General features: G+C 71.0%; 50 protein-coding genes and 1 riboswitch (2 of these 51 cut by a window edge). Of the genes, 18 read left to right on the forward strand and 32 right to left on the reverse strand.

Going from position 1 to position 57319, the window contains the following annotated elements; genetic code table 11:
- Positions 1-158, reverse strand: the 5' end (the start) of a protein-coding gene (nudC, locus tag H516_RS0115355) for an NAD(+) diphosphatase (protein ID WP_022890594.1). The gene continues 802 nt to the left of window position 1, outside the view; only the first 158 of its 960 coding nucleotides appear in the window; the start codon lies at positions 156-158; its stop codon lies off the left edge, out of view.
- A 117-nt stretch (positions 159-275) separates the two neighbouring features.
- Here nudC and H516_RS20515 point away from each other — a divergent pair, with 117 nt between their 5' ends.
- Positions 276-1526 carry a phosphotransferase gene (locus H516_RS20515; protein ID WP_211217106.1) on the forward strand — a complete coding sequence of 417 codons (1251 nt, stop codon included), beginning with the start codon at positions 276-278 and terminating at the stop codon, positions 1524-1526.
- Here the strand turns inward: H516_RS20515 and H516_RS20520 are convergent.
- Together H516_RS20520 and H516_RS0115370 are read right to left on the reverse strand one after the other, a co-directional pair.
- The gene (locus H516_RS20520; RefSeq protein ID WP_022890596.1) at positions 1439-4771 is read right to left on the reverse strand and encodes an ATP-dependent helicase; all 3333 of its coding nucleotides are present in this window, start codon (positions 4769-4771) and stop codon (positions 1439-1441) included. The two genes, H516_RS20515 and H516_RS20520, sit on opposite strands and share 88 nt — an antisense overlap.
- Positions 4768-7935, reverse strand: a complete 3168-nt coding sequence (locus H516_RS0115370) for a UrvD/REP family ATP-dependent DNA helicase (protein ID WP_022890597.1) — start codon at positions 7933-7935, stop codon at positions 4768-4770. Before H516_RS0115370 ends, H516_RS20520 begins: the two co-directional genes overlap by 4 nt.
- A gap of 94 nt (positions 7936-8029) precedes the next feature.
- On the opposite strand from H516_RS0115370, the gene H516_RS0115375 reads away from it, so the two are divergent.
- The gene (locus tag H516_RS0115375; RefSeq protein WP_026378876.1) at positions 8030-8254 is read left to right on the forward strand and encodes a DUF3107 domain-containing protein; all 225 of its coding nucleotides are present in this window, start codon (positions 8030-8032) and stop codon (positions 8252-8254) included.
- Positions 8255-8256: 2 nt separating this feature from the next.
- Positions 8257-8562, forward strand: a complete 306-nt coding sequence (locus H516_RS0115380; RefSeq protein WP_022890599.1) for a hypothetical protein — start codon at positions 8257-8259, stop codon at positions 8560-8562.
- 46 nt (positions 8563-8608) lie between these two features.
- Here H516_RS0115380 and H516_RS0115385 read toward each other — a convergent pair whose 3' ends face one another.
- Positions 8609-9328 (reverse strand): ferritin-like fold-containing protein, encoded by a 720-nt coding sequence (locus H516_RS0115385; RefSeq protein WP_022890600.1) that lies wholly within the window; start codon positions 9326-9328, stop codon positions 8609-8611.
- A gap of 145 nt (positions 9329-9473) precedes the next feature.
- Between H516_RS0115385 and H516_RS0115390 the strand changes: the two genes are divergently transcribed.
- Positions 9474-10997, forward strand: a complete 1524-nt coding sequence (locus H516_RS0115390) for a DEAD/DEAH box helicase (RefSeq protein ID WP_022890601.1) — start codon at positions 9474-9476, stop codon at positions 10995-10997.
- A 642-nt stretch (positions 10998-11639) separates the two neighbouring features.
- Here H516_RS0115390 and H516_RS0115395 read toward each other — a convergent pair.
- Complete coding sequence (locus H516_RS0115395) at positions 11640-12539, reverse strand: PHP domain-containing protein (RefSeq protein ID WP_022890602.1); 900 nt, start codon at positions 12537-12539, stop codon at positions 11640-11642.
- A 102-nt stretch (positions 12540-12641) separates the two neighbouring features.
- Here H516_RS0115395 and H516_RS0115400 point away from each other — a divergent pair, with 102 nt between their 5' ends.
- Complete coding sequence (locus H516_RS0115400) at positions 12642-13667, forward strand: endonuclease/exonuclease/phosphatase family protein (protein WP_022890603.1); 1026 nt, start codon at positions 12642-12644, stop codon at positions 13665-13667.
- 93 nt (positions 13668-13760) lie between these two features.
- Entirely contained in the window at positions 13761-15335 is a 1575-nt protein-coding gene (locus tag H516_RS20525) for an aminopeptidase P family protein (protein WP_022890604.1), read from the forward strand.
- A 51-nt stretch (positions 15336-15386) separates the two neighbouring features.
- Here H516_RS20525 and H516_RS0115410 read toward each other — a convergent pair whose 3' ends face one another.
- Together H516_RS0115410 and H516_RS22550 are read right to left on the reverse strand one after the other, a co-directional pair.
- Complete coding sequence (locus tag H516_RS0115410) at positions 15387-15767, reverse strand: TIGR02611 family protein (RefSeq protein WP_084620742.1); 381 nt, start codon at positions 15765-15767, stop codon at positions 15387-15389.
- Positions 15768-15813: 46 nt separating this feature from the next.
- A complete protein-coding gene (locus H516_RS22550; protein WP_022890605.1) occupies positions 15814-16602 on the reverse strand; it encodes a YflT domain-containing protein in 789 nt (262 codons plus the stop codon).
- A gap of 79 nt (positions 16603-16681) precedes the next feature.
- Between H516_RS22550 and H516_RS0115420 the strand changes: the two genes are divergently transcribed.
- Genes H516_RS0115420 through H516_RS0115430 form a run of 3 tightly spaced genes read left to right on the forward strand, consistent with a single transcriptional unit; the run spans position 16682 to position 19728 of the window.
- Complete coding sequence (locus tag H516_RS0115420; protein ID WP_022890606.1) at positions 16682-18010, forward strand: magnesium transporter MgtE N-terminal domain-containing protein; 1329 nt, start codon at positions 16682-16684, stop codon at positions 18008-18010.
- Positions 17997-18518 (forward strand): DUF1003 domain-containing protein, encoded by a 522-nt coding sequence (locus tag H516_RS0115425; protein WP_022890607.1) that lies wholly within the window; start codon positions 17997-17999, stop codon positions 18516-18518. Before H516_RS0115420 ends, H516_RS0115425 begins: the two co-directional genes overlap by 14 nt.
- Positions 18508-19728 carry an Mrp/NBP35 family ATP-binding protein gene (locus tag H516_RS0115430; RefSeq protein ID WP_022890608.1) on the forward strand — a complete coding sequence of 407 codons (1221 nt, stop codon included), beginning with the start codon at positions 18508-18510 and terminating at the stop codon, positions 19726-19728. Before H516_RS0115425 ends, H516_RS0115430 begins: the two co-directional genes overlap by 11 nt.
- Positions 19729-20292: 564 nt before the next feature.
- Here H516_RS0115430 and H516_RS0115435 read toward each other — a convergent pair.
- Complete coding sequence (locus H516_RS0115435; protein ID WP_022890609.1) at positions 20293-21876, reverse strand: pyridoxal phosphate-dependent decarboxylase family protein; 1584 nt, start codon at positions 21874-21876, stop codon at positions 20293-20295.
- Positions 21873-23348 carry an MFS transporter gene (locus H516_RS20535; RefSeq protein WP_022890610.1) on the reverse strand — a complete coding sequence of 492 codons (1476 nt, stop codon included), beginning with the start codon at positions 23346-23348 and terminating at the stop codon, positions 21873-21875. The genes H516_RS0115435 and H516_RS20535 overlap by 4 nt, the downstream gene beginning before the upstream one ends.
- A 55-nt stretch (positions 23349-23403) precedes the next feature.
- Here H516_RS20535 and H516_RS0115445 point away from each other — a divergent pair, with 55 nt between their 5' ends.
- A complete protein-coding gene (locus H516_RS0115445; RefSeq protein ID WP_022890611.1) occupies positions 23404-24954 on the forward strand; it encodes a succinic semialdehyde dehydrogenase in 1551 nt (516 codons plus the stop codon).
- Between the two features lie 54 nt (positions 24955-25008).
- Here the strand turns inward: H516_RS0115445 and H516_RS0115450 are convergent, their stop codons facing one another.
- Positions 25009-25404 carry a sec-independent translocase gene (locus H516_RS0115450; protein WP_022890612.1) on the reverse strand — a complete coding sequence of 132 codons (396 nt, stop codon included), beginning with the start codon at positions 25402-25404 and terminating at the stop codon, positions 25009-25011.
- A gap of 91 nt (positions 25405-25495) precedes the next feature.
- Here H516_RS0115450 and H516_RS0115455 point away from each other — a divergent pair, with 91 nt between their 5' ends.
- The gene (locus H516_RS0115455) at positions 25496-26128 is read left to right on the forward strand and encodes an O-methyltransferase (RefSeq protein WP_022890613.1); all 633 of its coding nucleotides are present in this window, start codon (positions 25496-25498) and stop codon (positions 26126-26128) included.
- A gap of 217 nt (positions 26129-26345) precedes the next feature.
- On the opposite strand, the gene H516_RS21895 is transcribed toward H516_RS0115455, so the two are convergent.
- The 5 genes from H516_RS21895 to dapE all read right to left on the reverse strand — a co-directional run bounded on the left by H516_RS21895 (position 26346) and on the right by dapE (position 29842).
- Positions 26346-26519 (reverse strand): DUF3117 domain-containing protein, encoded by a 174-nt coding sequence (locus H516_RS21895; RefSeq protein WP_022890614.1) that lies wholly within the window; start codon positions 26517-26519, stop codon positions 26346-26348.
- A gap of 101 nt (positions 26520-26620) precedes the next feature.
- Complete coding sequence (locus H516_RS0115465; protein ID WP_022890615.1) at positions 26621-27826, reverse strand: hypothetical protein; 1206 nt, start codon at positions 27824-27826, stop codon at positions 26621-26623.
- On the reverse strand, positions 27823-28212 hold the full coding sequence (locus tag H516_RS22555; protein ID WP_022890616.1) for a ribonuclease HepT family protein: 390 nt from the start codon (positions 28210-28212) through the stop codon (positions 27823-27825). The genes H516_RS0115465 and H516_RS22555 overlap by 4 nt, the downstream gene beginning before the upstream one ends.
- A complete protein-coding gene (locus H516_RS0115475; protein ID WP_022890617.1) occupies positions 28209-28685 on the reverse strand; it encodes a helix-turn-helix domain-containing protein in 477 nt (158 codons plus the stop codon). The genes H516_RS22555 and H516_RS0115475 overlap by 4 nt, the downstream gene beginning before the upstream one ends.
- Before the next feature lie 65 nt (positions 28686-28750).
- Complete coding sequence (dapE, locus tag H516_RS0115480; protein ID WP_022890618.1) at positions 28751-29842, reverse strand: succinyl-diaminopimelate desuccinylase; 1092 nt, start codon at positions 29840-29842, stop codon at positions 28751-28753.
- Positions 29843-29948: 106 nt separating this feature from the next.
- On the opposite strand from dapE, the gene H516_RS0115485 reads away from it, so the two are divergent.
- Entirely contained in the window at positions 29949-30365 is a 417-nt protein-coding gene (locus tag H516_RS0115485; RefSeq protein ID WP_022890619.1) for an arsenate reductase ArsC, read from the forward strand.
- Between the two features lie 36 nt (positions 30366-30401).
- Here H516_RS0115485 and H516_RS20540 read toward each other — a convergent pair whose 3' ends face one another.
- Positions 30402-31733: an FAD-dependent oxidoreductase gene (locus H516_RS20540; protein ID WP_022890620.1), complete on the reverse strand. Its 1332-nt coding sequence runs from the start codon at positions 31731-31733 to the stop codon at positions 30402-30404.
- Between the two features lie 96 nt (positions 31734-31829).
- Between H516_RS20540 and H516_RS0115495 the strand changes: the two genes are divergently transcribed.
- Together H516_RS0115495 and dapD are read left to right on the forward strand one after the other, a co-directional pair.
- The gene (locus tag H516_RS0115495) at positions 31830-32195 is read left to right on the forward strand and encodes an ArsR/SmtB family transcription factor (RefSeq protein WP_022890621.1); all 366 of its coding nucleotides are present in this window, start codon (positions 31830-31832) and stop codon (positions 32193-32195) included.
- 53 nt (positions 32196-32248) lie between these two features.
- A complete protein-coding gene (dapD, locus tag H516_RS0115500) occupies positions 32249-33199 on the forward strand; it encodes a 2,3,4,5-tetrahydropyridine-2,6-dicarboxylate N-succinyltransferase (protein ID WP_022890622.1) in 951 nt (316 codons plus the stop codon).
- Between the two features lie 61 nt (positions 33200-33260).
- On the opposite strand, the gene H516_RS0115505 is transcribed toward dapD, so the two are convergent.
- Positions 33261-33821 (reverse strand): hypothetical protein, encoded by a 561-nt coding sequence (locus H516_RS0115505; protein ID WP_157432285.1) that lies wholly within the window; start codon positions 33819-33821, stop codon positions 33261-33263.
- A gap of 564 nt (positions 33822-34385) precedes the next feature.
- Here H516_RS0115505 and H516_RS0115510 point away from each other — a divergent pair.
- Positions 34386-36989 carry a penicillin acylase family protein gene (locus H516_RS0115510; RefSeq protein ID WP_022890624.1) on the forward strand — a complete coding sequence of 868 codons (2604 nt, stop codon included), beginning with the start codon at positions 34386-34388 and terminating at the stop codon, positions 36987-36989.
- 121 nt (positions 36990-37110) lie between these two features.
- Here H516_RS0115510 and H516_RS0115515 read toward each other — a convergent pair whose 3' ends face one another.
- The 5 genes from H516_RS0115515 to H516_RS22560 form a co-directional block, all read right to left on the reverse strand.
- Positions 37111-38421, reverse strand: coding sequence for a citrate synthase (locus tag H516_RS0115515; protein WP_022890625.1), 1311 nt, complete (start codon positions 38419-38421; stop codon positions 37111-37113).
- 180 nt (positions 38422-38601) lie between these two features.
- On the reverse strand, positions 38602-39717 hold the full coding sequence (gene dapC, locus H516_RS0115520) for a succinyldiaminopimelate transaminase (protein ID WP_022890626.1): 1116 nt from the start codon (positions 39715-39717) through the stop codon (positions 38602-38604).
- Between the two features lie 2 nt (positions 39718-39719).
- Positions 39720-40061, reverse strand: coding sequence for a ferredoxin (fdxA, locus tag H516_RS0115525; RefSeq protein WP_022890627.1), 342 nt, complete (start codon positions 40059-40061; stop codon positions 39720-39722).
- A 38-nt stretch (positions 40062-40099) separates the two neighbouring features.
- A complete protein-coding gene (locus tag H516_RS0115530; RefSeq protein WP_022890628.1) occupies positions 40100-40528 on the reverse strand; it encodes a hypothetical protein in 429 nt (142 codons plus the stop codon).
- Positions 40525-40974: a hypothetical protein gene (locus H516_RS22560; RefSeq protein ID WP_022890629.1), complete on the reverse strand. Its 450-nt coding sequence runs from the start codon at positions 40972-40974 to the stop codon at positions 40525-40527. Before H516_RS22560 ends, H516_RS0115530 begins: the two co-directional genes overlap by 4 nt.
- Before the next feature lie 86 nt (positions 40975-41060).
- Between H516_RS22560 and H516_RS0115540 the strand changes: the two genes are divergently transcribed.
- Complete coding sequence (locus tag H516_RS0115540) at positions 41061-41876, forward strand: enoyl-CoA hydratase/isomerase family protein (RefSeq protein ID WP_022890630.1); 816 nt, start codon at positions 41061-41063, stop codon at positions 41874-41876.
- Positions 41877-42180: 304 nt separating this feature from the next.
- Here the strand turns inward: H516_RS0115540 and H516_RS0115545 are convergent, their stop codons facing one another.
- From H516_RS0115545 to H516_RS0115570, 6 genes are all read right to left on the reverse strand, one after another.
- Positions 42181-42978, reverse strand: coding sequence for a M23 family metallopeptidase (locus H516_RS0115545; protein WP_022890631.1), 798 nt, complete (start codon positions 42976-42978; stop codon positions 42181-42183).
- 200 nt (positions 42979-43178) lie between these two features.
- Positions 43179-45083: a translational GTPase TypA gene (gene typA / locus H516_RS0115550; protein ID WP_022890632.1), complete on the reverse strand. Its 1905-nt coding sequence runs from the start codon at positions 45081-45083 to the stop codon at positions 43179-43181.
- Positions 45084-45295: 212 nt separating this feature from the next.
- Positions 45296-47014, reverse strand: a complete 1719-nt coding sequence (locus H516_RS0115555) for a dipeptide ABC transporter ATP-binding protein (RefSeq protein ID WP_022890633.1) — start codon at positions 47012-47014, stop codon at positions 45296-45298.
- Positions 47011-47970: an ABC transporter permease gene (locus H516_RS0115560; RefSeq protein ID WP_022890634.1), complete on the reverse strand. Its 960-nt coding sequence runs from the start codon at positions 47968-47970 to the stop codon at positions 47011-47013. The genes H516_RS0115555 and H516_RS0115560 overlap by 4 nt, the downstream gene beginning before the upstream one ends.
- Positions 47963-48889 carry an ABC transporter permease gene (locus tag H516_RS0115565; protein WP_022890635.1) on the reverse strand — a complete coding sequence of 309 codons (927 nt, stop codon included), beginning with the start codon at positions 48887-48889 and terminating at the stop codon, positions 47963-47965. Before H516_RS0115565 ends, H516_RS0115560 begins: the two co-directional genes overlap by 8 nt.
- Positions 48890-49025: 136 nt before the next feature.
- A complete protein-coding gene (locus tag H516_RS0115570) occupies positions 49026-50648 on the reverse strand; it encodes a peptide ABC transporter substrate-binding protein (protein WP_022890636.1) in 1623 nt (540 codons plus the stop codon).
- Between the two features lie 207 nt (positions 50649-50855).
- Between H516_RS0115570 and H516_RS0115575 the strand changes: the two genes are divergently transcribed.
- The gene (locus H516_RS0115575) at positions 50856-51620 is read left to right on the forward strand and encodes a CPBP family intramembrane glutamic endopeptidase (protein WP_022890637.1); all 765 of its coding nucleotides are present in this window, start codon (positions 50856-50858) and stop codon (positions 51618-51620) included.
- Here the strand turns inward: H516_RS0115575 and H516_RS22275 are convergent.
- The gene (locus H516_RS22275; RefSeq protein ID WP_157432287.1) at positions 51559-52011 is read right to left on the reverse strand and encodes a hypothetical protein; all 453 of its coding nucleotides are present in this window, start codon (positions 52009-52011) and stop codon (positions 51559-51561) included. The two genes, H516_RS0115575 and H516_RS22275, sit on opposite strands and share 62 nt — an antisense overlap.
- A gap of 190 nt (positions 52012-52201) precedes the next feature.
- Between H516_RS22275 and H516_RS0115580 the strand changes: the two genes are divergently transcribed.
- The gene (locus tag H516_RS0115580) at positions 52202-52399 is read left to right on the forward strand and encodes a hypothetical protein (protein WP_022890638.1); all 198 of its coding nucleotides are present in this window, start codon (positions 52202-52204) and stop codon (positions 52397-52399) included.
- Between the two features lie 123 nt (positions 52400-52522).
- Here H516_RS0115580 and gcvP read toward each other — a convergent pair whose 3' ends face one another.
- The 3 genes from gcvP to gcvT all read right to left on the reverse strand — a co-directional run bounded on the left by gcvP (position 52523) and on the right by gcvT (position 57041).
- Positions 52523-55411, reverse strand: a complete 2889-nt coding sequence (gene gcvP, locus H516_RS0115585; protein WP_022890639.1) for an aminomethyl-transferring glycine dehydrogenase — start codon at positions 55409-55411, stop codon at positions 52523-52525.
- 12 nt (positions 55412-55423) lie between these two features.
- Positions 55424-55795 (reverse strand): glycine cleavage system protein GcvH, encoded by a 372-nt coding sequence (gcvH, locus tag H516_RS0115590; protein ID WP_022890640.1) that lies wholly within the window; start codon positions 55793-55795, stop codon positions 55424-55426.
- A gap of 70 nt (positions 55796-55865) precedes the next feature.
- Positions 55866-57041: a glycine cleavage system aminomethyltransferase GcvT gene (gene gcvT, locus H516_RS0115595; protein ID WP_022890641.1), complete on the reverse strand. Its 1176-nt coding sequence runs from the start codon at positions 57039-57041 to the stop codon at positions 55866-55868.
- Positions 57042-57216: 175 nt separating this feature from the next.
- Positions 57217-57319, reverse strand: a riboswitch (glycine riboswitch); it runs 2 nt beyond the window's last position.

Genomic DNA, 57319 nt, shown 5'->3' on the forward strand with positions numbered 1-57319 from the left:
ACCTGCTCGGCGAGGAGCGCGCGATCGCCGTGGACGAGCATCACCCGCGACGCGGGATCGGCGTCGAAGGCGTCGAAGATCGCCGGATCGGCGCGCCGCTCGGCGTCGCGATCGATCACGGCACGCGCGAACGGCGGAGTCGGGCCCTCGTCGGTCACTGCGCCCCTCTCGCGGTCGGATGCGGAGTCGGCGGGAAGGTGTGGCGGTCGCCCGTCGCCGGGAGATGCCTGCTTAAGCTGAATGCCATGGCCAGACCCCCACTCACTCTAGCCGCGTTGGCCACGGCAGCGGTGCCCGGACTCGAGGTCAGCGCCGCGCGGGCGCACACCCGACGCAGCCACGGGGCCTTCGACGCCGTCGAGTTCCGCACCACAGACGACCGCCGCCTCATCATCCGGGTTCCGCGTTCGCAGGCCGCCGAATCCGAGCAGTCGGCCGACCTCGTGGCGTTGCGCGCCCTCACGCCGGGCGTCCGCAGCCGCCTCGACTTCGCGGTGCCCTCGTTCATCGGGCAGGCGCCGATCGACGGCACGCGCGCCGTGGTCACCGAGTTCATCCCGGGGGTCGTCTCGACCGCCGACCAGCTGACCGCGCACGAGCGCCTCGCCGAGTCGGTCGGACTCGCCATCGCGGCGATCCACTCGCTGCCGACGGGATTCGTCGGCGACGCCGGCCTCCCCCGGCAGGACGCCGTGGAGACCCGCGAATCGGTGGTCGCCCTCATCGGCCGGGCCGCCGACACCGGGCGACTGCCCGCCGCGCTCCTGCGCCGCTGGGAGGAGGCCACCGACGACGACACACTCTGGCGGTTCCGCCCGACCGTCGTGCACGGCACGCTCACCGCCGATTCGATCCTGAACGACGGCGAGACGGTGACCGGGGTGCTCGGGTGGTCGGGGCTCGCCGAGAGCGACCCGGCCCGCGACCTGCACTGGCTGCTGACCTGCCGCGGTGCCGCCGCCGAGCGCGCGCTCGGCGCGTACATCGCGGCCCGCGAGGGCGGCGCCGACGCCCACCTGCCGCAGCGCGCGCTGCTCTACGGCGAACTCGAACTCGCGCGATGGTTGCTGCACGGCATCGACGAGCACGATGACGCCATCGTCGATGACGCCGTTGGCCTCCTCGACGGGTTGGTCGAAAGCGTCCACGATCATTCGAGCGAGCCGCTCTCCCCCGAGACGGGACCGATCCTCGCGGTCGACGACGTCGAGCGGCTGCTCGACGAGACCCCGCTCGATCGGCTGCCCGCCGAGCGCGGCGGTGCCATGCTCACCGACAGCTACGACTTCTCGGAACTCGATCGGCAGGCGCTTCGCACGAGCGGCGCACCGCCCATGGATGCCACGGCGCCGATCCCGCTCGATCTCAGCGACTGGGGCGACGCGGCTCCCGACGGCGCCACTGCGCCCGACGGCGACCCGGACGCGGCGACGCGCGATCACGCCCGCGGCGATGACCGCTCGACGGGCGCCCCCTCGGGCGACGTCACCGACGACCAGGCCCGCCGCAACTCCGCCTCGTCGTAGATGCGATCGGGCCTGATCACCCGATCGTCCTCGACGAAGTAGAAGACGGCATCGACGACGGCCGGGTCGACTCCCGCCCACGTCGCGTACGCGAGACGATAGAGGGCCAGCTGGGTCTGCTTGAGTTCGAGGTCGCGCGCGTCGCGCGGCGCCTTTCCCGTCTTCCAGTCGACGACCTGCACGCGAATGCCTCGCGTGCCGAGCTCCGACTCGGGGGCGATGTCGTAGACCGCGTCGAGCTTGCAGACGAACACGTTGCCGCCGATCGGGAGGTGGAGTTCGAGTTCGACGGCGGCGGGCCTGCGGTCGCCCCACTCGGAGGCGGCGAAGGTCGACTGCAGCGCGCGAAGGCGTTCGGGGGCGACCTCGCCGTGCGCCGGATCGACGCTCACGACCTCGTCGCCGTCGAGCGCGTCGCCGTGCAGCGCCTCGCCGTCGAGCGCGTCGAGATCGCGGAACCCGTCGAGATCGCCGAACCCGTCGCGATCGCCGAACCCGACGACCGGGTCGAGCGATCGCAGCTCGACCCATTCATGGAAGAGCGTGCCGATGCGCGTCGCGCGGAACGGTCGCTGGGGCATCGGCCGCCTGAGCGCGGCCGCGACGGAGAGCGGGTCGTCGACGTAGTCCTTGAATCGCGACGCAGGCACCCGCACCGGAATCTCGGGTGACTCCGCGGGCTCATGGCGGCGGCGGCGCTCCTCGAGCAGGAGCCGAAGCTCGTCGGCCAGCCGTGGACCGATGCCCGCACCGCTCGGCCGCAGCGCGGCGGCGCGCACGGCCTCGGCGGCGGCTTCGACCGCGCCGCGCCGACGGCCGAGCGGGTCGAGGGGCCACCTGACGCGCTCGGCGGTGCCGGTGCGCGGATTCTCGTCGTGCTCGGGCGCCGCGGGCAGGAGGTCGATCGACACGATGCCCGCCTGCACGAGTTCGCGGAGGAACGGGCTCGGCTGCCGCGGCGCCTTCTGCGTCGACCACCACGAACCGCTGAGCAGCAACTCGCTGCGGGCACGCGTCAACGCCACATAGGCGAGCCGGCGCTCCTCCTCTGCGTGGCGCTCGCGATTCTCCTCGGCGAACGCCGAGACGGCGGCGTCGAACTCGGCCTGACTCTGCACCCCGCGCCACTGCAGCTCGGGGAGTTCGTCGGCGTCGCCCTTGAACTCGTTCGGCAGTTCGCCGAACGCGAGCCACCCCTTCGTCGACCGGGGCTTCGACGGCACCTCCGCGTCGACCATGCGCGGAATCGCCACGAGATCCCATTCGAGACCCTTCGAGCCGTGGATCGACAGGACCTGCACCGCACCAGGCTCGGGCTCGTCCTGCCTGGGCGAGAGCCGGTCGCGCTGCTCGGCCTCGGTGAGCCACGTGAGGAACGCCCCGAGCGTCGGCTGCTCGCTCATCTCGACGAAGCCGACGAGCAGTTCGTCGAATGCCTCGAGGCTCGGCGCGCCGAGCGGCTGCGTCGCGTTCGCCACCACCTCGAGGTCGAGCAGCAGCTCCTGCTGCACGAGGCTCACGAAGTCGATGAGCCCGAGGCCCGCCCGCCGGCGAAGCGCCTGGAGCTGCGCGCCGGCGCGGCGCATGCGCGCGAGCCCGATCTCGCTGAAGCCGCGCAGCGCTGAATGCTCATCGGGTGCGGTGAGGAGGAAGTCGAGTGCATCGACGATCGAGGGCGACTCGTCGACCGCGATCGAGGCTCGGAGACCGCGCCGCACCTCGTCGGCCAGTCGCCGACTCGCGAGGTCGCGATCGGCGAGCCATTTCGCGAGCGAGCGCAGGGCGTCGAGATCGGCCGGACCGATGCGCCAGCGTGCGCCGCCGAGCACTCGCACGAGCTCCGAGCCCGCCGAGGGGTCGTGCACCACGCGAAGCACGCACACGAGGTCGGCGATGACGGGCTGGTCGAGCAGCCCCGCCATGCCGAGCACGTGCACCGGCACTCCGCGCGCGCGGAGTGCTTCGGTGAAGACGTCGACGTTGGCGAAGGTGCGGCAGAGCAGTGCGCCGCTCACCGCTTCGCGACCGCGGCCGAGGCGCTTCGCGAACCAGTCTGCGACGGAGGCGGCCTCGTCGTCGATGGTCTCGCTCCAACTCACCTCGAGGCGGCCCGGCCCCGCGAAGGGCGAGGCGCTGAGCGGCGCTTTCGGGATGCCGGCGTCGAGCGGGCCGATGAGGGTGTTGGCGGCGTCGAGCACGATACGGGGATTGCGCCAGCTCGTCGACAGGTCGTACACCGCAGCCTCGCCGCCCGCCGCGAAGTCGCGCCCGAATCGTGCCAGGTTCGCGGCACTCGCGCCGCGCCAGCCGTAGATCGACTGGTCGGGGTCGCCGACCGCCATCACGGCGTGATCGCCGAAGAGCACCGACAGCAGGCGCGTCTGCACGACGCTCGTGTCTTGATATTCGTCGAGGAGCACCGTGCGGTAGCGCTCGCGGTGCGCGGTGACGACCTCGGGGTGCCGCTCGCAGATCGCGAGCGCGAGCGAGACCTGGTCGGAGAACTCGACGAAGCCGCGCTGCTGCTTGACCGTCGCGTACGCGTCGGCGAGTTCGAGGAGGGGCGGCAACGCGCCGATGACGCCCAGCGCATCGACGAAGGAGGCGAAGTCGGTGCGCTTCCTCGGCGCCTCGATCGGCAGCCCCTCCATCTGGAGGAAGTCGCGCACCGTCACTCGAACGTCGCGGCTGTCGGCGACGTTCTCGGCGAGGGCGCGGCTGAGGCCGAGCACCGCACCGGTCACCTTCTCGAGCGAGGCGTCGAGTTCGACCAGCCGTGGGTCGGCAGCGGCGGCGACCACTCCGCGGGCGAGCTGCCAGGCGGCGGCCTCGCCGAGTACGGAGGCGTCGGGCTCGCGCCCGATGAGCATCGCATGCTCGCGGTAGATCGAGCTCGCGAAGGCGTTGTACGTGCCGACCGCCGCCGACTCGATCGGGTCGAGCGACACGGCGGCGATGCCCTCGTCGACGAGCTGCGCCACCCGCTCGCGCACGCGCTCGGCCAGTTCGCCGGCCGCCTTGCGGGTGAAGGTGAGCCCCAGCACTTCGGGCACCTCGACGTGCCCGTTCGCAAGGAGCCAGACGACGCGGTTCGCCATCGTCTCGGTCTTGCCGCTTCCTGCTCCGGCAACGACGATGCTCTGACCCTGCGGATCGGCCTCGATGACCGCGCGCTGCTCGGGCGTCGGAGCGTGCAGGCCGAGACGTGTGGCGATCTCGAGCGCGCTCAGCGCCTCGCCGCTCATGCCGAGACCGCCGGCACGAGGTGCACGCGATACTGCCAGGCGCCGAAGCGCGAGCCGAAGCCGAGCTCGGCGGGCCCGTCGAAGGAGCCGCCGGCCATCGTCTGCGCGACCGCATCGAGCCGCTCGCGGAAGAGCGCCTCGGCCTCGTCGTCGAACGGCTGCTGCGCACGCTCGGTGTAGCCGCTCCCGGAGGCGGGTTTCGCGAGGTAGACGAGCTTCGCCCCGCCAAGAGTGCCTCGGTTCGGCACCGCACCCGCCCGTGCGGCCAGCTGGTAGGCGGCGAGCTGCGGGTGAGCGGCGGTCTGCGCCGCCGTCGGCGGGGTGCGCCCGGTCTTCAGGTCGACGATGACCGTCGTGCCGTCGGCGGAGGCCTCGACCCGGTCGATCGTGCCCGTGATGCGAACCCGCCCGAGTTCGAGGGTGAATCGCCCCTCGGCCTCGAGCAGCACCTTGCCGTCGTCGGCGAAGCCGGCGAGGTAGTCGGCAGCGCCCTCGGCCATGCGCCGCGCGCCGCGCCGCTCGCGCTCGGCGACCCACCCCGCCTCGAAGCGGATCTCTCGCAGTCGCTCCTCGACACCGGCCCACAGCGCCTCGATGCTCGTGTCGCCGTCGTCGCGAGCGCCGGCCTCTTCGACCACGGCGTGCACGATCGTGCCGATCGAGGCCGCGATGCCCGACGGGGGCGACGCCACATGATCGATGAACCAACCGAGCGGGGACTCTTCGACGCGGTCGATCTGCGACGGCGAGACGGCGACCATCGCTTCGGGGTCGCCCTCGAGATCGACGAGCGGAGCAGTCGTCGAGGCCTCTGCGAGCCCGTACCAGTCGTCGGGGTGGGCACCCGGCACGCCGGCCTCGGCGAGCAGCGCGAGCGCAGCCGGGGCTTCGCCCGACGGGGACGCCATGCTCTCTCGGCGAAGCGCGCCGACGAGGCCCCGGAGGTGCAGCGGTCGACCACGCGGCGCCCGCAGCCGATCGGACGCATAGCCCATCAGCATCGAGGGCTGCTCGTCGTCGTTCGCGGTGCAGCTGAGCACGAGCTGGCGTTCGGCGCGCGAGGCGGCGAGGGCGAACAGGCGCAGCTCGTCGCTGCGGACGGCGATGCGGGCCTCGGGCACGGACTCGACGGTCGGCAACGGCGCACCCGCACGCACGGCCGCGGCGGTGCGCGCGAGGAGGCCCGCGTGCAGCAGGGTGCCGCGGGGCCGGAGGTTCGGCCAGACGCCGTCTTGCAGCCCTGCCACGACGACGACCGAGAACGCGCGGCCGATGAGCGCCGGCGGCGTCGTCACGAGCACTGTCTCGGCGCTGCGCTGCGGCGCGAGCGAGTCTTCGGGCAGCTCGCTCGCGAGCACCTCGTCGACGAAGCGCACCGCCGGCGCGTCGGGCTCGCGCTCGACGAACCGCTGCGCCGCGGCGAAGAGCGCCACTGCGGCGTCGAGCGAGCGGTTCGCCTCATCGGCGAGCACACCGGTGCCCGCCGCCTGCGCCCCCCACTCGGCGGCGAGCCCGCTGCCCTCCCACAGGGCCCAGAGCAGTTCTTCGACGGTGCGGCCGCGCGCGGCCTCGGCACGCGCCTTGGCGACGAGCTTGGCGAGCCGCGCCGCCCGCCGGGCCGGCGCCGCGTCGATCGAGTCGAAGCCGCCGGGGGCGCCGAGCGCCTCGACGAGCAGTTCGTCGCCCGTGCGGTCGCCGCCGTTCGCGAGCTCCTCGTGGCGGAGGGCGAGGCGCAGGCGACGGAGCCCGACCCCGTCGAGGCGCCCGATCGGCCCGGTCAGCAGCGCGACCGCGAGCTCGGCGGTGAGCGGCTCGCGCTCGAGCACCAGGGAGGCGGCCGTGAGCAGGGCCGCCGCGGCTGGGGCGTCGCGGAGGGCGGTGCGTGCGGCGCTGCCCGCGGTCGGCACCTCGGCGAGCGCGAGCCCTCGCTCGAAGGCGGGCACGTCGCCGCCCGAGCGCAGGACGACGGCCATCTCGGACCAGGGCACGCCGTCGAGGAGGTGGCGCTCGCGGAGCACGGCCGCCACGGCACGGCACTCGGCCGCGTGCGAGGGGGCCTCGATTCCGACGACGGGCGCAAGGGGCGCACGCGCCGGCGGGGCTGGATCGGGAACGGCCGAACCCGAACGCACCGGCGCGGCCGAGGCATCCGACGCGACCGACGCCCCGGCGACCGGGGCGACCCGGTGCGCACCGCCGAGCGCGGCACCGATGTGGGCCGTCGCCGACTGCACGACCGCGCGGAGTTCGCGCGTGCCTCGGTGAACGACCAGCAGCACGTGCCGCTCGACCGCGGCGCCGTCGAGCACGTTCGAGAGCGCGCCGAGCAGTTCGGGGCGACCGCCGCGGAAGCCGTTGCTCGCGACGTCGGGGTCGCCGATCGCGACCACCTGGACCCCGCGCGCGGCGAAGGCGCCGAGGAGCGCCGCAGTCGCCTCGGTCGCCTCCTGCGCGTCGTCGACGACGATGAGCCTGAGCCGGGCGAGCAGGCCGAGCGCAGCGGCCGCGCCGGCGTCGTCGACGCTCCGGCGCACGACGGCCGCCGCGAACGCCGCGAGTTCGGCCGAATCGAACTGATTCGGTCGCAGCTGCGCCTTCACCTCGTCGTACTCGGCGAGGAAGTCGGCCGCCGCCACCCACTCGGGGCGTTCGCAGCGCTCGCCGAGCCGGGCCAGCGTCGCGGCGTCGACGCCGTGCTCGACGGCGCGCATGAGCAGCTCGCGCAGCTCGGTGCGGAACCCTCGGAGCACCCGCACCTCGGGGGTCAGCGGGTCGGGCCACTCAGGGCCGAACCCGTCGCGGATGCCGCCGTCGAGCAGCTCGCCGACGATGTGGTCGTGCTCGGCACCCGTGAGCAGGGTCACCGAGGCACCCGTGTACGCGCGCACGAGCTGGAAGGCGATCGAGTTGGCGGTGCGGGCGAGCGGGCCGCGCGTCGTGAGGCCGAGCCGCACGGCGAGCGCGTCGCGGAGCGCGGTCGCCGCGGTGCGGGTCGCCGAGACGACGAGCACCTCGTCGCTCGAGTGGCCGAGCCGTTCGATGCGGTCGGCGACGAGCTCGATCGCGAGGCTGGTCTTGCCGCTGCCCGGCGCGCCGAAGACCGCCGCGTGACCGCCGCCCGCGAGCGTGCGGACGAGGTCTGGAACGGTTCGGGTGCCCTGCATGTCGGCAACGTTAACCCGTTCCGCCGACAGTGAACGCGACCGGCCCGGCACGGCACGATGTGTAGGGTTTGAGACACGAGCAGAAAGGCGCACAGTGGACGTTCGCATCGGCATCCAGAACTCCCCCCGTGAACTCGGGTTCGAGACCTCGCAGTCGGCCGCAGAGGTCGAGCAGGCCGTCGCGGCGGCCCTCGCCGGGCAGTCTCCGCTCCTGAAGCTCGCCGACGACAAGGGCACGGTCTTCGTCGTCCCCGCCGCAGCGCTCGCCTACGTCGAGATCGGCTCGGAGGAGTCGCGTCGCGTCGGTTTCGTCGCCTGACGATGGAGCTCCTCTTCGTCACCCTCGGCGGTGCGATCCTCGGCATCGCCGCGCACTTCGCGCTGCCGTACCGTCAGATGCGCGGCGTCGCGCTCGTGCCGTCGATCGGGGCGGCCGTCGCCGCCGTCGTGTGGGTCGGCCTGACCTGGCTCGGCTGGGCATGGGACGGCGGCTGGATCTGGGTCGTCGCGCTCGTCGCGGCAGCGGTCGCCTCGGCGGCGGCCGCGTATCTCATCGGGCCGGGCCGGCAGAAGGCGGATGCCGCGCTCTTCGAGCGCCTCTCCCGGCCGGGCGTGAACCGCGCCTGAGCCTGGCGTCATCCGCGCCTGAGCGGGGCGTTCGGGCGCGGCCGTCTCAGGCGGTGAGCCCGAGCGCGTCCATCCGTCGCGTGTGCTCGGCGATCAGCTCGGTGAAGACCGGTTCGACCCGGTCGCCGGCGCTGCGATCGGTCGAGTCGGAGGCGCGCAGCGCCGATCGGGCGATGAGCAGGGTGTCGCCGACGATGCTCCGACCCCACAGGGCGAGGCGATCGGCGAGTCCGGGCTCCGCCTCGATCGCCGCACGCAGTTCGGCGTCCAGCACCTCGCCGATGCCGCCGCCCGCGAGGATTCCGCGGACCCGGGCACCGAGCACCGCGGGGAGTCCCTCGGCGAGACGCGAGAAGTAGTCGTCGAGCATGCCCGAGGTGACGTGCACGCCGAGCAGCAGCTCGTGCCAGTCGGCGCCGGCGGTCGACTCGCCGAGTCGATCGGTCGCCGGTGCGAACGGCACCATGACCGCCTCGGGTTCGACACCGAGGTGGCGCAGTTCGGCGATGAGCTCGTGGTGCCGGCGGAGGGCGACGCCCGCCGCGGCGCTCAGCCCCTCCTTCGAGCGCATCGACGGCGCACCGATCACCGCGGTCGAGAGGCTCTCGAAGAACTCGAGCTGGATGTACGCGGCCTGCCCGAGGAACGGCACCGGTTCGGGCACGAGCTCGGTGAAGTCGACCTTGGTGACCTCCGTGGGGGCGACCCGGGGTCGCAGCCGCGGAAGCTCGGGGCGCGCACCGCGCCTGCTGGACCAGAACACCACGCAGACAGCCTATCCGAGGCGCACAGGGACTCTCCGATAGGGTGTAAGGGCATGCGGACATCGGAGCCGCGGCCGTGCGCCCGGGGTTGAAGTCGAGGCGCACCTCACGACCTTCATTCTCGAAGCACGACCGACAGGCAGATTTGTGACCACTTTCACCGAGCTCGGCATCGCGTCCGACATCGTCGACGCCCTCGCCGGGAAGGGCATCATCGATGCCTTCCCCATCCAGGAGCAGACCATCCCCCTCGCCCTCTCCGGGCAGGACATCATCGGCCAGGCGAAGACCGGCACCGGCAAGACCTTCGGGTTCGGCCTCCCGCTGATCCAGCGCCTCGGCGACGACCCCGCGCACGGCGTCAAGGCGCTCGTCGTCGTGCCGACCCGCGAACTCGCGGTGCAGGTGACGGAGGACCTCGAGCTCGCCACCTCGAACCGGCCCACGACGATCGTCTCGATCTACGGCGGCAAGGCGTACGAGGGTCAGATCGAGCAGCTCAAGGCCGGCGCGCAGATCGTCGTCGGCACCCCCGGGCGTCTCCTCGACCTCGCGAGCCAGCGTCTCCTGAACCTCGGCGAGGTGCAGGAGATCGTGCTCGACGAGGCCGACAAGATGCTCGACCTGGGCTTCCTCGCCGACATCGAGAAGATCTTCTCGAAGGTGCCGGCGGTGCGTCACACGATGCTCTTCTCGGCGACCATGCCCGGGCCGATCGTCGCGCTCGCGCGCCGCTTCATGTCGAAGCCGATCCACATCCGTGCGAACGACCCCGACGAGGGCCTCACGCAGGCGAACATCAAGCACCTCGTGTACCGCGCGCATTCGCTCGACAAGGACGAGGTGATCTCGCGCATCCTCCAGGCCGAAGGTCGCGGCAAGACGGTCATCTTCACGCGGACGAAGCGCGCGGCGGCCAAGCTCGTCGAGGAGCTCAACGACCGCGGATTCAACGCCGCGGCGGTGCACGGCGACCTCAATCAAGACCAGCGCGAACGCGCGATGGCGGCGTTCAAGGCCGGCAAGAAAGACGTCCTCATCGCGACGGATGTCGCGGCGCGCGGCATCGACGTCGATGACGTCACGCACGTGATCAACCACACCATCCCCGACGACGACAAGACGTACCTGCACCGCGCGGGCCGCACCGGCCGCGCCGGCAAGACCGGCATCGCCGTCACGTTCGTCGACTGGGACGACCTGCACAAGTGGGCGCTCATCAACCGCGCCCTCGAGTTCGGGCAGCCCGAGCCGACCGAGACCTACTCGTCGAGCCCGCACCTGTTCAGCGACCTCGACATCCCCGCCGGCACCAAGGGGCGTCTGAAGCCCGCCGCTCCCGCGGCGAGCGCGACCCGTTCGAGCACCGCCGGCCGGAGCGAGCGCGTCGAGCGCCGCGACGGCGGCGAGCGCCGCGAGGGTGACGGCGAGCGCGCCCCGCGCACCCGCAACCGACGTCGCACGCGCGCCGGCGAGCCGACCTCGGGCGAGTCGGCCTCGCCCGAAACCTCGAGCGAGACCCCCGTGGCGAAGGAGCCGGGCACCGGCACCCACGACGGCAAGGGGCACGAGCACCACGACGGCAAGCCGGCTCCCCGCCGTCGCCGCCGCCGCGGCGGCGCCGGGCGCAGCGGCGCCGCGGGTTCGGCCTCGACCGCGCCCCAGGCCTGACGGGCCCCGCGACCACTCGTACCCGCGTGACGCTCGAGGCGCCGCACGCGGCACCCCGAGCGCGACCAGCCGACGCACGACGGGCGATACTGCGCGAGCGTCGTGCGGGCGGGTGGATCGTTCGGATGCCGCGGAGCTCGGAGCGCCGCGTCGGTGGCGGCGAGCGCGTCGTTGCGGTACGGGGAGAGCAGGTCGATCGCCTCGGGCCACTGCGGTGAGAGGATCGGCAGCCCGAGCAGCGCGGCCGCCGAATACGCGGTGAAGATCGGTCGCGCGAGCGAGAGGGCGGCCGCCCTCGTGAGTTCGGCGTGGCGCTCGCGAGGGAGCAACGGCGCCTCGCCCGCTCGGCGGTCGACGCCGACCCGGACGCTTGGAGTCGACCTGCCGCGATGTCGGCCGCAGCTCGCTCTCGCGGCCGTGCGCAGCCGCATCGCGGGCGAGCACGAACCGGTGCGTTCCGTCTGTGAACGAGGATGCCATGGCGACATGCTCGTCCTGAGATGCCGGCGCAGGCTCCGCCGAGACACTCCGGGGGGGACGAGAGCCCGGCTTGGGTCGGTGGAGGAGGAGTGGGCACCACGATCGAAGACGGAATCCGCAACCGAGCCACGAATGAACGGGGTTCGATCGCCGAAAGCTGCTTCAGTCGAGAAGCGAGGCTCGATCGCGCGACCCGGGCAGCACCAGCTCCGACCCGCGCCCTTCGGCGATGAGCTGACCGACGATGTCGGGGGCGGTGCGGCACTCCCCGAGTCGATTCGTCTTGCCGGTGCCGTGGTAGTCGCTCGAGCCGGTGATCGCGAGCCCGAACCGCTCGGCGAGCTCGCGCAGCCGGGGCTTCGCGTCCTCCTGGTTCTCGGGGTGGTCGACCTCGAGCCCGAAGAGCCCGGCGTCGACGAGCTGCGCGAGCCGCGCCGGCGGCACGATCCGCTCGGCGCCGCGGGTGCCGGGGTGCGCGAGCACCGGCACTCCGCCCGCCCCGCGGATGAGGCGAACCCCGGTGAGCGGGTCGGGTGCGTAGTGCGGCTGCGCGTACCCCGCACTCGGGTGCAGGATTCCGGAGAACGCCGCCGATCGCGTCTCGACGAGCCCGCGCGCGACGAGTGCGTCGGCGATGTGCGGGCGGCCGATGGTCGCGCCGTCGGCGGTCTGAGCGAGCACATCGTCCCAGCTGAGGTCGTAGTCGCGGCCGATGCGGCGCACGATCTGCTCGGCACGGGTGAGGCGCGACTCGCGGATGCGCGCGGTCTCGGCGAGGAGCACCTCGTCGAGCGGGTCGATGAGGTAGCCGAGCAGGTGCACGCTCGCGAAGCCCTCGCGGGTCGACAGCTCCATGCCCGGAATGAGGGCGACACCCGTCTCGGCGACCGCGGCCGCCGCCTCGGCCCAGCCGCCCGTCGAGTCGTGGTCGGTGAGCGCGATGCCCCAGAGCCCGGCCGCGGCGGCCTGCCGCATGAGCTCGGCCGGCGCCTCGGTTCCGTCAGACACCGTCGAGTGGGTGTGCAGGTCGGCTTCGCCTGGAACGGCGGGGGCATCTGACATCCCCCCATGCTATCGACGCCCCATGCGGCCGACCTTCGCGGATCGGCCTTCGCGTGAGGCTCACCGGGCGTTCCCAGAGTCGGTGCACCTAGTGTGGGTGGAATGCTCCCCCGCATCCTCGGCTGGGCCGTCGTCCTCGGCACCGCCGCCGTCGCGCTCGTGCTCGTCTGGCCGCAGGCGTTCGGCCTGCAGAACCAGTGGATCGCGGCGCACGTGGTCGCGCTCCGTGGAGTGGGTGCGGTCTGCGGTGCCGTCGTCGCGGTGATCTTCGCGCTGCTCGCCATCCCCCGTCGCGCGCGCCGCTTCGCAACCGCGATGGCCGTCGTCTTCGCCCTCTTCGCGGGCGGCAACGTCGCGGTGCTCGCGGTGCGCGGCACAGGCAGCACGGATGCCACGGGCACGACGCCGCCCGATTCGGTCACCGTGCTGGCGTGGAACACGCTCGGCGAGGTGCCCGACGCGTCGACCATCGCGGGCCTCGCACTCGACGAGGGCGCCGACGTGGTCGTGCTGCCCGAGACGACCGACCCGCTCGGCGAGGAGGTCGCGATCGCGATGCGCGAGGGCGGGTCGCCGATGTGGGTGCACACGCTCGCGTACGACGACGTGGCGAAGGCGCGATCGACGACGCTGCTCATCAGCCCCGAGCTCGGCGACTACGAGGTCGTCTCGGCCGAGGCGCCCGGCCCGCCCGGCAACACGAACACCCTGCCGAGCGTCGTCGCCGAGCCGGTCTCGGGCGACGGCCCGCGCATCGTCGCCGTGCACGCGGTCGCGCCGATCCGCTGGGAGCTGCGCAACTGGCGCAGCGACCTCGACTGGCTGGCCGAGCAGTGCGCCGGCGAGAACGTGATCATGGCGGGCGATTTCAATGCGACCGTCGATCACTTCGCCGGTCGCGGCGTCGAGGGCGGTGACCTCAGCCGGTGCCGTGATGCCGCGGTCGCGGCCGGCTCGGCCGCGCTCGGCACCTGGCCGACCGACCTGCCCGAGCTGCTCGGCAGCCCGATCGACCACGTGCTCGCGACGCCCGGCTGGACGGTGGATCGCTTCGAGGTGATCGGCACGCTCGACGACGCGGGCAGCGACCACCGCCCGATCGTCTCGACGCTGACTCGAGCGGGTTGAGGAGCGGCGACGCGTCTCGAAACCGCCGCGACCGGGTCTCGAGACGCTCGTGCCTCGCTCCTCGACCGCCTGCGCCGGTGCGAGAATGGAGTCATGGCGAACTCGAGCGACACCTCCACCACTGAGACCGCGGCCTCGGCCACGACGAACGGCGACGAGGCCGGGCGCAACGCGAATCGGTCGACGACGCCCGGCTCCGAGGGCTTCAAGAACTTCATCGGCAGCGGCTGGGCCGATCGCGATGAGACGCTGCCGCAGGCACGACCCCAGGCGGCGAACGCCGCCGCGCGTCGCGCGAAGGTCTCCGCCGCGTTCCCGGGCCAGCGCCTCGTCATCCCCGCGGGTGACATGAAGCAGCGCGCGAACGACACCGACTACCCGTACCGGGCGCATTCGGCGTTCGCGCACCTCACCGGCTGGGGCTCCGACTCCGAGCCCGGTGCGGTCCTCGTGCTCGAGCCGAATGGAGACACCGGTCACGAGGCGACCGTGTACTTCCGCGAGCGAGCGGGCCGCGACTCCGAGGAGTTCTACGCCAACCCCGCGATCGGCGAGTTCTGGATCGGCCCCCGTCCCTCCGTCGCGCACGTCGCCGCCGACCTCGCGGTCGCCACGCGTGACATCCTCGACTTCGACGCCGTCGTCAACGCGATCGACACGGCCACCCTCGTCGTGCGTGAGGCCGACGCCGCGATCACCGAGCGCGTCGACCACGCCCGCATCCGCTTCGCCGCCGAGCGCGTGCTCAGCGAGAACGCCCAGGACGCGGCGTTCTCGCTCGAGGTCGGCGGCGACCACGAGCCCGACGGCGAACTCGCGCGCGTCGTGAGCGAGCTGCGACTCGTGAAGGACGAGTACGAGATCGCCGAGATGCGCGCCGCGATCGACGCGACCGAGCGCGGATTCGGCGAGGTGCTCGCCGAACTCCCCCGCATCACCGCCGAGGTGCGCGGCGAACGCGTCATCGAGGGCGTCTTCGCGACCCGGGCCCGGCTCGACGGCAACGACGTCGGCTACGGCTCGATCGCTGCGGCAGGGCCGCACGCGACGATCCTGCACTGGACCCGCAACGACGGCCCCGTCGTACCGGGCGATCTCGTGCTGCTCGACGCGGGCGTCGAGCTCGACTCGTACTACACGGCCGACATCACGCGCACCTTCCCGGTGAACGGCACCTTCTCGCCCGTGCAGCGCCAGGTCTACGAGGCCGTGCTCGAGGCCGCCGACGCGGCGTTCGCGATCGTGAAGCCCGGAATCGTGTTCCGCGAGGTGCACGCCGCGGCGATGGCCGTCATCGCACGCAAGACCGCCGAGTGGGGCTTCCTGCCGGTCTCCGCCGAAGAGTCGCTCCTGCCAGACAACCAGTTCCACCGCCGCTACATGGTGCACGGCACGAGCCACCACCTCGGTCTCGACGTGCACGACTGCGCGCAGGCGCGGCGCGAGCTCTACATGGACGGCGTGATCGAGGCCGGCATGATCTTCACGATCGAGCCGGGCCTGTACTTCCAGCCCGACGACCTCACGGTCCCGGCCGAGTTCCGCGGCATCGGCGTGCGCATCGAGGACGACATCCTCGTCACCGCCGACGGCGCCGAGAACCTCTCGGTGCGCATTCCGCGTACGGCCGACGCCGTGGAGGCGTGGGTGCAGGGCGCCCGCGGCTGATCTCGGCTCGTCTGGGCGGTCGTCCTCCTCGCGGCACGCGGCCGAGCGGAGTCAACCCGCCGAATTCGCCGCACGCGCGGCGCGGCGAGCCCGCCACCACGCCCAGAAGCGGGCGAGCTGGCGCTTCGTGAACGCCGCAAGCCGTTTCGCCCACGCGAACTCGGTGCCGAGGATCGCGAGGCCGAGGAACACGACGAGCCAGCCGGGGCCGGGCAGCGGTACGAGCAGCAGTCCGCCGACCGCGATGGCTCCGCCGAGCATGCCGACGATCACCCGGTAGCTGCGGCGGAGCAGCGGCCGGCCGTCGATGCGGTGCCGGATGTCTCGGAGGAGCCGTCGCAGCGGACGATCGGCCCGCTCGCCCTCGGCGATCTCACGATCGATCTCGAGTTCGAGTGCGGCCCGCGGCTCATCCCTCGCGCGGCGTGTCATGACATCACGATATATCGCGACTCTGGGAGTCGGCCGAGCCGGAGGGCTACGCCTCGCCGTCGCCGGCCTCGGCGGCGCGGCGGGCGCGCTGTTCGGCTTCGGCCTCGCGTGCCTCCCGGGCGGCGCGGCGGGCGGCGTCCTGCGCCTCGCCGTAGGTGAGCCCGCGCGGCGCTTCGGCGACGGGGGCGGATGCCTCGCCGTCGGCGCCGTCGGCCGGGGCGGCTCCGGCATCGGCAGAAGCCCCCTGCGCTCTCGGCTCCGCCGGGGCGGGCGGCACCGCCGGCACGGCCGGAGGCGGCGTTGCCGCGGCATCGTTCGTCTGACCCGGTGCAGGTGGGAAGACCTGACCCGAGGTGCCGAGCACGTTGCGGGCCCGCGCCACGTGCGCGGGCTCGGCGATGATGGCGTAGCGGGTGGCGAGCACCTGCATGACCGAGGTGAAGTCGCGACGGCGACGGTTGAGCGAGTACGACACGACGCTGAAGATCATGCCGAACCCGGCACCGATGAGCACCGCCGCGCCGAGGATGCCCAGTGAGGCGCCCGACGGGGCGAAGATGAAGAACAGGAGCCCGAGGAAGAGGCCGAACCACGCCCCCGACAGCGCTCCGGCCCCGGCCGCGCGGCTCCAGCTCAGCTTGCCGGTGATGCGCTCGACGCTCGTGAGGTCGGTGCCGACGATCGCCAGCTCCTTCACGGGGAACTCGGCCTTCGAGAGTCGGTCGACCGCGGCCTGCGCCTCGGCGTAGCTCTCGAAGCTCGCCACCGTCTCGCCCTTCGGCAGGGTCGGGAACTCGCGGCCGGCACGGCCGCCGAACGGCGTCTGGTTGGTCACCGGGCCATTCTCCCACGCCCCGCGGCCCGACGGCCTGGATGAGGCCCGCGACGAGGCATCCGGGGGCTAAGTTGGAACCGTGAGCGCAACGAGAGTCTTCGTCGCCCGACTCGCCGGGTGCGCCGTCTTCGACCCCGCCGGCGATCGGGTCGGCAAGGTGCGCGACGTCCTCGTCGTGTACCGCAAGAGCGACCCTCCGCGCGTCGTCGGCCTCATCGTCGAGATTCCCGGCAAGCGCCGCGTGTTCGTCTCGATCGGGCGGGTCACCTCGATCGGCGGCGGCCAGATCATCACGACCGGGCTCATCAATCTGCGGCGCTTCGAGCAGCGCGGCGGCGAGGTGCGCGTCATCGCCGAGATGCTCGGCCGCAAGGTGCTCTTCAACGACGGTTCGGGAACGGCCACCATCGAGGACGTCGCGATCGAGGAGCAGGAGCCCGGCGAGTGGGAGGTCGACCAGCTCTTCGTGCGCCGACCCAAGGGCGCCTCGCCGTTCTCGAAGGGCCAGTCGGCGTACGTCACCTGGCGCGAGGTGCGCGAGCAGCTCGCGACCGGTGAGGCGCAGTCGGCCGAGCAGCTCATCGCGACCTACTCCGAGCTGAAGCCGGCCGACCTCGCGTCGACCCTGCTCGACCTGCCCGCGCAGCGGCGCCAGGAGGTCGCCGAGGAGCTCCCCGACGACCGGCTCGCCGACGTCCTCGAAGAGATGCCCGAGGCCGACCAGGTCGTCATCCTGGCGGGTCTCGGCGACGACCGTGCCGCCGACGTGCTCGACCACATGCAGCCAGACGACGCCGCCGACCTCATCGCCCAGCTTCCCGAGGAGCGCGGCGAGCACCTCCTCGAGCTCATGGAGCCGGAGGAGGCCGAGGACGTCCGCTTCCTCCTCTCCTACGGGCCCGACACCGCGGGCGGACTCATGACCACCGAGCCGATCATCGTGTCGGCCGACGCGACGGTCGCCGAGGGGCTCGCCCTCATCCGCCGCCACGATCTGCCGCCCGCGCTCGGCGCCGCGGTCTGCGTGACGCTGCCGCCGTACGAGCCGCCCACCGGCCGGTTCCTCGGCATCGTGCACTTCCAGCGGATGCTCCGGTACCCGCCCCACGAGCGTCTCGGCACCCTGATCGACCAGGGCCTCGAGCCCGTGCGGGCCGACACCTCGGCCGCCGAGGTCAGCCGCATCCTCGCGAGCTACGACCTCGTCTCGGTGCCGGTCGTCGACGAGAAACACCGACTCGTCGGGGTGGTGACGATTGACGACGTGCTCGACTACCTGTTGCCCGACGACTGGCGAAGTCACCCCGAAGAAGACGAGCTGGCCAAGCGCACGACCACGCGGGCGCAGCTGACGACGGGAAGCATCCCGATCCCGTACGGAAGGAGGGGAGCAGATGGCACGCACTGAGTCGGAAGACCGTCGATTCGACACGCCGAAGGGCATCCGCCGCACCGCCCCCTTCCGTGGCGGCTCTGCCGACAACGATCGCTTCGGCCGCTTCACCGAGTGGGTGGCGCGCGGCATGGGCACGCCGGGGTTCCTCGTCGGCCTGTCGGTGTTCGCCATCGGCTGGATGGCGTGGAACACGTTCGCGCCGTCGGCCTGGCGCTTCGACGACATCGCAATCGGGTTCACCGCGCTCACCCTCATGCTCTCGTTGCAGGCGTCGTACGCCGCGCCGCTCATCCTGCTCGCGCAGAACCGGCAGGACGACCGCGACCGGGTGCAGATCGAGCAGGACCGCCAGCGCGCCGAGCGCAACCTCGCCGACACCGAGTACCTCGCCCGCGAGGTCGTCGCCCTGCGCCTCGCGGTGAAAGACCTGGCGTCGAAGGAGTTCATTCGCGCCGAGCTGCGCGCGATCCTCGAGGAGCTCGACCGCCGCGACGAAGAGGAGACCGAGCATGCCGGATGAGACCGGCACGCCCGACGCGCCCGTTTCCCCCGCCTCGACGGCCTCGCCGCTCGAGCAGGCTGTGCTGCGCGCCCTCGAATCGGTCATCGACCCCGAGATCCGCAAGCCCATCACCGAGCTCGACATGGTCGATCGCGTCGTCGAGCGTGAGAACGGCCTCGTCGAGGTGGGCATCAGGCTGACGATCGTCGGATGCCCCGCTTCCGACCGGATCGAACGCGACGTGCGGCAGGCCGCCGAGTCGGTCGCCGGGGCGGGCAACGCCGCGGTCGAGCTCTCGGTGATGACCCCCGAGCAGCGCGCCGCGCTCACCGAGCGACTGCGTGGCGGCCGGGCGGCGCGCACCAACCCGTTCGGCCCCGGCTCGCTGACACGCGTGATCGCCGTGACGAGCGGCAAGGGCGGCGTCGGCAAGTCGACCGTCACGGCGAACCTCGCCGTGGCGCTCGCCGCCCGCGGCCTCGCGGTCGGTCTCGTCGACGCCGATGTGCACGGCTTCTCGATTCCCGGGCTCCTGGGGCTCGTCGACGACGACGGCCTCGCCGCCCGCCCGACGCGGGTCGACGAGATGATCCTGCCGCCCGTGGCGCACGGCGTGAAGGTGATCTCGATCGGCATGTTCGTCGAGCCCGCGGCCCCCGGCGGGCGCGCCTCGTCGACGGCGGTGGCGTGGCGCGGGCCGATGCTGCACCGCACGCTCTCGCAGTTCCTCACCGACGTGTACTTCGGTGACCTCGACGTGCTGCTCGTCGACCTGCCGCCCGGCACGGGCGACGTCGCGATCTCGCTCGGGCAGTTGCTGCCGAACGCCGAGGTCGTCGTCGTCACGACCCCACAGGCGGCTGCGGCCGATGTCGCCGAGCGGTCGGGCGTCGTCGCCCGGCAGACGGGTCAGCGCATCGTCGGCGTCGTCGAGAACATGGCCGCGCTCGTGCAGCCGGACGGCACCCTGCTCGAGCTCTTCGGTTCGGGCGGCGGCGCCCTCGTCGCCGAGCGGCTCTCGGCGGGCGCCGGCGGGGGCGAGCCGGTGCCGCTGCTCGCGAGCGTGCCCCTCAGCATGGCGCTGCGTCAGGGCGGCGACATGGGCGTCCCGGTCGTCGTCGCCTCGCCCGACGATCCGGCGGCGCGTGCGATCGAGCAGGTGGCCGCGCAGCTCTCGGCGATGCCCCGTTCACTCGCGGGGCGCCGACTCGACGTCTCGGTCCGATGAGTCGGATGCCACGTGCTGCTGCCGCAGAGCGGTGCACGTGGCACGCGGCCGGGCCGGTGCACGAGGCAGTGGCGCCGACCAGGCACGCGCACTCGACGCCCGTTCGCCATTTCTCGGCGAGGGTTCCGGAATTCGCTCTGTCAGTTCCCCCTCATCGACGGAACGGGACGGAGTAGACCCTCGGCCGCCGGCCGGGCCGGTGCGAGGATGTCGACCAAGCGCGCTCACTCGGGCCCCGCTCGCCATCGCTGGGCGAAAGCTCCGGAATTCGCAAAGTCAGTTCCCCCTCATCGAAGGAACCGAGTCGGGCCCGCTGCACCGGACGCAGCCCGGACTTTCTGCCTGATCCTTCTCCATCGGGTCCATCCACCCACCACCGACCCACGCGAGCCGCCCCACCGATGAGGCGGAACTGGCACAGCACCCACAAGACGACACAGCCCCAACACTGCACCGCCGACAAGACGACAAGACGACAAGACGACAAGACGACAAGCCGACTCCACCCCACCGATGAGGCGCAACTGGCAGAGCTCGAACGGAATCTCGGTCCGGCCGGGAGGATCAGCGCCCGACGGCAGCCGGCGGCTCGACGACGCGGGCGAGCAGTTCGACGAGCAGGCGCTCGGTGAGCGGCCCGGGCAGCGCCTCGACGAGCGCGAGCACCGGTGCGAGCCGGTCGGGCAGCGCGCCCTCGCCGCCGAGGAGTCCGGCGGCACCCAGGATCGCGGCGGCGCCGTCGGAATCGAGGCCGGCCGCGAGCCCGGCGAGCACCTCGTCCCCTGCGAGCGCGGACAGCCCGCCGTCGTCGCCGACGAAGCCCGGCAGCGCCTCGACGAGGCCGGCGAGCGCGGCGCCGCCGTCGATCTGCGGGATGCCTCTGACTTCGTCGGCGGCGCTCACGAGCGCCGCGACGAGTTCGGGCAGCACCCGTTCGGTGACGGGCGTCACGGTGAGGTGCGTCGTGTGCGGCAGCCGAGTGCCGTCGGCTTGGCCGAGCCCGGGCTGAAGTTGCAGCTGCCAGCCGGCCGAGCGTGCGGCATCCGCCCAGTGGTGGGGGTCGACGCGCGAGGTGGCCGGCGCGTCCTCGTCGGTGGCGACCGCGAGCAGCGGGCCGGTGGGCGAACCGACGACCCGCAGCCCCTCGATTCCGTCGATCGTGGCGCGCAGCGCCGCGGTCGCGCGCGCCGCCTGCGCGGTGAGCTCGGTGAAGCCCGGCTCGCCGAGGGCTTCGATGATCGCCCAGGCCGCAGCGAGCGGGCCCGCCGGCTTCGAGCCGGTCATCGTCGGATTCACGACGGGGTACCCGGGCCATCCGGTCGTGGCGAAGTACTGGTGGCGCTGCCGATCGCGTCCGCGGGTCAGCAGGACCGACGCGCCCTTCGGCGCATACCCGTACTTGTGCAGATCGGCCGAGACGCTCGTCACGCCGGGCACGGAGAGGTTCCAGGCGGGCAGAGGCTCGGGCCAGAACGCGAGCGCGAACCCGCCGATGCAGGCGTCGACGTGCAGAGCGATGCCGCGCGCTGCGGTGATCGCCGCGACATCGGCGACGGGATCGAGGCTCGCGAACGGGTACGAGGGCGCGCTGAGCACCACGAGGGCGACGTCGTCACCGAGCCGCTCCTCGATCGCCGCGGGCGTGAGCGTGCCCGTCGCCGGGTCGACCGACACGAGGTCGAGTTCGAGGCCGAAGTAGTGCGCCGCCTTGCGGAACGCCGCGTGCACCGTCACCGGGGCCACCAGGCGCGGCACGCGCGGCGATCCGAGCCGGGCCGCGCGCCAGGTGTCCCTGGCCGACTTCACCGCGAGCAGGCAGCTCTCGGTGCCGCCGGAGGTGACCGAGCCGACGACGACCTCGGCTTCGCCGCGACCGGCTTCCGCCTCGCCGCCGTCACCGCCGAGCACCCGGCGGGCGAAGCCGACCACGCTCCGTTCCATCGCGGCGACCGAGACGAACGTCGTCGGGTCGAGCCCGTTGACCGGTTGAACGCGGCGGGCCGCCTCGGCGGCGAGTTCGTCGAGCGCGGCGAGCCCCGAGTCGTAGACGTACGAGAGGACGCGCCCGCCGTGCGTCGGCGCATCGGCCGAGCGCAGCGCGTCGAGTTCGTCGAGAATGTCGGATGCCTCGCGGCGGAACCCGCTCATCGGGTGCTCCCATCGGTCGTGTCGGGGGTGCTCGGCGCCCTCGGGGCGGTCGGGCCGTACGGTGACGCCTCATGCTGCGGTTCGGTGCTGCTCGGCGGGTCGACGTTGACATCGCCCCGCCGCAACGGGTAGCGGCGCAGCACCACGACGCTCGCGACGACGAGCAGGGCCGGCACGAGGCTGAACGAGAGCGCGATCCCCGCGATCGCAGCGGGCGCCTGCATCACGGTCTCGGCGCCGGTCGACTCGAGGTACCCGGTCGCGGCGAGCATGAGGGTGAGCAGGGTCGCGCCGAGCGCCATGCCGGCCGTCTCCCCCGCCGTCCACACTCCGCCGAAGCTGCCGGCGCGCTCGCGGCCCGTCATGCGCGCGTCGTGCGAGATGACATCTGGCAGCATCGCCATCGGCAGCGACTGCATGCCCGCGTAGGCCGCGCCGGCGACCGCGACGGGCAGGTACACCCACGACCCCGGCAGCCAGACGAGGAGCACCATGCAGAGCGTGGCCGCCGCGAACACGAGGCTCGCGATGCGGAACGCGCGTTCCTTTCCGATCCTGCGAGCGAGCACGCCCCACGCCGGGGCGACGAGCAGTGCGGGCGCGATCAGCGCGACGAACAGCAGGGTCACGGCCGCCTCCGACTCGAGCACCCACGTCGCGACGAACTGCGCCCCGGCGAGCATGAGGCCCGTCGCGAGGCCCTGCAGCACGAAGACCGTGAGCAGCACCCGGAACGGCAGGCTGCGGCGCAGCGCCCGGAAGCCCTCGCGGTAGCCGTCTGCGGCCGGCTCCGCGGGCGGCCGGCCGGCCGCCGGGAGTTCGTCGGTGCGACGGAGGCCCGTGGCATCCGACCGCTTCGCCGTGCCCGCGGCGATCAGCATGCCGACGCCGATGACGACGCCCGCGACGATCGCCATCACGAGGTAGCCCGTGACCTCGTCGTCGAACGCGCGACGGATCTCGGGGCCGCCGGCGCCGAACAGCAGGATCGCGAGGGTGAGCACCACGACGCGCCAGGTCAACAGCCGCGTGCGCTCGTCGTAATCGGGGGTGAGTTCGGCGGGCAGGGCGATGTACGGCACCTGGAAGAGGCTGAAGGCGGTCGCCGTGGCGAGGAACGCGATGAAGACCCAGACGCCGGATGCCGCGGGTGAGACGCCCGGCGGCACGGCGAAGGTGAGCGCGAAACCGACGGGCAGGGCGAGCGCGCCGACGAGCATCCCCGTGCGGCGGGTGCCGCGGCCGGCGAGCACCCGGTCGCTGCGGGCGCCGATCCATGGGTCGATCACGACGTCCCACACCTTGGCCGCGGTGACCACGAGACCGGCGATGAGCGCGCTGACGCCGAGCGTGTCGGTCAGGTAGTACACGAGGACGAGTCCGGGCAGCGTCGCGAAGCCACCGGTGCCGAGCGATCCGATCGCGTAGCGGGCCACGACGCCGCGGGACAGGGGGCGCTCCGCTGCGGTCATGGAGGCAGTGTACTCACTCGGCGAGCGACTGGGTCAACTGTCCTAGACTGTGCGCATGCGCGCCCAGACCGCCCCCGCCGACCTCCTCCGCAGCCTGAGCGACGACGTCGTCGCGTCGGGCTCCGAGACCATCGCCGTGCCGACCCCTTCGACCGGTGAGACGCTGCACGAACTGCCCCGTTCGAACGCCGCCGATGTTCGCGACGCGATCGCGAGGGCTCGCCTCGCGCAGCTCTCCTGGGCTCGGGCCGGCTTCGCCGCCCGCCGCCGCATCCTGCTCGCCGCGCACGACCTCATCCTCGAGCGCCGCGAAGAGCTGCTCGACCTCATCCAGCTCGAGAGCGGCAAGACCCGCGGACAGGGCATCGAGGAGATCTTCCAGGCCGTCTCGGTGACCCGCTACAACGCCATCGCGGCCCGCGGGGTGCTGCGCGGCCGCGCCGTCCGCTCCGGGATCCCGACCGTCGCGACCACCCGGGTGCGCTTCGCACCCAAGGGCGTCGCGGGTGTCATCACCCCGTGGAACTACGCGCTGAGCCTCGCCGCGATGGACGTGGTGCCCGCACTCGCAGCCGGCTGCGCCGTCGTGCAGAAGGCCGACGACCAGGGTGCGCTGTCGATCCTCGCGCTGCGTCGCGCCTTCATCGACGCCGGCGTCCCCGAGTCGCTGTGGGCCGTCGTCGCCGGCGACGTGGCAGACGTCGGCGAGGCGCTCACCGACGAGGCCGACTACATCTGCTTCACCGGCTCGACCGCGACCGGCCGCAGGATCGCCGAGAAGGCGGGGCGCCGTCTCGTCGGCGCCTCGCTCGAGCTCGGCGGCAAGAACCCGCTGCTCGTGCTCGACGACGCCGACCCCGCCGAAGCGGCGGCGAACGCCGCCCACGCCTGCTTCTCGGCGATGGGCCAGCTGTGCGTCTCGATCGAGCGCATCTACGTCGACCAGAAGATCGCCGGCGAGTTCCAGCGGGCGCTCATCGAGCGCCTGCGCGGCGCGAAGCTCGGCACCTCGCTCGGCTTCGGCGCCGACTTCGGTTCGCTCGCGAGCGCCGCCCAGCTCGCACGCGTCGAGGCGCATCTCGCCGACGCCGTGGCGAAGGGTGCGACGGTGCTCGTCGGCGGCAAGGCACGCCCCGACCTCGGGCCGTGGGTGTTCGAGCCGACGATCCTCACGGGCGTCACCCCCGAGATGGACCTCTACGCCGAGGAGACCTTCGGGGCGATCGCCTCGCTCTACCTCGTCTCGAGCGACGACGAAGCCGTCTTCGCCGCGAACGCGAGCCACTACGGGCTGAACGCCGCCGTGTTCACCGGCTCGCCCCGTCGCGGGCAGCGCGTCGCCGATTCGCTCGCGGCCGGCAGCGTCAACATCAACGAGGGCTACCGCGGTGCGTTCGCCTCGGTCGCCGCTCCGATGGGCGGGGTCAAGCAGTCGGGTGTCGGGCGTCGCAACGGCGAGGCGGGTCTGCTGCGCTTCGTCGAGCCGGTGACGATCTCGCGGTCGACGGGCCTGCTGCAACTGCCGCGCACCTCCGACGAGTACGAGGCCCAGGCGCCGCTGCTGCTGCTGCTCGCGCGGGCGCTGAAGGCCGTCCGCCGCGCCTGACGCGGGCGCGAGGCATCCCTTCGCCCCCTTGTGCGCGGGCCGACGCCGCGCCGCTCAGGTGGCTTCGGAGTCGAAGGGCGCGGGCTCGTCGGCGCCGAGCGACTCGCGCTTGCGCTTGCGCTGCAGGTAGGCCGAGTTCTCGTTGACGCCGGCACGCGCGACAACCGGCGCGGCGGCGGCCTCTTCGGCGAAGGGATCGACGTCGGTCAGCGCCTCGCGGATGATGCGACGCGGGTCGTACTGGCGCGGGTCGAGCTTCTTCCAGTCGACGTCGTCGAAGTCGGGGCCCATCTCTTCGCGCATGCGGTCTTTCGCGCCGCTCGCCATGTCGCGGAGCGATCGCACGAGTCGCCCGAGCTGCGCGGCGTAGTGCGGCAGCCGTTCTGGGCCCAGGAGGAAGACGGCGATCACCCCGATGATGAGGAGCTTCTCGAACGTCAGACCGAACATGCCTACAGGATAGTCGGCGGCGAGGCATGCGAACGCCACGCGCCGCGGCCCGTAGGCTGGGGTGTTGAGAGAGCCACCAGGGAGCCGCAACGTGTCTGATCACGACCTGAACTGGAAGTACGCCGACGAGTCGGTCGTCGAGTCCGAACCGATCGTCAAGGCGCGTCAGCAGTCCCTCGAGCTCGGCGTCGATCCGGTCTCCCCGGCGGTCGGTGCGCAGCTGGCCGTCGTCGCGGCCGCGTCGCGGGCGAGTTCGATCATCGAGGTCGGCACGGGCGTCGGCGTCTCGGGCCTCTGGATGCTTCAGGCGGCCCGGCACGCGATGCTGACCTCGATCGACACCGAGAACGAGTACCAGCAGCACGCCCGCCAGCACTTCGCCGACGCAGGTATCACGGCGGCCCGCGTGCGACTCATCGCCGGGCGCGCGGGCGAGGTGCTCCCGCGAATGAACGAGAGCTCCTACGACGTCGTCTTCATCGACGCGGATGCCCCGTCGGTCATCGAGTACGCCGAGCACGGCCTGCGCCTCGCGAAGCCCGGCGGCAGTGTGCTCGTGGCCCGGGCGCTGTGGAAGGGTCGCGTCGCCGACCCCGCCAAGCGCGACGAGGCGGCGAGCGCGTTCCGCACCCTCATCGCCGAACTCGCCCCCTCGACGGCGGTGGCGACGGCGATCTCGCCCGCGGGCGAGGGCCTGTTGCAGATCGTCAAGCTCGGGGCCTGACGCCGGGGTCCGCCAGTTTCTCAGGAACACACCGGGGTTTCTCAGGAGGCGCGGATGTCGCGGGCTACCCCCACGCCCGGAATTCCGGTGTTCGGCGCCGCGCCCCGAGTACTCGACTCCTGAGCAACAGCACGGCGCTCCTGAGAAACAGCACGCGTCCGTTAACGACTCGAGCCCCGAGAACGTCCTCGGGGCTCGCAGTCGTGGTGCGTGTGACTCAGGCAGGGTTCACGACGCCGGCGAGGACGTCGTAGAGCTCCTTGGCCTCAGCGTCGTTCACCGAGACGACGAGACGACCGCCACCTTCGAGCGGCACGCGCACGATGATGAGTCGACCCTCCTTCACAGCCTCCATAGGCCCGTCTCCGGTGCGTGGCTTCATGGCCGCCATTGAGCTCCCCTTTCGTGGCTGAGATTCCATTATCGGCCATCTGCGGCGGTGCTGGGAAATCACCCCGAGAATGTGGATAACCGGACGGGGTATTTCGCCGATCAGGGCGGCGTCCAGTCATAGGTGTCGATGCGCCACACGAGGGCGATCCACGCGTACTGCAGCGCCACGAAGAGCACCACGACCGACCAGCGGTACCACCGGGCGCGCGGCACGGCGAGCGCCCCCACGATCGGGAACATCGGCGAGACGATGCGGAAGGTCGACGACTGCGGGAAGAACACGGCGAGCAGGTACAGCGCATAGCTGGCGAGCCAGAACCTGATGTCGACGCCGAGGCGCCGGACCGCCGGGAGGAACAGAACGGCCGCGAGGGTCGCGACGAGCACGACGACCGCGCCGATGCCGAACCACGCGGGCAGCCCCACCCAGTTCGCCCACCACACGCCACCCTGGAACCAGGCGGTGAACGGCACGAGCTCCTTGTGGCCGAGGTACCCGGCCCGCCACGCGAGTTCGGTCGCGGTGTAGCCGTCGGGCACGCCCGTGACCGCCCACACGACGAGGGGCCAGGCGAAGCCGACCGCGGCGGTGAAGAGCCCGACGGCGATGACGAGGAGCTGCTCGCGCACCGGGAACGGGTCGCGGGCGCGATGCCACCACCGCCAGATGAAGTGCAGCGCGAGCGTGAGCGCGAAGGCGAGCGCCCCGGGACGCGTGAACGACCACGCCACGACGACGGGCACGAGCCATCCGTAGCGCCGATCGACGAGGAGGAGCAGCGCGAGCGCGACCCACAGGAACCCGAGGGATTCGGCGTAGCCGAACTGCATGATCGGGGAGACCGGTGCGATCGCGAAGAGCACCACGGCGAACAGTGCGCGGTCGGGCTCGAGGAAGCGCGACATCAGGCGGTGGAACACCAGCGCGGCGCCGAGGCCCGCCAGCACGGCGATGGTGACGGATGCCGCATTCCAGGGCAGCCCGAGCCAGGTGACGGCGCCCGTGAGCTGCGGGAAGAGCGGCAGGAACGCCCACGCGTTCTCGCCGATGTGGCCGGATTCGCCGACGGGGAGTTCGGACGGGTACCCGGCGATCCAGATGATCTGGTACCAGCGGGCGTCCCAGATGTTCGCGAAGTCGAAATACCCCGGCTGGGCGCCCGTCCAGGCGTTCGGGCCCTGACGCGCGGCGACGTCGAGCACCATGACGGTGGTCAGCGCACGCGCGGCGAGGTACACGGCGGCGACCTTCGCCCACCACGGGGTGAGGCGCCATCGCACGCGAAGCGCCGTCGACGAGCTCATGCGGTTCGCAGCCGAGCGACGATATCGGGCAGGTCTCGTGTCGCCGTGAGCCAGAAGACCTCGTCGTTCATCGTCGCGTACCCGCCGTGCGCGACGATGTTCCGAATGGTCCGAAGCGCGGCGAACTCATCGGGCGTCAGGCGCTCGCGCAACCCCGAGGCGTCCGGTCGCTCGAGCAGACCGAAGAGGCGGACGACGACCATCGATGCGGCGTCGTACGACGCCGCCCCGTCGGAGAATTCCGTGCGCGGAGTCCCGATCACCCGTTCGGCGAGCCGCCGCTCGACACGGGCGAGCTCGTCGGCGAGATTACGCCGATCGGTCGACCCCCGGGCGTCGCCGGTCGACCGCGGCCTCGGAACGAAGCGGTCGCCCCCATCGCTCACAGCGGCACTGCCGAAGCGAGCAGTTCTGCACCGAGCGCGGTCGCGGCCGCGCTTTCGGCGTCGACGACGTCGACCGGGAAGCCCGTGAGTCGCTCGACCTCGGCCGCGAATGCCGCGAGCGGGATCATGCCCGCGCCCGTGGTCGTATCGACGAAGAGGTCGATGTCGCTGTCGAAGCGATCTTCCCCGCGCAGCATCGATCCGAAGACGCGCAAGCCGCTGATCTGCCGGGCCGCGGCGGCGGCGCGGATGCGATCGCGATGCAGTTCGAGCGCGATCGACGGACGGTAGTCGGCGACCTCGAGAATGCGTGCGAGCATCTTCGCAGAAGGCGCGCGGCTCCCGCGCTCGATCGCTGCGAGGTTCGGCTGGGAGATGCCGGCTCGTGCTGCGAGGGTCGCCTGGGTGAGCCCGGCGTCTCTGCGGGCTGCCGAGATCAGCGACGGCGCCTCGGCCGGATCGAACCGCACCATGCGACCGAGTATATCAGTCATGAAATACGCGCGGTTCACGCGCCCTTGGCAACCCGGTCCGACATTCACGCCCCGGAGAGCCAGGCGCGCAGCGCCCGCTCGCTCTCGACGATCTGCTGCGTCGCGACGCGCTCGTCGTCGGCGTGCGCCTTCAGCGGGTCGCCGGGACCGAAGTTCACGGCGGGGATCCCGAGGGCGCTGAAGCGGGCGACATCGGTCCAGCCGTACTTGGGTCGGGCCTCGGCACCGACCGCCGCGACGAACTGCTGCGCGAGCGGTGCGTCGAGCCCGGGTCGCGCACCTTCGGCGCTGTCGACGATCTCGACATCGAAGCCGTCGAAGACCTTGCGAACATGGGCGGATGCCTCGGCGACGCTGCGGCTCGGCGCGAAGCGGTAGTTCACGGTGAGCACCGCCTCGTCGGGGATGACGTTGCCCGCGATGCCGCCGCGCACGAGCACCGCGTTGAGCCCCTCGCGGTAGGCGAGCCCGTCGACCTCGACGGTCTCGGCCTCGTACTCGGCGAGACGGGTGAGCGCGGGCGCGAGCTTGTGGATGGCGTTGTCGCCGACCCAGCTGCGTGCCGAGTGCGCGCGCAGGCCCCTCGTGCGCACCTCGGCGCGGAGGGTGCCGTTGCACCCGCCCTCGACCTGCCCGTTCGAGGGTTCGCCGAGGATGGCGAAGTCGCCCGTGAAGAGCTCAGGCCGATTGCGCGCGAGCCGGCCGAGCCCGTTGAGGGAGGCGGCGACCTCTTCGTGGTCGTACCACATCCAGGTGAGGTCGACGATTGGATCGGTGAGCTCCGCCGCGAGCTTCAGCTGCACGGCGACACCGGCCTTCATGTCGACCGTGCCGCGCCCCCACAGGTACTCGGCGCCGTCGATCGTCTCGACGCGGGTCGGCACGTTGCCGTTGATCGGCACCGTGTCGAGGTGCCCCGCGATCACGACCCGCCGCTCGCGGCCGAGGTTCGTGCGGGCGACGATCGTGTCGCCGTCGCGGATGACCTCGAGATGGGATGCCCCGGCGAGCGCGCGCTCGACGAGGTCGGCCAGGAGCCGTTCGTCGCCGGATTCGCTCGGGATGTCGCAGATCGCCTGCGTGATGGCGACCGAGTCGGCGGTGAGATCGAGCGAGAGCGGAGCGTCGGCAGGCATCCCCCGAGTCTATTCGCGTGGGAGGCCGTCCGGCCCGGCGTCGCGGACGCGGGCCCGCTTAGACTGAGGTTCTTCAAGAGTCCTTCGAGCCCGAGGAGCCCCGCCGATGCCCGAGAAGCCCACCGTGCTGTTCGTCTGCGTGCACAACGCCGGCCGCTCGCAGATGGCTGCGGGATTCCTGCGCGAGCTCGGCGGCGACCGGGTCGAGGTGCGCTCGGCCGGCTCGGAGCCGAAGGAGCTGATCAACCCGGTCGCGGTCGAGGCGATGGCCGAGCAGGGCATCGACATCACGCACAATGTGCCGAAGGTGCTCACGACCGACGCGGTCCGCGACTCCGACGTGGTCATCACGATGGGCTGCGGCGACGCCTGCCCGATCTTCCCGGGAAAGCGCTACGAGGACTGGCAGCTCGACGACCCCGCCGGGCAGGGCATCGAGGCCGTGCGCCCGATCCGCGACGAGATCCGCGGCCGCGTCGAGGCCCTCCTCGCCGAGTTGCTCCCCGAGCGCTCGGGCGCCTGACCGGCGAGCACCGGCTTCACGGCGCCGCCGAGAGCTTCAGCAGCCCGAACTCGAGGAGCAGCAGCTCGAGGCGCCGCCGAGATCGGTCGAGCACACCCCCGTCGCGGGCAGCACGAGTTCGACGTTCGTGGCGGCCGCGAGATCTCCGGCGATCCAGGCGGTGACCGAGCGCACCTGCTCGTACCCCGTGGCGAGCAGGAAGGTCGGCGCACGGCCGTACGACTTCATTCCGACGATGAAGAAGCCGTGCTCGGGGTGCGTGAGTTCGGCGAAGCCGTGCGGTTCGACCGTGCCGCACGAGTGCACGTTCGGATCGATGAGCGGTGCGAGCCGCTTCGGCGCCTCGACGATCTCGTCGAGGTCGAGTCGGATCTCGCGCAGCGGGTCGAGGTCGGGTCGGAAGCCCGTCGCGTTCACGACGAGGTCGCTCGGGTGCACCGCCAACTCGCCGGAACGCTGTCCGACCAGCTCGACGCCGTCGCCGGCGCGGCGGGCGCGGAGGATCTCGAATCCGTCGACGAGCTCGACGTCGCCGCGGCGGACTGCGGCGTCGACGCGGCCCCCGAGTTTCGCGCGGTCGGCGAGCCCGTCGTCAGCCGATGACGACACTCGGACGGCCTGGGCGTTGCGGATCAGCCAGGTGACCCGGGTGCCCGGCACCTCCCGCGCGAGCTGCACGAGCCCGAGCAGCGTGTTCGCCGCAGAGTGGCCGGCGCCGACGACCGTCGTGTGTCGTCCGGCGAAGGTGTCGCGATCGCGCCCGAGCACGTCGGGCAGGGCGGGCTGCACGAGGTCCGCGATCTCGTCGAGCCCGAGCAGAGCCAGCCCGCTCGAGCCCAGGGAGTTCGGCGTGCGATACGTGCCCGAGGCGTCGATCACCGCGCGGGCGGTCAGTTCTTCGACGCCGGCCGCGGTGCGCAGGCGCACGAGGAAGGGAGTGGTCGACCGCTTGGACGTGCGGGTGCGGTCCATGCCTTCGCGGCTGACCGCGAGCACCTCGGCGCCGGTACGGATTCGCGAGGCGATCGGCTCGAGTCGGCTGAGCGGCGCGAGATAGGCGTCGACGAGCTCGCGGCCCGCCGGCGCACGCTCGGGGTCGGGCAGCTCCCAGCCCTGCGCCTCGAGCAACCGCCTCGACGCCGGGTCGACGAGGTGCTTCCACGGCGAGAAGAGCCGGGTGTGCCCCCAGGCCCGCACGCTGTCGGCGATGCCGTCGCCGGCCTCGAGCACGACGAAGTCGATGCCGCGCAGGGCGAGGTTCGCGGCCGCGGCGAGCCCGATCGGACCGGCGCCCACGATCACCACCGGCAGGGTCGACAGATGATGATCGTCGGTCGCGGGCCGGGCGGTCAGTTCGATCAGCGTCACTGCATCCTCCTGAATATCGAGCGATATCGATGAACTTCGATGTCGTCAGTATGGAATCAAACATCGATGGTTGTCAATATCGAGTAGTATCGATGCATGGTCACGACGCTCGAAGTCACGGATGTCTCTGCCGGCGTGTGCTGTGCACCGCTCGTTCACGAGCCGCTCAGCACCGTCGACGCCGAACGACTCGCCCACACCATGAAGGCCCTCGCCGACCCCACCCGGCTCCGACTGCTGTCGATCGTCGCCGCCTCCGAGGGGCAGGAGGCCTGCGTCTGCGACCTCACCGAGCCCGTCGCCCTCAGCCAGCCGACCGTCTCGCACCACCTCAAGATCCTCACCGAAGCGGGCTTCCTCAGCCGAAGCAAGCGCGGCACCTGGGCGTACTACGCGCTCGTCCCCGAGCGCCTCGACGAGGTCGCCCGCACGCTCCTCGCCGGCTCGCACACCGGCGTGTGAGCACCGACGTCGAACCACGTCACACGCACACCCCGCCTCGCTACCCTTGAAGCATGCCCGCGAACGACACCTCCTCCCCCGCTGCCCGCACCGCCTCCGCCGCCGGGCTCACGACCATCGCCGGTGACGGCACGGTGCTCGACGCGTGGTTCCCGACGCCACGACTCGGCTCCGAGGCATCCCCCCTCGCCCCCGAGCACGCCGCCCTCGCGGGCGACGACTCCCGCCGCAACGTGCGCATCGAGCAGCTCGAGCTCACGATCGACCTCGATGCGGCTCCCGCGGGCACGGCCGACGCCTACCTCCGCCTCCATCTGCTCTCGCACCTCCTCGCGGCGCCCAACACGGTGAATCTCGACGGTGTCTTCGGCCACCTGCCCGCCGTCGTCTGGACGAACGCCGGCCCGGTGCAGCCCGCCGACTTCGACCGGCTGCGGCCGGCGCTGCAGCGCGCGGGCATCCACGCGACGGGGCTCGACAAGTTCCCGCGCCTGCTCGACTACGTCACTCCCGAGCGGGTGCGCATCGCGGATGCCTCGCGCGTGCGCCTCGGCGCGCACCTCGCCCCCGGCACGACGGTCATGCACGAGGGCTTCGTGAACTTCAACGCCGGCACGCTCGGCACCTCGATGGTCGAGGGTCGCATCTCGCAGGGCGTCGTCGTCGGCGACGGCAGCGACATCGGCGGCGGCGCGTCGATCATGGGCACCCTGTCGGGCGGCGGCACCCAGCGCGTCGAGATCGGCGAGCGGGCGCTGCTCGGCGCGAACTCGGGCATCGGCATCTCGATCGGCGACGACTCGGTCGTCGAGGCGGGCCTCTACGTCACCGCGGGCACGAAGGTCGTGATCGTCGGTCACGGCGGCGAGGAGCGCACCGTGAAAGCGGTCGAGCTGTCGGGGCAGCCGGGCCTGCTGTTCCGCCGCAACTCGCTGAGCGGTCGCGTCGAGGTGCTCGCGCGCGACGGGCACGGCATCGTGCTCAACTCGGCGCTGCACGCGTAGAGGCGAGGGCGCCCGGAACGCGGTTGCGCTTCAACGACACGCGAGGATCATCGCCGCGTAATCACTGCACGCACGCCTCGGGGTCGATCTTGGCTTCGAGGAGTTGCTGCCAGACTGTGGCCGCATCAGCGGCTGGTGCGATACCGTGCTCCTCGAGACACGCTTGGTAGAGCCTGTTCGTTTCAGAGGTGTCTTCGTGCGCAAGCTGCCAGGCGACATCGATCTGAGCGAACTCTCGTTCGTAGCAGCGCTGATCGTCGCCGGATCGGATGGCGTCGGCGTCGGCCACGGCGTAGTCGATGACGTCGCCATCCGACTCGGAGACGATGACCTCGGCGCCCGCCTGCTCCATGCACTCGGCAAACCGGGCGAAGCCGGCGTCGTACTCCGAACGGGAAACCTCGCCGTCGCCCATCGCGCTCGACTGCTCGTCCGAGATCAGGATCTTGGGCAAGTCGCTCCTGGTGATCTCCGCGCTGTCGGCGGTCGCATCCGCCATCGCACATCCGGTCAACGTGCCGAGGACGGCGAACGCCACAACGATCGCGCCGGCTTTTCGAGTGTTCATCAGCCTCTCCCCGTCAACTCGTGAACGTCGGGTGCACGGCACCGTGATGTTCACCGCTCGTCGTACCGGATTGGTACTTCACCGCAGAACTCGCCCCATACACCCAGCCGGTCCAATACGTCGGTCCGCCGGGGTATGCCATAAAGCGGGCACGAACACCAACTTCAACAATGTGGCAATCGCTGGTCTTGTAGGTCTGCGCCCCGCCAGAGAGATCGGTGTTCCTCCAGGAATAGCCTTTGATCTGCCCCGTTCCACCGGTTCCGTAGACACAGTTGATCGAGTTGTTGCCCAGCGCAGGACCGAGCCGGAGACCAAGACCATCGTTGCAAGGACTTCCCCCCGAAGGTCGTTCGCAACGCTTTCGCATACACTAGCGCGAGCCTCGACATGGAACAAGGATGGCTCGCGCGCGACGGGCACGGCATCGTGCTCAACTCGGCGCTGCACGCATAGGGCGCGCCCGGTACGCAGGTTTCGAGACGCGTCGACTCCGTCGGCGCTCCTCGACCAGCGGTGGTCCTCCGGGTGGGTCATGCGACCCATTCGCACGGAGTACAGTGGTGCTTCCGAGACCGCCGTGCGGCGGTCTCGTCGCGCGCATCACGAAGGAGTGACGTGGGTACCGACGCCCCGAGAACCCGCCGCCATCGCGGCCTGAGCTTCCTCATCGGCCTGCTGGTCACCGTGCTGGTGCTCGGCGTCGCGGGTGCCGGCCTCGGCTGGTGGACGGTGCAGCGCTCGTTCCCGACGACGAGCGGCCGCATCGATGTGCCCGGGCTCACCACGAGCGTCACGGTGTACCGCGACGACGCCGGCATCCCCCAGCTCGTCGCCGAGACGAGCCGCGACCTCTTCTTCGCGCAGGGCTACGTGCACGCGCAGGATCGCTTCTGGGAGATGGACTTCCGCCGCCACGTCACCGCGGGCCGCCTCGCCGAGATGTTCGGCGAATCGCAGGTCGGCACCGACAGCTTCATCCGGACCCTGGATTGGCGGGGCATCGCCGAGCAGGAATACGCACAGCTCGACGAGGAGTCGCGCGCGTACTACGAGGCCTATGCCGCGGGGGTGAACGCCTATCTGGGCGAACGCAGCGGCGCCGATCTCTCGCTCGAGTACGCGGTGCTCGGCCTCCAGAACGGCGCCTACTCCCCCGAGCCGTGGACCCCGGTCGACTCGATCGCCTGGCTCAAGGCCATGGCCTGGGATCTCCGCTCGAACCTCGGCGACGAGATCGACCGGGCTCTCCTGGCCTCCGCGCTGCCCGCCGAAGAGGTCGCGCGCCTCCACCCCGACTTCCCGTGGGGCGCGATGCCGACGATCGTCGGCGGTCCCCTCGTCGCCGCGCCGGTCGCCTCCTCGGTCACCCCGCTCGACGATGCGGGCGAACCGGGCGCCGAGAACGCGGCGGCGACCGACGCGTCGACGACTTCGACGATCGAGGCGGATGCCACGGCGCCCGAGCATCTCGCGGCGCTCGCCTCGCTCGCGCAGACCATCGATGGCATCCCCGAGCTGCTCGGCCCCGAGGGCGGCGATCTCGGTTCGAACTCGTGGGTCGTCTCGGGCGCGCTCACCGAGAGCGGCAAGCCGCTGCTCGCGAACGACCCGCACCTCGGGCCGGCGATGCCCTCCATCTGGACGCAGATGGGTCTGCACTGCGCCGTGGTGAACGACGCCTGCCCGTTCGACGTCGCCGGCTACTCGTTCTCGGGGCTGCCCGGCATCGTGATCGGTCACAACGAACGCATCGCCTGGGGCTTCACCAATCTCGGGCCCGATGTCGCCGACCTCTACCTCGAGCGCGTCGACGGCGACAGCTACGAACTCGACGGAACGATGGTGCCGCTCACGATCCGCGAAGAGGTCATCGAGGTCGCGGGCGGCGACCCGGTGACGATCACCGTGCGCTCGACCGGTCGCGGGCCGATCGTCACCGGCATCGGCTCCGACTTCGGCGCGGTCGCCGAGTCCTACCCCGCGGCATCCGACGCCCCAGAGGGCGACTACCAGGTCTCCCTGCAGTGGACCGCGCTCACCCCCGGCACCACGGCCCAGGCGATCTTCGCGCTCGACCGTGCGCGCGACTGGGAGGGGTTCCGCCACGCGGCCTCCCTCTTCGACGTTCCGTCGCAGAATCTCGTCTACGCCGACGACACGGGCATGATCGGCTACCAGGCGCCCGGCAAGATCCCCGTGCGCAAGTCGGGCGACGGCACCGTGCCGATGCCCGGCTGGACGAGCGCGAACGGCTGGTCCGGCATGCTGCCGTTCGATCAGCTGCCGAGCGTGCAGAACCCGCCTGCGGGCTATATCGTGACCGCGAACAACGCCGCCGCGGGCCCCGACGGCCCCCTGATCACGAAGGACTGGGACTACGGCTACCGCGCCGCGAGCATCGACAAGCTGATCCGCGAGCGACTCGACGCCGGCGAGAAGCTCACGGCCGACGACCTCCTCGACATCCAGCTCGACACGAGCGACCTGAACGCGCAGCAGTTCCTGCCGTTCATCGCCGAACTCTCGGCGAGCCTCGACGGCGATGCCGCGCGCGGCGCGGCCCTGCTCGACGGCTGGAACGCGAAGGCCGACGCCGACAGCGCCGAAGCCGCCTACTTCGCCGTGTTCTGGCGCACTCTGCTGGGCGACATGTTCGGCGAGCTGCCCGAGCAGACCCGCCCACAGGGCGGCGACCGCTGGTTCGACGTCGTCGGCACCCTGCTCGGCGAACCCGAGAACGATTGGTGGGGCGACGGCGGCCGCGATGCGGCGATCTCCGGCGCGCTCGACGCGGCGTGGGCCGAGGCATCCGAGCTCATGGGCGACGACGACGCCGCATGGCGCTGGGGCGAGCTGCACACCCTCACGCTCACCAATCAGAGCTTCGGAGAGTCGGGCATCGGGCCCATCGAGTGGCTCTTCAACCGCGGACCCTACGAACTCGGCGGCGGCTCGGCGATCGTCAACGCGATCGGCTGGGACGCGAGCATCGGCTACGGCGTCGACTGGGTGCCGTCGATGCGCATGGTGATCGACCTCGACGACCTCGACGAGTCGCGCTGGATCAACCTCACGGGCGCGTCGGGGCACGCCTTCAATCCGCACTACGACGACCAGGCGCCGCTCTGGCAGCGCGGCGAGACCCGGCCGTGGCCGTTCACGCTCGACGCCGTCACCGAGGCTGCGCACGACACGCTCGTGCTGCGGCCGGCCGGCTGAGCGCTTCACGCACCCCGACGGCGAACGGCCCCGATTCCATCCTCGGAATCGGGGCCGCTCGGCGTTCGGTCGCTCGGTCGCTCGGTCGCTCGGTCGCTCGGTCGCTCGGCGCGAGCCTGGCTCAGACGCCCGGGTAGTGCCGTTCGGGCTCGCCCGTGTAGAGCTGCTGCGGGCGACCGATCTTCGTCTGCGTGTCGAGGTTCATCTCGCGCCAGTGGGCGATCCAGCCGGGCAGGCGGCCGATCGCGAACAGCACGGTGAACATGCGCGTCGGGAAGCCCATCGCCTTGTAGATGACGCCGGTGTAGAAGTCGACGTTCGGGTAGAGGCGGCGCTCCTTGAAGTAGTCGTCCTCGAGGGCGAACTGCTCGAGCTCTTTGGCGATGTCGAGCAGCGGGTCGTTCACGCCGAGGCTCTCGAGCACGGCATCGGCCGACTGCTTCACGATCTTCGCACGCGGGTCGTAGTTCTTGTAGACGCGGTGTCCGAAGCCCATGAGCTTGACGCCGTCTTCTTTGTTCTTCACGCGCTCGACGAATCGGCCGACGCCCTCGCCCGACTCCTGGATGCGGGCGAGCATCTGCAGCACGGCCTCGTTCGCGCCGCCGTGCAGCGGGCCCGAGAGCGCCTGGATGCCGGCGGAGATCGACGAGTACAGGTTCGCGCCGGTCGAGCCGACGAGGCGGACCGTCGAGGTCGAGGCGTTCTGCTCGTGGTCTTCGTGGAGGATCAGCAGCCGGTCGAGCGCCTTCGCGAGCGTCGGGTCGATGTGGTACGGCTCGGCCATGTTGCCGAAGTTCAGACGAAGGAAGTTCGGCACGAAGTCGAGCGAGTTGTCGGGGTAGAGGAACGCCTGGCCGAGGCTCTTCTTGTGCGCGTAGGCGGCGATGACCGGCAGCTTCGCCAGCAGGCGCAGCGTCGTCAGCTCGACGTGGTCGGGGTCGTGCGGGTCGGACGAGTCCTCGTAGTAGGTCGACAGGGCCGCGACCGCACTCGAGAGCACCGACATCGGGTGCGCGGTGTGCGGCAGCGCCGAGAAGAACCGCTTGAGGTCTTCGTGCAGCAGCGTGTGGCGGCGCACCTTCTCGTCGAAGTCGGCGAGCTGATCGGCACTCGGCAGTACGCCGTAGATGAGGAGCCAGGCGACCTCGAGGAAGGTGGAGTGCTCGGCGAGTTCTTCGATCGGGTAGCCCCGGTAGCGGAGGATGCCCTGCTCGCCGTCGATGTACGTGATCGCCGACCGCGTCGACGCGGTGTTGACGAAGCCGTAATCGAGGCCAGTGAGGCCCGTCTGCCGGGTCAGCGTCGAGAGGTCGAGGCTGGAGTTGCCCGCGACGGCGCGTCGAACCGGGAACTCGGCCGTGCCGCCGGGGAAGCTGAGGGTTGCGGTCTCGGGGTTCTGCCCCGCCGCGGGGTTCACGACGTCGCTCACGGCGCCTCCTGTGATCGTCACTTGCGCGGTCACCTGCTTTCAGGGGCCGTCGGCGTAGGGTCGGCTGCGGCCCGACCTACAGCCTAGACGTGCTCGGGGCACACTGTCGCATCCGCCAAGAGATCCTTGTATACATTGGCTGGTCGTCACAGCGACCGGATGTGTCGTGGTGAACGGATGCTACGTGCGAGCCGCCGCACGGAGGCGTTCGGCGGCGGCGGCGATGCGCTCGTCGCTCGCGGTGAGCGAGAGCCGCACGTGCTCGGGGTGGTGGACGCCGTAGAAGTGCCCGGGACCGCCGACGATGCCGAGATCGGCCAGACGGCCGATCGACTCCCAGGCGTCGCGCCCCTCGCTCGCCCAGAGGTAGAGCCCCGCCTCGCTGCGGTCGATGCGGAACCCGGCCGACTCGAGCGCCGGCAGCAACTGCTCGCGGCGCGCGCGATAGCGCGCCTTCTGCTCGGCGACGTGGGCATCGTCGCGCAGCGCCGCGATCATCGCCTGCTGCAACGGTCGGGCGAGCATCAGCCCGGCGTGCTTGCGCACGTTCGTGAGCCGGCCGAGGACCGTACGGCAGCCGGCGAGGAACGCGGTGCGGTAGCCCGCCATGTTCGACTGCTTCGAGAGCGAGTACGCGACGAGCGTGTTGCGCCGGCTGTCGCCCACGACCCGGGGGTCGAGCAGGCTCGGCACCGGGGCATCCGCCCATTCGCCCGCCCAGCCGAGCTCGGCGTAGCACTCGTCGCCGACGATGATCGCGTCGAGCTCGAGGGCGCGCTCGCGCGCCGCCCGCAGTTCGTCGATCGACAGCACGCGGCCGTCGGGGTTGCCCGGGCTGTTCAGCCACACGAGTTTCGTGGCCGCGGGCCACTCGGCGGGGTCGTCGCTCGCCATCGCGGTCGCCCCGACGAGCACCGCACCCATCTCGTAGCTCGGGTACGCGGCCTTCGGGTGCACCACGACGTCACCCTCGCCGAGCCCGAGCAGGAACGGCAGCAGCGCGACGAGCTCTTTCGAGCCGACCGTGGGCAGCACGTTCTCGCGGCCGAGGCCGGTCACGCCGCGACGCCGCGCGAACCAGGCCACGATCTCGTCGCGCAGCTCGTCGGTGCCGACCGTCAGCGGATAGGCGTGGGCGTCGCTCGCTGCGGCGAGGGCCTCGCGCACGACGGCGGGCGTCTCGTCGACAGGCGAGCCGATCGACAGGTCGACCACCCCGCCCGGGTGCGCCGCGGCGCGCTCGCGATACGGGACCATGAGGTCCCACGGGTAGTCGGGAAGCTCGCGCCCGGCCACGGTCAGTGGCCCTGCGGCGGCAGCGCGGCGATGATCGGGTGGTCCATCGCGATGACGCCGACCTTCGCGGCGCCGCCGGGCGAGCCGACCGCGTCGACCGTGGCCGTCGAGATCTCGAAGAACTCGACGTTGGCCTTGTAGTAGTCGGCCCACTCGTCGGGCAGGTCGTCTTCGTAGTAGATCGCCTCGACCGGGCAGACCGGCTCGCACGCACCGCAGTCGACGCACTCGTCGGGGTGGATGTAGAGCGACCGCCCACCCTCGTAGATGCAGTCGACCGGGCACTCGTCGATGCAGGCGCGGTCCTTCACATCGACGCACGGGAGGGCGATGACATAGGTCACGGTGGTTCGTGCTCCTTCGAAGAGGCGGGGACTTCAGTCTATGCGTGCGCGTCGGCGGCCGCGCGCGAGCGCCGACGCGAGGGGAGCTCGGGCCAGGCGACGATCAGCACGGCGATCAGCGCCGGGGCGACCGCCCAGACCGTGCCGGCGACATCGCCGGCGACGAGCACCGAACCGCCGCCCGGCCCCGGAAGCGTGAGCACGGCGACGATGACGACGAGACCGGCCGCCGTCGCAGCGGCGATCGCACGCCCGTGAGTCAGGAGACGGATTCCGAGGAGGAGCGCGGCGACGCCGACGAGCGCCGCGATGATGCCCCACGGGATCGCGACCTCGCCGATGCGGAGCACATGCCGGTGACCGACGGTTGCGACCGCCCCGTAGACGACGCCCACCACCGCGGCGAGCAGGAGCCCCCCGATGCGACTGGCGAGCGAGAAGCCGCCGGTGTCGTGGCCGGTGCTCACGGCGCCGGGGTGACCGTGTAGGAGACCGTCTCGCCGTCGGCGGCGAGGAGGACGAGGTACGTGCCGTTCGAGTAGACGAGTGCGTCGGCCCCGCTGCCCGAGAGCTCGGTGTTCTTCGCGAAGCCGGCACCCTCGAGCTTCGCGGCCGCATCGGCGACCGGGTCGGCGGCGGTCGAGGTGATCATCACGATCCAGCCGTCGGCGCCGCCGGCGCCCGCGCCGAGCGCGATCTCACCGTCGACGAGCGGGATCTCGGACGGGAAGTCGCCCGGCAGTTCGCCGTCGAGGCTGACCTCTCCGCCGGTGGCGTCTTCGATCGCACCTTCGACGCCCTCGTTCACCAGGTCTTCGATCGGGTTGACGCAGCCCGTGAAGAGCGCGGCGGACAGCGCGGCGATCGCGACGGCCGCGGCGGCCCGCCGTGCGGTGACGAGACTCCTGGACATGGCTTCGAGTCTACCCGGCGCACCGCAGGCGGGGCGGGTGCCGTAGCGTGGAGCCGACACCGCCCCGACGGAGAGGATCGACGACGATGACCGAAGGCACGAGCCCCGCGACGGCCGAGCAGTCCGAAGTGCGCGTCGAGCGCGACGGGCCCTTCGCGATCGTCACGATCGACCGCCCCGCGGCCCTCAACGCGCTCTCCCCCGCGGTGCTCGCGGCCCTCGCCGACGCCTTCGCCGGGCTCGCCGACGAGGGTCCGGCCGTCCGGGGCGTGCTGCTCACTGGCGCCGGTGGGCGCGCGTTCGTCGCCGGCGCCGACCTGCGCGAGCTGGCCGACCACACACCGGCCGAGGGTGAGGACGCGGCCGATGCCGGTCACCGCGTCGCCGCCATGATCGAGTCGCTGCCCGCCCCGGTGATCGCCTGCGTCGACGGCTTCGCGCTCGGCGGCGGTCTCGAGCTCGCACTCGCCTGCGACTTCATCTACGCCACGGACGCCTCGGCGTTCGGTCAGCCCGAGGTGAAGCTCGGGCTGATCCCCGGCTTCGGCGGCACGGTGCGGCTGCCCCGCGCCGTGGGGCTCGCACTCGCGAAGGAGCTGATCTACACGGGCCGTCGCATCGGCATCGAGGAGGCCGTCGCGGCCGGCCTCGTCGCCCGCCGCTTCGCCGATCGCGAGGCGCTCTTCGTCGGCGCGCGCGCGACGCTCGAGCTCATCGCCCAGAACGCCGCGCCCGCCGTGGGGCTCGCCAAGCGGGTGCTCGTGGATGCCACGGGGCAGCCCACGGCGACGGCGACACTGCTCGAGATCGCCGGATTCGGCGATGCGTTCCGCACCGACGACATGCGCGAAGGCGTCGCCGCCTTCCTCGAGAAGCGCGAGCCCCGCTTCACGGGCGCCTAGGTGGAATGAGTTCCCTCGCCTTCAGCGGTCGTCGGCGTGAGGGATCGCTTGGCCGGCGCCTGATGAGCCGGTTATGCCAGATCCCGGCGGCGAGGGCGAGGAGTCTGGCGGCGACACACGGGAGTGGCCCCCGCCTGGGGCGCGCCCGCCCGTAGCGTTCGAGGGTGAGCATCTCTGGAGCTCGTTTCGGGGGTGCTTTCCCGCAAGGTCGGCACGGAATCGCGGCACCACATTGCGGGAAAGCACCCCCGAAACGGCGTGGCCTGGTGGGGGCGTCGTACACCGAGCCCGAGCGGGTCGAGGATCAGCCGACGCGGGCCACGAGCCAGGCGAAGCCGTCGAAGCGCACGCCGTCGGTGCCGAACATCTCGAGGTGGAGGTGCGGGCCGGTCGACTGACCGGTGGTGCCGACGCGCCCGAGCTGCTGCCCGGCCGTCACTCGCTGACCCTCTGAGACCGCGATCGAGCCGTACTGCATGTGGGCGTACGAACTCGTGACGAGCTCGCCCCCGATGTTGTGCTGCACCTCGACGTTCACGCCGAGACCGCCGCCGCCCTCGGTCGCGAGCACGACGACGCCGTCGGCGATCGACATCACCGGGGTGCCGTCACCCGGGTTGAAGTCGATGCCGTCGTGGACCGTCGAGCAGCCGGCGCAGGGCGCGCTGCGCGGGCCGAAGCCCGAACTGCGCCGGTCGGGGTTCTGCACCGGCCAGACGACGGCGCCGGTCTCGATGAGCGAGACGGCGCCGACACTGGCGACCTCCGAGACGATGGGCGGCGGGGCCTTGTGCACGTCGTAGGACTCGATCGCGAGGGTCGATTCGACCGCTTCGCTGCCGACCTCGACGGTCTGCGGGGTGAAGGTCACGGTGTCCTCGACCGGGGCGTACACCGAAGCGCGGTGCTCGACGTCGGTCGCCGTGATCGCGAGCGCCGGAACGCTGGTCGCGACGATCATGCCGCCGGTGAAAGCCATGGCGATCACCGAGAAGGCCTGCCGGGCGGCGAAGCGGGGAAGGATGCGCCCGCGGCGCGGGGCCGTCGTGCGGGCAGAACTGCGGGTGGCCGCGCGGCGGCCGCGTTGGGGGAAGGAAGTCATCACAGGTTACGTATGAGGGGGTCGGGTTTCGTGGCGAAACTGGTTCGAGATCGAGACAATCTCAGGTAACGTACGCAGCGATTCTGGGAGAAACCTCCGATGCGCATGCATGAAAGCCGGGCATCCTCCACGAAAGCGAAACGCGGATGCCACGGGGCGACCCCGTGGCATCCGCGTTCGGTTGCGCGATTCGCTGCCGATCAGCCCTGCTTCTTCAGGCGCGAGGTGATGCGCGCGCGTGCCGTCGCGTCGAGCTCGACCTTGCGGATGCGCACTGCGGTGGGGGTGACCTCGACGCACTCGTCCTCGCGGGCGAACTCGAGGCACTCCTCCAGCGAGAGCTGGCGCGAGGGCGTCATCGACTCGAAGGTGTCGGCCGTCGACGAACGCATGTTCGTGAGCTTCTTCTCCTTCGTGATGTTCACGTCCATATCGTCGGCGCGCGAGTTCTCGCCGATAACCATGCCCTCGTAGACCTCCTCGGTCGGGTTCACGAAGAAGGTCATGCGCTCCTGGAGGGCGATGATCGCGAACGGCGTGACGACGCCCGAACGGTCGGCGACGATCGAGCCGTTGTTGCGCGTGACGATCTGGCCGGCCCATGCGTCGTAGCCGTGCGAGATCGCGTTCGCGATGCCGGTGCCGCGGGTGGTGGTCATGAATTCGGTGCGGAAACCGATGAGGCCGCGGCTCGGGACGATGAACTCCATACGGACCCAGCCGGTGCCGTGGTTCGACATGTTGTCCATACGGCCCTTGCGGGCGGCGAGCAGCTGCGTGATCGCGCCGAGGTACTCTTCGGGGGCGTCGATCGTGAGGTGCTCGTAGGGCTCGTGCGTCTTGCCGTCGACCTGCCTCGTGACGACCTGGGGCTTGCCCACGGTGAGCTCGTAGCCCTCTCGGCGCATCTGCTCGACGAGGATCGCGAGCGCGAGCTCGCCGCGGCCCTGCACCTCCCAGGCGTCGGGGCGGCCGATGTCGACGACCTTCAGCGACACGTTGCCGACGAGCTCGCGGTCGAGGCGGTCCTTCACCATGCGGGCGGTGAGCTTGTGGCCCTTGACCTTGCCGACGAGCGGCGAGGTGTTCGTGCCGATCGTCATCGAGATCGCGGGCTCGTCGACGGCGATGACCGGCAGCGGACGCACGTCGTCGGGGTCGGCGAGGGTGTCGCCGATCATGATGTCCTCGAAACCGGCGACCACGGCGATGTCACCGGGGCCGGCGCTCTCGGCCGGGTAGCGGTCGAGCGCCTTCGTGAGGAAGAGCTCGGTGACGCGCACGTTCTGCACCGAACCGTCGTGCTTGACCCACGCGACGGTCTGGCCCTTCTTGATGGTGCCCTGGAAGACGCGGAGGAGCGCGAGACGGCCGAGGAACGGCGAAGCGTCGAGGTTGGTGACGTGCGCCTGCAGGGGGTGCTCGTCGTCGAAGGTCGGCGCGGGGATGTGCTTGAGGATCGCCTCGAACAGCGGCTCGAGGTCGCCGTTGTCGGGCAGCTCGCCGTTCTCGGGCTTCGTGTGGCTCGCGGCGCCGTTGCGGCCCGAGGCGTAGACCACCGGCACGTCGAGGATCGCGTCGAGGTCGAGGTCGGGCACGTCGTCGGCGAGGTCGGAGGCGAGGCCGAGCAGGAGGTCCTGGCTCTCGGCGACGACCTCGTCGATGCGCGCGTCGGGGCGGTCGGTCTTGTTGACGAGGAGGATGACCGGCATGCGGGCCTCGAGCGCCTTGCGCAGCACGAAGCGGGTCTGCGGCAGCGGGCCCTCGCTCGCGTCGACGAGGAGGACGACGCCGTCGACCATCGACAGGCCGCGCTCGACCTCGCCGCCGAAGTCGGCGTGGCCCGGGGTGTCGATGACGTTGATCGTGATGGGCTCTCCGCCCGCGTGCTCGCCGTTGTAGGTGATCGCCGTGTTCTTGGCGAGGATCGTAATGCCCTTCTCGCGCTCGAGCTCGTTCGAGTCCATCGCACGCTCCTCGATGTGCGCGTGCGCGTCGAAGGAGTTCGTCTGGTTGAGCATCGCGTCGACGAGCGTCGTCTTGCCGTGGTCGACGTGCGCGACGATTGCGACGTTGCGCAGGGAGTTACGGGTGGCGTTCGCCATGGATGGGTTCCTCGCGGTGGGGCATCCGCTCTGTCAGGCCACCCGGAAACGGGCTCGGCCGGGCGCCGCGGATGCGCTGGATGGGAGTCTGTGGGAGCGCGGACGACCGTGTATCGACGGTTCGCGCCAAGCAATCCTACCGTGCGCACCCGGGTGAACGCCGAACGCCCGGCATCCGATGGTCGGATGCCGGGCGTTCCGGACGTGCGGAGCTACGCTCCGAGTTTGATGTTCGCGCCCGGGATGGCCGCAAGCAGGTCTCGGGTGTACTGCTCCTTGGGGTTGCCGAACACCTCGTCGGTGGTCGCCGCCTCGACGATGCGCCCCTTCTGCATCACGCAGACGTTGTCGGCGATGACACGCACGACCGCGAGGTCGTGGGTGATGAAGAGGTACGTCAGGTTGAGCTCGGCCTGAAGCTCGGCGAGCAGGCGTAGGATCTGCGCCTGCACCAGCACGTCGAGCGCGGAGACCGCCTCATCGAGGATGACGATCTCGGGCTTCAGCGCGAGCGCACGCGCGATGGCGATGCGCTGGCGCTGGCCGCCCGAGAGCTCGTTCGGGTAGCGGCTGACGAGCGTGCGCGGCAGCGACACCTGGTCGAGCAGCTCGAACACGCGCTCGCGACGCGACGCCGGCGTGCCGACCTTGTGCGTCGACAGTGGCTCGGCGATGGTGTTGCCGATGTTGCGCAGCGGGTTCAGCGAACCGTACGGGTCCTGGAAGACGGGCTGCATACGGCTTCGGAGACCGAACATCTCTTTGCCGCTCACGCTCGCGAGGTCGTGACCGCCGACGACGATCTTGCCGCTGGTCGCGTCTTCGAGCTTCAACAGCATCTTCGCGACGGTCGACTTGCCCGAACCGGATTCGCCGACGAGCGCCGTGGTGGTGCCCTTCGCGATCTGGAACGAGACGTCGTCGACCGCGGTGAAGTCGCCCGAACCGCGGATCTTGAAGACCTTGGTGAGGTTCTCCACCACGATCGCCGGCGGCTGCGAGGCCGCGGCCTCGAGTGCCTCGGCGCGGGCCTCGGCGGTCGCCAGCAGGTCGATCGTCTCACCGGCCGCCGTCGAGGCGTCGGCGGCGATCGAGGACTCGGCCGCCGCGATGCTGCCCGTCGCCTGGATGCGCCGCGAGGCGAGGCTCGGGGCGGCGGCGACGAGACGCTGCGTGTACGGGTGCTGCGGGTTCTGCAGGATGTCGGCCGAGGGGCCCGCTTCGACGACCTGGCCCTTGTACATGACGAGGAGCTGCTCGGCGCGCTCGGCCGCGAGGCCGAGGTCGTGCGTGATGAACAGCAGCGTCGTGCCGAGTTCGCGGGTGAGCGACTCGAGGTGGTCGAGGATGACCCGCTGCACCGTCACATCGAGCGCCGAGGTCGGCTCGTCGGCGATGAGGAGCTGCGGGTTGGCCGCGAGGCCCATGCCGATGAGCACGCGCTGGCGCATGCCGCCCGAGAACTGGTGCGGGAACTGCTTGAGACGCCGGTCGGCGTCTTGCAGGCCGGCCTCCTTCAGCACCTGGATGGCACGCTTCTTGACCTCTTTGCGGCCGGTGGCGATGCCGTTCGCACGGATCGCCTCCTCGACCTGGAAGCCGATCGACCACACCGGGTTGAGGTTCGACATCGGGTCTTGAGGCACGAAGCCGATCTTGCGACCGCGGATCTGTTCCATCTCGTGCTGCGAGGCCTGGGCCAGATCCTGCCCGTCGAGCAGCACCTGTCCGCCCGAGATGTGGCCGGTACCCGGAAGCAGGTTGATGATCGCGTGCGCGGTCGTCGACTTGCCCGAGCCCGACTCGCCGACGATCGCGAGGCTGGAGCCGCGGTCGAGCGTGAAGCTCACCCCGCGGACCGCCTGCACGACACCGGTCTGGGTGCGGAATCCGACCTCGAGGTCTTTGACTTGGAGCAGGGGGGTGCTCATCGCTGTGCCCTCGCCTTCGGGTCGAGTGCGTCTCGCACGACTTCACCGAGCATGATGAACGAGAACACGGTCAGGGACAGGGCGATCGACGGGTAGATCAGCACCTGCGGTGCGGTGCGGAGGGTCGTCTGCGCCTGGGCGATGTCGTTGCCCCACGACATGAACGTCGAGGGCAGGCCGACGCCGAGGAACGAGAGCGTCGCCTCGGCGACGATCGCACCGGCGAGCGAGATCGTCGCGATCACGATGACGGGCGCGATCGAGTTGGGCACGACATGCGCCCACAGGATCTTGAACCGCGAGACGCCGATCGCCGTGGCGGCGGTCACGAAGTCGGAGTTCTTGACCCTGAGGATCTCGGATCTCAGCACACGTGCGGTCGCGGGCCACGCGAAGACGCCGATCGCGAGGGAGATGACCCACACGCTCCGGTAGTTCGCGAGCACCGACATGATGACGACCGCGGCGAGGATGTAGGGGATCGAGAAGAAGATGTCGCCGACGCGCGAGAGCACCCCGTCGACCCAGCCGCCGTAGTAGCCCGCGAACGCGCCGAACAGCACGCCGAGGGTGAACACGAGGATGGTGACGATGATGCCGACCGACAGCGAGGTGCCTGCGCCGTAGACGATGCGCGCGAACACGTCGCAGCCCTGACGCGTGAACCCGAGCGGGTGCCCGGGAACGGGCGCCCCGTTGCTGTTCGCGAGCTGGCAGCCCTCGTTCGGCGACTCGTTCGTGAACAGGCCGGGGAAGAGCGCGACGAACACGATGATGAGGATCAGCGCGGAGGAGATCCAGAACATCGGGCGGCGGCGCAGATCGTGCCAGGCGTCGATCCAGAGGTTCGACGGCTTGCCCTCGGTCTTGACGCTGTCGATCGCGGCGAGCGGCGTCTCCTCCAGCGGAGCGACGTAGTGCTCGATGCGGGGTTTCGATGAAGACGTGTCAGGCATAACGGATCCTCGGGTCGAGCACGGCGTAGAGAAGGTCGATCAGGAGGTTCACGACGAGGTACAGCAGCACCATGACCGTGACGAAGGAGACCACCGTCGGCCCTTCGCCCTTGAGTACCGCCTGGTAGAGGGTGCGCCCGACTCCGGGCACGTTGAAGATGCCCTCCGTCACGGTCGCACCCACGAGCAGCGTGCCGAAGTCGGTACCGAGATAGGTGACCACCGGGATCAGCGAGTTGCGCAGGATGTGCACGGGCACGACGCGCCGTCGCGTGAGCCCCTTGCTGTACGCGGTCCGGACGAAGTCGAGGCTCTGCGTCTCGATGACCGAGGAGCGCGTCAATCGCACGATCTGGGCGAAGCTGATCGTCGCGAGCACGATGGCCGGCAGGATCAGATCGACGAACCCCGGGTCGCCGCCCACGGTCGGGCTGAACCAGCCCCACTGGATCGCCAGGAAGTACTGGGCGACGAAGCCGAGCACGAAGATCGGCAGCGAGATCAGCACGAGGCTCACCGCGAGACCGGTCGCATCGAAGATGCCGCCCTTGCGGAGTCCGCTGATGAGGCCGACCAGGATGCCGGCGACCATCTCGAAGAAGATCGCGAGGATGGCGAGTCGGATCGTCACGGGGAAGGTGCGCGCGAGCACTTCAGTGACCGGCTGCCCCGAGTAGGTGACGCCGAAGTCGCCCTGGAAGATGCCGATCAGGTAGTAGAAGTACTGCACGATGAACGGGTCGTTCAGGTGGTACTGATCACGGATCTGGTCGATCACGCCGGGAGCCGGCGGACGGTCGCCGTAGAGCGCCGCGATCGGGTCGCCCGGCATGGCGAAGACCATGAAGTAGATGAGGAAGGTGGCTCCGAGGAGCACGGGGATGATTTGGAGGAGGCGCTTTCCGGTGTACCAGAGCATCAGCGCTCCTCAGTGTCTAGTGCTGAGAGCATTTTGGGCCGCAATCACAGAGTCGAGCAACAGATATCAGCATGATGTCCGGGGCGTTGCCGCCCCGGACATCATGCTAGACGGGATTATAGGCGAAAGTGACGCCTCAGCCCTTGGTGATCTGGTGGTAGAGCGGCACCGAGTCCCAGCCGAACACCACGTTGTCGACCGTGTCGGCGGAGACGCCGGTCACGTTCGAGTACCACAGCGGGATCGCGGGGAGATCCTTCAGCAGGACTTCCTGAGCCTGCTGGTAGATCGCGGTCGCGTCCTCGACCGAAGCGGCCAGGCCACCCTCCTTGAGGAGGTTGTCGAACTCTTCGCTCGAGTAGTCCTCGTAGTTCGATCCGGCACCGGTCTGGTAGAGCGGGGCGAGGAAGTTGTACATCGAGGGGTAGTCGCCCTGCCAGCCGGCGCGCGTGCCACCGGTCAGCTTGTCGTTCGTGCGGTCGTCGAGGGCCGCGGCGAACGTCGGGTAGGGCTTGCCCACGGCCTGGATGCCGAGGGTGTTGGCGATCGAGTTCACGACCGCGTCGACCCAGGCCTGGTGGCCGCCGTCGGCGTTGTACGAGAGGTCGAAGACGGTGTCGCCGTAGGGGGCGATCGCGTCGGCCTCGGCCCAGAGCTTCTTGGCCTCTTCGGGGTTGTACTCGAGGACCTCAGCGCCCTCGAGCTTGTCGGTCCAGCCCGCGATGACCGGCGAGGTGTAGTCGGTCGCCGGGGTGCGGGTGCCCTGGAAGATCACGTCGGTGATCTCGTCGCGGTTGATCGCCATCGAGATGGCGGCGCGACGGAGCTCGCCCTCTTCGCCGCTCCAGTGCTCGAGGTAGTACGGCATGTTGAAGCCCTGGAAGATGGCGGCCGGCTGGTTGACCGCGCGGTCGCCGAACTCGTCTTCGTAGGTCTCGAACGCCGAGTCGGGCACGGCGTCGAGGACGTCGAGGTTGCCGCCGAGGACGTCGGCGTACGCCGTGTCCTGCGAGGCGTAGAAGACGATCGAGAGACCGCCGTTGGCGGGCTTGCGAGCGCCGTCGTAGTCGGGGTTGGTCACGAGGTCGATCTTCTCCTCGTGCACCCACGCGTCTTCGCCCGCGAGCATGTACGGACCGTTGCCGATGGGGCTCTCGCCGAAGGCCTCCATGTCGTCGAAGGCGGCCTCGGGCAGCGGCGAGTACGCCGAGTAGCCCAGGCGCAGCGGCCAGTCGGCCTCGGGCGCGACGAGGGTGACCTCGAAGGTCAGGTCGTCGACGACCTTGAGGCCGGTGAGCTCGGAGTCGGCCTCGTAGCTGAAGCCCTCGATGTTGTCGAAGAAGTACGACGAGCCCTGCGCGTTGCTGAAGAGGGCGCCGTAGTTCCACGCGTCGACGAACGAGTTCGCGGTGACGTCGGAGCCGTCGGTGAAGGTCTGGCCCTCCTTGATCTTGACGGTCCAGTGCTGGCCGTCCTCCGACTCGATCGACTCGGCGACGTCGTTCTCGATCTCACCGTCGGCCGTATAGGCGACGAGGCCCGCGAACAGCGACGTGATGATCTTGCCGCCACCGGTCTCGGTGGTGTTGGTCGGGATCAGCGGGTTCTGCGGCTCGGAGCCGTTCGTCGTGATGATCGCGTCAGGGTCACCGGCGGGCGAGGTGGCCTCGCTTCCGCCGCCGCTCGTGCAACCGGTGAGCACCAGTGCGCCGGCTGCAGCAAGAGCAATGGCTGCAACGCCGATTCTCTTGATCTTCAATGTTCCTCCTGTGAGATGTGCGCGGGGGCAGAACGGCTCGTGACCGCCCTGTGCGCTTCGTGGTGCAAGACTACGAATCGTTCCCTGAGATGCAAAGTCGAGACGGAAACCGTTACCGATGCGCAACCTAGCGTCACGGTGAGCGACACAGAACGCCGCATCGGCGCACGATCGTTGCGTCAGACCTCCGCATGCGAGGATTGCAGCATGCCCGATGCACGACGACTGCGAATCGAGCTCGCGATCGTGCTCGGCCTCTCGCTCGGCGCCTCGGCCGTCTACTCGATCGTCTCCATCATCGGGCGGGTCACCGACACGCGGCCTCTCGCCGATCAGTCGGCGGCGATCAACCAATCTCGCTCGAGCCGCGAGTGGCTCGACTTCACATACCAGTTCCTCGACGTCTTCTTCGGGCTCTTCGTCGTGGCACTCGCGCTCTACCTGCTCTGGCGGCCCGGCGGAAGTCCCTTCCGGCGCATCGGGTTCGACCTCACGAGGCCGGGGCGGGACGTGGCATCCGGCCTCGCGCTCGTCGCCGCCATCGGCGTGCCCGGTCTCGCGCTGTACGCGATCGGGCGCGCAGCCGGCGTGACCGTCGCGGTGGTGCCGTCACCGCTCGACACCTACTGGTGGACGATCCCGATCCTCGTGTTCGCGGCCCTGAAGGCGGCGCTCGTCGAGGAGGTCATCGTCGTCGGGTACCTCTTCACACGCCTGCGCGAACTCGGCGTCGGCCCGTGGGCGACGATCGTCTCGAGCGCGCTCCTGCGCGGCACGTACCACCTGTACCAGGGCTTCGGGCCCTTCGTCGGCAATGCGGCGATGGGCGTCGTCTTCGGCTGGTGCTACCTGCGATGGGGGCGCACGATGCCACTCGTCGTCGCGCACTGGGTGCTCGACATGGTGTCGTTCATCGGCTATCCCCTGGCGGTCGCATGGTGGCCGACGCTCTTCGCTCCTCCGGCGCAGTGAGTGCAGCGGGCCCGAACAGCGAGCGGATGCCGCGTGCGAGACGCCTGCGCACGACCCGGCGGCGCGGGGCCAGGTGCCGAGCGCTCGGCGCAGGGCGGAGCGGCACGGCTGCCACGACCCCGGCAGTGGGCGGGACCGACGGCGCGTCGTTCGCGTCGAGGTCGCCGCTCACGTGGAGCGACCGGCGACTGGGCGTGCAGACCACGCCGAGATAGCCGCCGCGCGCGAAGTCCATCACGTCCTGCGCGTGACGCATGGCCTGGGCCGACTCGGCCACGCTGCCACGGCGTCGCAGGCGCTGCTCGAGACCCGCGGTGTCGGCGGTTGCGACGCTCACGACGACGAAGATCGCGATGAACGCGATTCCAGCGATCATGTCGATGGCCGGCATGCGGCACCTCCCCGTGCCTCCGTCCCGGGTCGCCACGGAAGAAATCCCGAGAGAATCTCAGTGTACTCCCGGGGGTGCGGCACGTGACCACCCTGATCCGCCGGTCTTCGCTGCTCGGCAGCATGGAGGGACCCTCGCTCGGAGGGGAACGCCCGGCTTCTCGCCGGAGACCGAGAGACGGAACCGAACCATGCACCTCGCCGCAGCCCTCGCCGCCGGCCGCCTCGCCGCCCGCGCCGCCGACCGCCGCTTCCGGGCGCCCGAGCTCGAGACAGAGATCCGCGAGGCGCACGAGCGCGTCATCGCGCGGCGCGTCGCTCCGGTCGCCGCACCGTCGCGCCGCGACTACCCGGAGCGGGGGCGGCACGCCGCCCCGCGCCCCGCGTGATCCACCCCCGCCGCGAGACGTTTCTCAGGAACCGGAGCCCGAAACAGCACCCAACTCAGGAGTAACGGGCCGATTTCGACCGCACCGGCCCGAAATCTCCTGAGAAACAATTGCTGCGTCGGACTACGCGAACGCCTCCACCGGCGGGCAGGCGCACACGAGGTTGCGGTCGCCGTACGCCTGGTCGATGCGCCGCACCGGAGCCCAGTACTTGCCCCGTACCAGCGAGCGCACCGGGTACACGGCCCGCTCGCGGGTGTACGGGTGCTCCCACTCCCCCGCGATGACCGACTCGGCCGTGTGCGGGGCGTTCCGCAGCGGGTTGTCGTCGGCGGGCCACTCGCCGCGACCGACCGCGTCGGCCTCGGCCTTGATCGCGATCATCGCCTCGACGAACCGCTCGAGCTCGGCCAGGTCCTCCGACTCGGTCGGCTCGACCATGAGCGTGCCCGCGACGGGGAACGACATCGTCGGAGCGTGGAAGCCGTAGTCGATGAGGCGCTTGGCCACGTCGTCGACGCTCACGCCCGTCTCGGCCGCGAGCGGGCGCAGGTCGAGGATGCATTCGTGCGCGACCAGCCCGTTGTCGCCCGTGTAGAGCACCGGGTAGTGCTCGCGTAGGCGTGAGGCGACGAAGTTCGCCGCGAGCACCGCAGAGGCGGTGGCCTGCTTGAGCCCCTCTGCGCCCATCATGCGCACGTAGGCCCACGAGATCGGCAGGATCGACGGGCTGCCGTACGGCGCCGCCGAGACCGGTGCGCCGCCGTGCACGAAGCCGCCGGCGTGGTCGGCACGCTGCGCCATCGGGTGGCCGGGCAGGTACGGCGCGAGGTGCGCCTTCGCCGCGACCGGGCCGACGCCTGGCCCGCCGCCGCCGTGCGGGATGCAGAACGTCTTGTGCAGGTTCAGGTGCGAGACGTCGCCGCCGAAGTCGCCGAAGCGCGAGTAGCCGAGCAGCGCGTTGAGGTTCGCCCCGTCGACGTACACCTGGCCGCCGGCGTCGTGCACGGCCTGGGTGATCGCCTTCACCTCGTGCTCGTACACGCCGTGCGTCGACGGGTAGGTGATCATGAGCGCCGAGATGGATGCCGCGTGCTCGGCGATCTTCGCACGCAGGTCGCCGAGGTCGACGTTGCCGAGCTCGTCGGTCGCGACGACGACGACGCGCATGCCCGCGAGCACGGCCGAGGCCGCGTTCGTGCCGTGCGCGCTCGACGGGATCAGGCACACGTCGCGCTCGCCCTCGCCGTTGGCGAGGTGGTAGCCGCGGATCGCGAGCAGGCCCGCGAGCTCGCCCTGGCTGCCCGCGTTCGGCTGCAGCGAGACGGTGTCGTAGCCGGTGACCTCGGCGAGCCACGACTCGAGCTGCTCGACGAGCCCGAGCGAGCCGACGACGTCGGACTCGGGCGCGAACGGGTGCAGGTTGGCGAACGCGGGCCAGGCGACGGCCTGCATCTCGGTGGCGGCGTTGAGCTTCATGGTGCAGGAGCCGAGCGGGATCATGCCGCGGTCGAGCGCGTAGTCGCGGTCGGCCAGCTGCTTGAGGTAGCGCATCATCTGCGTCTCGGAGTGGTGCGTGTTGAACACCGGGTGCTCGAGGTACGGGCTCGTGCGGCGGAGCGCGGCCGGGATCGCGGTCTCGGTGGACGGGCCGTCGAGCTCGCGCTCCTCGGGCCCGCCGAACGCCTGCGCGACCCTGTGGAGCTCGTCGATCGTCGTCGTCTCGTCGACCGAGACGTACACGGTCGCCTCGTCGGCCTCCCACAGGAGCACGCCGAGCTCGCGGCCGCGGGCGACCACGTTCTTCGCGAGACCCGGCACGTGCACCGCGAGCGTGTCGAAGTACGCGTCGTGCGCGACGCGCTGGCCCAGGTCTTCGAGCCAGCCGGCGAGCAGCTTCGCCTTGCCCGCGGTCTGGGTGGCGATGGCGCGGATGCCCCGGGGACCGTGGTAGACCGCGTACATCGAGGCCATCACGGCGAGCAGCACCTGCGCGGTGCAGATGTTCGACGTCGCCTTCTCACGGCGGATGTGCTGCTCGCGCGCCTGCAGGCTGAGGCGGTAGGCCGGGTGGCCTGCGGCGTCCTGCGAGACGCCGACGAGGCGGCCCGGCATCTGGCGCTCGAGGCCCTTGCGCACGGCCATGTAGCCGGCGTGGGGGCCGCCGAAGCCCATCGGCACGCCGAAGCGCTGCGAGGTGCCGACGGCGACGTCGGCTCCGAGCTCGCCCGGGCTCGTCACGAGCGCGAGTGCGAGCAGGTCGGCGGCGACCACGGCGAGGGCGCCCTGCGCCTTCGAGGCCGCGATGACGCCGGCCGGGTCCCAGACGCGCCCCGAGGCGCCGGGGTACTGCACGAGGATGCCGAAGTGCTCGCCGAAGGCGGAGACATCCGTGCCCTCGGAGAGCGGGGCCTCGACGAGCTCGATGCCGACCGCCTCGGCGCGGGAGACCAGCAGCGCCTTCGTCTGCGGGAGCGCGTCGGCGTCGACGATGAAGCGGTTCGCCTTCGACTTCGAGCCACGACGGGCGAGCAGCATGCCCTCGACGACCGCGGTGCCCTCGTCGAGCATCGACGCGTTGGCGATGTCGAGTCCGGTGAGGTTCTCGACCATCGTCTGGAAGTTGATGAGCGCCTCGAGGCGGCCCTGGCTGATCTCGGGCTGGTACGGCGTGTACGCCGTGTACCAGCTCGGGTTCTCGAGCACGTTGCGCTGGATCACCGCGGGGGTGACCGTTCCGTAGTAGCCGAGGCCGATCATGGGCGTGCGCACGGTGTTCTGCGAGGCCAGGGCGGCGAGCTCGGCGAGGGCCTCGCGCTCGGTTGCGGCAGCGGGGATCGCGGAGTTCAGCACCTCCCCCATGCGGATCGACGACGGAACCGCCGCCGACATGAGCGCCTCGAGCGAGTCGTAGCCGAGCTCGGCGAGCATGAGCGCGTGGTCGCTCGGGGTGGTGCCGATGTGACGGCGCCCGAAGGCGTCGAGGTCGAAGGCGGAGGAGGGCGTGGTCATCGGGTCGGGTCCTTACTCGCCGGTGAGCGCGGTGTACTCGTCGCGCGTGAGCAGCTTCGGCAGGCTCGAAGTCGACACCTTCAGCAGCCAGCCCTCGCCGAAGGGGTCGCTGTTCACGAGCTCGGGGGCGTCGACGACGGCCTGGTTCGCCTCGACCACCTCGCCGTTGACGGGGGCGAAGAGCTCGCCGACCGACTTCGTCGACTCGATCTCGCCGACGACGGTGCCCTCGGTGATGGTGGTGCCCGCTGCGGGCAGGTCGACGTAGACGACGTCGCCGAGCTTCTCGGCGGCGTAGTCGGTGATGCCGATCGTGGCGACGTCGCCGTCGATCGCGATCCACTCGTGCTCTTCGGTGTAGTGCAGTGCGGTGAGGTCGGTCATGGGGTGCTCCTTGTGGTGTGGATGACTCGGGGCTCGCGCCGGCGACCGTCGCGGCCGCACGGCGCCGGGATCAGGAGGTGCGCTTGTAGAACGGCAGCGCCACGACGGCGGCGGGGATCCGGGTGCCGCGGACGTCGACGTACAGTGCGGTGCCGGCCTCGGCGAGCGCGGGGCTGACGAAGGCCATCGCGACGGGGTGGCCGAGCGTCGGCGAGAGTGCGCCGCTCGTGACGACGCCGACGCGGACCGCGCCCTCACTTTCGCCGTCGAAGACCGCGTAGTCGGCGCGGGGCGCCCGACGGCCCTCGGCCGCGAGACCGACGAGCACCGGGGCATCCGCCGCCGGGCCGCGCTCGATCGCGGCGCGACCGATGAAGTCGCCCTCCTTCGCGAGCGCGACGACGCGGCCGAGGCCGGCCTGCACGGGCAGGATGTCACGGCCGAGCTCGTGCCCGTAGAGGGGCATGCCCGCCTCGAGGCGGAGCGTGTCGCGGCTGGCGAGCCCGCACGGCACGACCCGCGGGCCGCCGGTCTCGACGAGCGCATCCCAGAGGCGTGTCGCGCGCTCGGGGGCGACGTAGAGCTCGAAGCCGTCCTCACCCGTGTAGCCGGTGCGGGCGACGAGCACCGGCTGGCCCTCGAAGGTGGCGGGGAACGCGCGGTAGTACTTCAGCGCGGCGATCCGCGCGTCGAAGTCCTCCGCGTCGTTGCCGGGGCCGTCGACGCCGAACCCGGGGGTCTCGAGAAGCACGGATCGGGCGTCGGGGCCCTGCAGCGCGATGAGGGCGATGTCGTCGCTCTCATCGGACACCACGGTGTCGAAGCCGGCGGCGCGGGTGCGCAGCTCGTCGGCGACGACCGCCGCGTTCGACGCGTTCGCGACGACCATGTAGCGGTCGTCGCCCGTGCGGTAGACCACGAGGTCGTCGATGATGCCGCCGTCGTCGGCGAGCAGCAGCGAGTACTTCGCCTGGCCGATCTCGATCGCCGACAGCCGGCCGGCGAGCGCGAAGTCGAGCGCCGCAGCCGCCTGCGGACCGATCAGCACGATCTCGCCCATGTGCGAGAGGTCGAAGATGCCCGAGGCGGTGCGCACGGCGTGGTGCTCGGCGAGGTCGGACGAGTAGCGCACCGGCATCTGCCAGCCGGCGAAGTCGGTGAAGCTCGCCCCCGCGGCGCGGTGCACAGCGTCGAGCGGGCTCAGGCGCTCTTCGGCGGGGGCGGTGGTACCGGGGTCGTTCGTCACGAGTTCTCCTTGACTGGCCTGCTGCGGGTGCAGTGCGCGGTCGCGATTCGTGCGGCGGATGCCGCATGAGAACTCCCCCTCTGTCATGAGCCTGAGAGTTTCACGCGTTGACGCGCTTTCACCGTGGGCGGCCCCGCGGAGACAGGGTCTCGTGCGGAGCACTTTTCAGAGTGGCCTCGTCGTCGCGGTGTGAGACCTGAGAGATTGGCAGGGAGGCTTGCTCCTTCGGTGCCGGCGCTGCTCGTGCGAACAGTGCTGCCGGCTCTCCCGCGACGCGT

This window comes from Agromyces italicus DSM 16388 (assembly GCF_000421545.1).
Lineage (GTDB): Bacteria > Actinomycetota > Actinomycetes > Actinomycetales > Microbacteriaceae > Agromyces > Agromyces italicus.

Bases quoted from the DNA above. Each gene is read 5' to 3' on its own strand.
- H516_RS20520 (WP_022890596.1), bottom strand. From the start codon at position 4,771: ATGAGCGGCGAGGCGCTGAGCGCGCTCGAGATCGCCACACGTCTCGGC.
- H516_RS0115370 (WP_022890597.1), bottom strand. From the start codon at position 7,935: ATGCAGGGCACCCGAACCGTTCCAGACCTCGTCCGCACGCTCGCGGGC.
- H516_RS0115380 (WP_022890599.1), top strand. From the start codon at position 8,257: ATGGAGCTCCTCTTCGTCACCCTCGGCGGTGCGATCCTCGGCATCGCC.
- H516_RS0115395 (WP_022890602.1), bottom strand. From the start codon at position 12,539: ATGTCAGATGCCCCCGCCGTTCCAGGCGAAGCCGACCTGCACACCCAC.
- H516_RS0115400 (WP_022890603.1), top strand. From the start codon at position 12,642: ATGCTCCCCCGCATCCTCGGCTGGGCCGTCGTCCTCGGCACCGCCGCC.
- H516_RS20525 (WP_022890604.1), top strand. From the start codon at position 13,761: ATGGCGAACTCGAGCGACACCTCCACCACTGAGACCGCGGCCTCGGCC.
- H516_RS0115410 (WP_084620742.1), bottom strand. From the start codon at position 15,767: ATGACACGCCGCGCGAGGGATGAGCCGCGGGCCGCACTCGAACTCGAG.
- H516_RS0115425 (WP_022890607.1), top strand. From the start codon at position 17,997: ATGGCACGCACTGAGTCGGAAGACCGTCGATTCGACACGCCGAAGGGC.
- H516_RS0115430 (WP_022890608.1), top strand. From the start codon at position 18,508: ATGCCGGATGAGACCGGCACGCCCGACGCGCCCGTTTCCCCCGCCTCG.
- H516_RS0115435 (WP_022890609.1), bottom strand. From the start codon at position 21,876: ATGAGCGGGTTCCGCCGCGAGGCATCCGACATTCTCGACGAACTCGAC.
- H516_RS20535 (WP_022890610.1), bottom strand. From the start codon at position 23,348: ATGACCGCAGCGGAGCGCCCCCTGTCCCGCGGCGTCGTGGCCCGCTAC.
- H516_RS0115445 (WP_022890611.1), top strand. From the start codon at position 23,404: ATGCGCGCCCAGACCGCCCCCGCCGACCTCCTCCGCAGCCTGAGCGAC.
- H516_RS0115450 (WP_022890612.1), bottom strand. From the start codon at position 25,404: ATGTTCGGTCTGACGTTCGAGAAGCTCCTCATCATCGGGGTGATCGCC.
- H516_RS21895 (WP_022890614.1), bottom strand. From the start codon at position 26,519: ATGGCGGCCATGAAGCCACGCACCGGAGACGGGCCTATGGAGGCTGTG.
- H516_RS0115465 (WP_022890615.1), bottom strand. From the start codon at position 27,826: ATGAGCTCGTCGACGGCGCTTCGCGTGCGATGGCGCCTCACCCCGTGG.
- H516_RS0115475 (WP_022890617.1), bottom strand. From the start codon at position 28,685: ATGGTGCGGTTCGATCCGGCCGAGGCGCCGTCGCTGATCTCGGCAGCC.
- dapE (WP_022890618.1), bottom strand. From the start codon at position 29,842: ATGCCTGCCGACGCTCCGCTCTCGCTCGATCTCACCGCCGACTCGGTC.
- H516_RS0115485 (WP_022890619.1), top strand. From the start codon at position 29,949: ATGCCCGAGAAGCCCACCGTGCTGTTCGTCTGCGTGCACAACGCCGGC.
- H516_RS0115495 (WP_022890621.1), top strand. From the start codon at position 31,830: ATGGTCACGACGCTCGAAGTCACGGATGTCTCTGCCGGCGTGTGCTGT.
- dapD (WP_022890622.1), top strand. From the start codon at position 32,249: ATGCCCGCGAACGACACCTCCTCCCCCGCTGCCCGCACCGCCTCCGCC.
- H516_RS22560 (WP_022890629.1), bottom strand. From the start codon at position 40,974: ATGTCCAGGAGTCTCGTCACCGCACGGCGGGCCGCCGCGGCCGTCGCG.
- H516_RS0115540 (WP_022890630.1), top strand. From the start codon at position 41,061: ATGACCGAAGGCACGAGCCCCGCGACGGCCGAGCAGTCCGAAGTGCGC.
- H516_RS0115545 (WP_022890631.1), bottom strand. From the start codon at position 42,978: ATGACTTCCTTCCCCCAACGCGGCCGCCGCGCGGCCACCCGCAGTTCT.
- typA (WP_022890632.1), bottom strand. From the start codon at position 45,083: ATGGCGAACGCCACCCGTAACTCCCTGCGCAACGTCGCAATCGTCGCG.
- H516_RS0115555 (WP_022890633.1), bottom strand. From the start codon at position 47,014: ATGAGCACCCCCCTGCTCCAAGTCAAAGACCTCGAGGTCGGATTCCGC.
- H516_RS0115560 (WP_022890634.1), bottom strand. From the start codon at position 47,970: ATGCCTGACACGTCTTCATCGAAACCCCGCATCGAGCACTACGTCGCT.
- H516_RS0115565 (WP_022890635.1), bottom strand. From the start codon at position 48,889: ATGCTCTGGTACACCGGAAAGCGCCTCCTCCAAATCATCCCCGTGCTC.
- H516_RS0115575 (WP_022890637.1), top strand. From the start codon at position 50,856: ATGCCCGATGCACGACGACTGCGAATCGAGCTCGCGATCGTGCTCGGC.
- H516_RS22275 (WP_157432287.1), bottom strand. From the start codon at position 52,011: ATGCCGGCCATCGACATGATCGCTGGAATCGCGTTCATCGCGATCTTC.
- H516_RS0115580 (WP_022890638.1), top strand. From the start codon at position 52,202: ATGCACCTCGCCGCAGCCCTCGCCGCCGGCCGCCTCGCCGCCCGCGCC.
- gcvP (WP_022890639.1), bottom strand. From the start codon at position 55,411: ATGACCACGCCCTCCTCCGCCTTCGACCTCGACGCCTTCGGGCGCCGT.
- gcvH (WP_022890640.1), bottom strand. From the start codon at position 55,795: ATGACCGACCTCACCGCACTGCACTACACCGAAGAGCACGAGTGGATC.